Raw genomic sequence first — 43,215 nt, forward strand, 5'->3', positions numbered from 1 at the left:
AAGACACATGAGCCGAGAAAAGCAACGACTGGGCGGCTGGCTGCCCGACGGCGAGGAAGCGATCGCGAGCTTTCGCAGAAACTTCGCCGCCTATGCACGCGAGCGCGCCGGCAAGGCCGAGATGCATAGCGTGGTGAAAGAATTCGCCGCCTTCATACGCGAGGACCCGGTGGTGCGGATGGAGTTCACGAGCGCCATCGAGCAGGCCAAGAAAGAAGGCTTCGAACTCGCCTACGCGAACATCGACGAATTCGTGGTTCTGCTCGATGCCATGCTCACCTACGCGCCGCCGTTCAGCGAGAAGAGCCTGATTCATTGTCCGGTGAACGCGTTGCTCGACTGGCCGATGGTGATGCCTTCCGGCTACTCGCTCTTTCGCGATCCCGCGTTCAACAGGCACCTGAAGCGTATTCTGAACGTGTGGTCGGGCTTTCTCAGCGGGCCGTATTCGCGCACGCATCTGAACACGTCGTCGCCGAACGGATGGTTCAGTCCCGAGGCGGACAAGCAAATCGGCCTCTCGCAGTTTCAGTGCGACAGGGACAAGCCCTATTGGGGCTTCTCTTCATGGAACCACTTCTTCACGCGCGAGTTCAAGCCGGGCGCGCGGCCCGTCGCCGAGCCGGAGAACGACAAGGTCATCGTGAGCGCATGCGAGGCATCGCCTTATGCGATCAAGCACGACGTCAAGCTCCAGGACTCGTTCTGGATCAAGTCGCAGCCTTACTCGCTACAGGAAATCTTCACCGCGAAGGAGATGGAACTGGCGAAACGCTTCGTCGGCGGCACCATCTATCAGGCGTACTTGAGCGCGTTTTACTATCACCGCTGGCACGCGCCGGTGAGCGGGACCATCACGAAGTCGTATCTGGTCGATGGCACCTACTATTCCGACGCCGAATCCGAAGGGGAAGAGCCGAGCAGCCTGAACGACTCGCAAGGCTATATCAGCGCGGTGGCGGCGCGGGCGGTAATCGTGATCGAGAGCGACGACCCCGCGATCGGCGAGGTGGCCTGCGTGTTCATCGGCATGGCGGACGTGTCCTCGTGCATGATCGATGCACTGCCCGGCCAGCGCGTGAAAAAGGGCGAGGAACTGGGCTACTTCCAGTACGGCGGCTCCACGTATTGCCTGATTTTCAGGCCCGGCGTGATTCAGAGCTTCGTGCCGCAGCCGCCATTCGAGAAGAATGCGGCGCCCGTCAAGGTCAACGCGCATCTCTGTACCGCGCGATGACGAAGTGACGCGAAAGGTGCGCCGCGCGCTGACGCACGCGCGGCGCGCCGTTCAGTGATGAGCAAGGCCATGCTCGCGCGCCGGCATGAAAGCCCGGATCAGCGAATACAGTCCTGCGAGTCCCACGAGTACATAGACGATGCGCGCGCCCGGCGATCCCGCGCCGAAGATGGCCGCGACGAGATCGAAATTCATCAGGCCGACGAGCCCCCAGTTCAGCGCGCCGATGATGACGAGCGCGCCTGCAAGCCAGTCCACCGGGCTGCGATGAACGGCGACCGTTCCCTTCGAAGTGACAGTTGGCATAACTAAACTCCACGTTGACAAAAGTGCTACATTGAATGCACCGTCCGTGAACGGCGTTGGAATCTCGCCGGCGCCGCTCTTCCAGCGGCGCCGGCGTCCTGCAAGAACCGTTACTTGCTCACTGCCTGTCCGGCGCCGAGGTCCGCGCCGGTCGTCGGATCGGCCGTCGGGTCGGATGCCGTGCGGGCAGCCATTGCCTGCAGCGTCTCGACGTCCTGCTCCGACACCTGCACCGTTGCCGTACCGTCGCCGCCATCGACTGCGGGCTGCGGGTCCGCGACGAACTTCCAGTCGCCGCCTTCGTTCCACGGGCCGCGCGCGTCTTCACCCTTCGACATGTTGTAGTACACGCTGGTGAACTCCGGCACGCCCGGCAGCTTGCCTTGCGGGAAGTTCGGCTGGATCGAATGCAGCGCCTTCTCGAACGACCTCTGATGCGCGATTTCGCGCGTCATCAGAAAGCCGAGCGCGTCCTTGATGCCCGGATCGTCCGTCACGTTGATCAGGCGCTCATAGACGATCTTCGCGCGCGCTTCGGCCGCGATGTTCGAGCGCAAGTCAGCCGTCGGCTCGCCGATGGTGTCGATATACGCCGCCGTCCACGGCACGCCGGCCGAGTTCGTGAGCGGCGTGCCCGCGCCGTACAGGATCGCGGTCGTGTGCGAATCGTTGCCGTTGCCCGTCATCGAGCGATACAGCTCGGCTTCCTGCTCCACCGCTTCGGCAAGCGCGCCCTTCGCACCCTTGTTCAGCATCGCGACGATGCTGCCGATCACTTCCAGGTGGCTCATCTCTTCGGTCGCGATATCGAACAGCATGTCCTTGCGGCCCGGATCGTCTTCGGTCACTGCTTGCGTGAAGTAGCGCATGGCGGCGGCAAGCTCGCCTTGCGGGCCGCCGAACTGCTCGAGGAGCAGATTGGCGAGGCCGGGATTCGGGGCTGCCACGCGGACGGTATATTGCAGGCGTTTGTTATGTACGAACATATCAACGGCTCCTGGTTATGGACGAGCGGCGCTTGCGGCGCAAGCGGCACCCGAACGAGGTTTCAAGAGGCTTCTACTCGCAGCGACAGTGAGGGCGTCGTGACGTCACTTGCAGTCGTGCTGCTGCGAGCCTCAGCGCAGGAGATTCGCGCTGGCGTGATGCGGCGAAGAGTGCCGCGGTATCGATGGAAACCTGCCCGTCGCATGCTCGGACATACGAACGGGCGGGCGTTTTCCATTCAGCAACGGACGTGCCACCGAGCGGCGGCCCCGGCATGCACGACTTATTTCTTCGCTTCCTGGCCGGTGGCGGAACGCTCCAGATACTGCGTCGAGATGGACGGAATATGTTCGAGCAGCCACTGCGCCATGGCCTGCTCCTGCGGAAGAATGCGCTCGCAGGCGGCCTTCGTCTGCGCGTCGCCGCAACGCTCGGCTGCCGCGATCAGCGACGTGTACGACGCAATCTCCAGGTTCTCGAATACATAGCTCATGATCGCGCCCTTCACCACTTCGTCGGTTTGCGTCATGCCGCCAGCGGCTTGCCCGAACGCCATCATCTTCGCGGTCAGGTCTTTCATGATCGAGGTCGTGCCGCCGAGGCGCTCGATACATTCCTGCACGATCTTCTGCTGCCCGAGCGTTTCTTCCAGATGCTGGTCGATACGAGCCTTCAATTGCGGATAGTTTTCGAGGCGGCCGGATTGCGCGCGCAGCATCTGTTCGGCTTGCTGCTCCATGGCGTGCGCATCGCGTAGCCAGTCCAACAAATGTTCAGCGGGTTCGGTCATCACGTGCTCCTTGTCGAGAGAAACGCGCTTCACCGCGCGTATCCGTTGACGCGCAATCCCTGTGCCGCGAGGCTCCATCAGTTCGGAATAACGCTTGCTGGGCACATAGAAAGAACGGAGTCCGAAGCGGAGGCAACCATGTCAGCTCATTCAGGCGAGAAGGCTGAGAAAACCGGCGATTTCCGTTGCGCCAAGTGCCATCACTCGACGCATGTCACGAAGGGCCACACCATTCCGAAGTGCCCGAAATGCGGCAACGATACTTACTCGACGCGCGTTCGCGAGCCGGGCAACAAGAGCAGCTAGGCATGCCTAAAGCGGAGGCGAAGCGCATGAATTCCACATCCGATAGCGCACTGATGCGCGCGCTCGCGTCGGGCGGCGTGGCAGGACTGGCGTCGGCTGCGATCGCGGCGGCGCTGGCGGCGAAGTCGGGGCATCGCCCCTACGCCGTGATGAACGCGGTCACGCATTGTCTGTGGCCCGATTCCGCGCCGCGCGAGGAGCGTCTCAGCGCGAAATACACGGGCACCGGCGCGGGCATTCACCTGGGCAGCGCAGTCTTCTGGGGCGTGCTGTTCGAAACGCTATGCGGCCGCCGTCCGTCGCCGGCGAAGATCGCGGCATCGGCGGCCACGACGAGCGCCGTCGCGTATGTCGTCGACTACCATGTCGTGCCCAAGCGCCTGACGCCGGGATACGAAGCGCATCTGTCGAATCAGGGGCTCGCGCTCACCTACGTCGCGCTCGGCGCGGGCTTCGCGCTCGCCGGACTGTTGCGCCGCGCATCGCGCTGATTTCGATTGCGCGCGGCGAGCCACGCGTTCAGCCGCTCGACGTCGGCCGGGCTCGCGCGCATGCCGAGCTTCGTGCGGCGCCAGAGAATGTCGTCTGCCGTTTGCGCCCATTCGTGAGCGACGAGATACGCGGCTTCGGATTCATAGAGCCCGGGCGCGAGCATCGTTCCCATGACGGACATCGTGTCGATGCCATCGAGCATGGCGTCGGCGCGCGTGCCGTATGCGCGCGCATAGCGTTCGGCCAGTTCCGCCGACAAAAAGCGATGCCGCTCGCGAAAAGCTCGCAGGAAGCGCGCGAAATCCGCATCCGGCATGTCGCCCCCGGGAAGCGGCGCGGCGTGCGTCCATGCAGGCGCTGTCAGCGAAAGTGGCGCGGCGAGCTGCTCCGCCGCTTCTTCCGCGAGCCGCCGATAGGTCGTGATCTTGCCGCCCAATACGGTGACGAGCGGCGCGCCGCGCGTATCCAGTTCGAGCCGATAGTCGCGCGTGGCGGAAGCCGCGTCATCCGCGCCGTCCGCGAGCAACGGCCGCACGCCTGCATACGACCAGACGACGTCCGCAGGCGTCACCGGCTGGCGGAAATAGCGGTTCACGGCGGCGCACAGATACTCGACCTCGTCATCCGCGATGCGCACGTCCGCGAGCGGGCCTTGATAGTCGACGTCCGTCGTGCCGATCAGCGTGTAGTCGCGTTGCCACGGAATCGCGAACACGATGCGCCGGTCGTCGTTCTGGAGGATGTACGCGTGATCGTGATCGAACAGCTTGCGCGTGACGATGTGACTGCCCTTCACGAGCCGCATCGGGCGCGCGGTGGAATCGCCGGCGGCGAGCGCGCCGACCCACGGACCCGCCGCGTTGACGATGGCGCGCGCCGCCACGTCGCGCCGATGACCGGACGCATCGCTCAGTTCGACGCGCCATTGGCGCTCGCCGCGCGTTGCTCCGACGAAGCGCGTCCGCGTCGCGATCTGCGCGCCCCGTTCTTGCGCATCCAGCGCGTTGAGGACGACGAGCCGCGCGTCGTCGACGGCGGCATCGGAATAGATGAAGCCGCGCGTGATCGAATCGACGAGCGGCGCGCCCGCGAAATGCGTGCGCAAGTCGACGCCGCGCGAGCCTTCGAGCACGGCGCGGCGGCTCAGGTGGTCATACAGAAAGAGGCCCGCGCGGATCATCCATGCGGGGCGCAGCGCGGGAACGTGCGGCATCACGAAGCGCAGCGGCGCGATGAGATGCGGCGCGATGGAGAGCAGTACCTCGCGTTCCTTGAGCGCCTTCCTGACGAGCCCGAACTCGTGGTATTCCAGATAGCGCAGGCCGCCGTGAATGAGCTTGGTGCTTGCGGACGACGTGTGTTGCGCGAGGTCGTCCTGTTCGACGAGCATCACGCGCGCGCCGCGCCCGGCCAGATCCCGCGAGATGCCCGCGCCGTTGATGCCGCCGCCCACTACGAGAACGTCCCACTGCGAAGGCTCGACCATGCTGTCTCCGTATGATGCAGCTAGTTTAGTCCGAGCCGGCGCGCGGCCGATGGTTTGCGGCCCGTTCAGTCAGACACCGCGCGTCGCGGCATGGTTATGGCTAACGGATTCTGCAACGAAATCCGCGCGGCGCCAATGCGCTGCCGCGCGCTGCTGCCAAGCCGCAACGCCCGACGACGATGAAAGAGAGAGCGACCATCATCTGCACGCGCGACACGAAGATTCTGCTGGTCGCGCGCAAGCGTTCCCGCTGGGCGTTGCCGGGCGGCACGATCTGGCGCAAGGAGTCGCCGGAAGAGGCGGCGCGGCGCGAGCTGGAGGAAGAAACCGGACTGGTGGTCGGCGAACTCAAGTACCTGTTTTTGTTCGGCGGCATGAACAAGCACCATCACGTATTCGGCGCGGTTATCGGCGATCTGGCGATTCCGGTGCCGCGCAACGAGATCACGCGCTGCGACTGGTTCAGCGCGAGGCAGGTCGCGACGCTTGCGACCAGCATTCCGACGCGCGAGATCGTCGCGCTGACGATGCAGCGCGCGGGCGGGCCGCGGCGGGCGCATGCCGCGTTCGGGGCGAGCGGCGCGCGGGCGTGAACGCGCCACGCGCACCGCGCCGGTTCATTTGCCGTACATGTCGAAGTCGAAGTACTTCGCCTCGATCTTGCGATACGAGCCGTCGCGCAGCATGCCCGCGATCGCGCCGTTGAGCGCGTCGCGCAGATCGACGTCGGACTTGCGCACGCCGGCGGCGTCGCCGTCGCCCATGATCTTCGGGTCATACACCACGTCGCCCGCGAACGCGAAGCCCTTGCCGCTCGGCGTCGCGAGAAATCCCAACTGACCCTGCACGGCGTCCATCAACACGGCATCGACCCGGCCCGCGACCAGGTCGGCGTACGCCTGGTCGTAGCTCGGATACGGCACCACTTCGACGCCGGCGGCCGCCCATTTCTCGCGCGCATAGGTTTCCTGCACGGTGCCTTGCTCGACCGCGACGCGCTTGCCCGCTAGCTTCGCGGCTTCCGGGAGCAAGTGCGCATCGGCGCGGGCGATGAGGCGCGTCTGATTGCGATACAGCCGGTCCGTGAAGTCGATCTGCTCGCGGCGCTTGGCGGTCGCCGCCATCGACGAGAGAATCACGTCGAACTTGCGCGCCTGCAGGCCGGGAATCAGGCCGTCGAAGCTGCTTTGCACCCACACGCATTTTGCCTTCAGACGCTCGCACAGCGCGTTGCCGAGGTCGATGTCGAAGCCCTGCACCGCGCCGTCCTTCGCGACCGATTCGAACGGCGGATACGTCGGATCGACGCCCATGCGGATGGTGCTCCATTCCTTCGCGGACGCGGAAAGCGAGGCGGCCGCCGTCATCATGGCGAGCGCTGCGGCGGCGAGAATCTTCCTCGAGTGTGGGGTCATCGTGTTGGCTCCGTGTGGTGTGGTTGATTAGCTGGGAAAGTCGCCGCGCGCGAAGTCGTCGTCGAGCGTGATGGAATCGGCCAGTTGTTCGACCGTGACCGGCTTGATCGGCGCGCGGATGCGGTAGTAGCCGACATCGGCGACGCCGCGCTGCTGCACCTCCGCGATCAGTTCGCCCACAGTCGTGCCGCACCAGCGGCCCTGGCACGGCCCCATGCCGCAGCGAGAGAACGCTTTCATCTGATTCGGCCCCTGGCAGCCGAGCGCGGCGATGCGGCGGATCTCGCCCGCGCTGACTTCTTCGCAGCGGCAGACGATCACGTCGTCGTCAGCGGGACGGCGCAGCGCGGCGGGCGGCGTGTAGAGCGCGTCGAGCAGCGGGCGCACCGCGAGATGGCGGCGCAGCGCGCGTTGCGCCGGGCGGCTGCGCGCGGCCTGCGTGGCGTCGTCGATGGCATCGAGCCGGCGCGCGATGTCGAGCGCCGCGAGCGTGCCCGCGTGCGCGGCCGCCTTCGCGCCGCCGATGCCCGCGCCGTCGCCGGCGATCCACACGCGGTCGATGCTGCTGCGGCCACTTGCATCGGTGCGCGGACGCCAGCAGGCGCTCGCCGCGTCCCACTCGTGCTCGCAGCCGAGCGAGCGCGCGAGTTGCGTCGACGGGATCACGCCCTGATGCAGCAGCACGAGCGATGTATCGATGGCATGTCGCGCGCCGCGTGCGTCGCGAAATTGCACGCGTTGCGCTTCGGTCTCGCCTTCGATGGACACTTCGCTCACGCCGCGATGCACGTCGATTCCCGCTTTCGCGACCGTGCGCATCATGCGCACGCCTTTGGCGAGATAGTCGGCGGCTCGGAGCGCGGGCAGGGCGTGCGGCAGCGCGCGCCTGAACGCGCCCGCGGGCGTCGTATCGAGAATGGCGCGAACGCTGCGTCCCGCCGCGATCAGTTGCGAAGCAAAGAGCCACAGCAGCGGTCCGCTGCCCGCGAGCACCGCGTCCTGCGAAGGCGCGAGTCCCGCCGATTTCAGAAGCGTCTGCGCCGCGCCGACGCCCATCACGCCCGGCAGCGTCCAGCCGCGCACCGGCCACGGGCGCTCCTGCGCGCCGGTCGCGATCAACACGGCTCGGGCCTTCAGCTCCAGCGTGCCGCCCGCTTCCGCGCCGCTCGCGCTGCGCGTAAGCATTGCGACGATGCCCTCTTCGAACGCGATCTGCCACACGACGCACCGCGCGAGATGCCGCGCGCCGCTTGCCACGAAACGCTCGACGAGCGCGCGTCCAGCGGCGTAGTCGTCGCCGAGCAGGCGTGCGTCGGCGAGCGGCGATTCGGCGACATTGCGATAAATCTGTCCGCCGGGCGCTTCGCCTTCATCGGCGACGACGACGCACAGGCCCGCCGCGCGGGCTTCGATGGCGGCGGCCATGCCGGCCGGTCCCGCGCCGACGATCAGCAGGTCGCAGGACGTCTGCGTCATGCGAGCCTCGCGCGGCCGGCCATCGAGCGCACGCGCATGCCTTCGCGCACGCGCGTCATGCACGCCTGCTGGTTCGGCACGTCGTCGATTTCGACAAGGCAGTCGAAGCACACGCCCATCATGCAGAACGGGCCGCGTGCCGCGCCGGTCACGGGTGTCGCGCGGCAAGCGGCCTGCCCGCTTTCCAGCAGCGCGGCGGCGACGGAGTAATGGCTCGGAACGTGCCGCGCTGCGCCGTCGATATGAATGCGGACAGTCGCGGCAGCGCGAGCGGTGAGAGGTTCAAACATGGTGTGCATCGGTCGAATTCGAAAAGCGCGTGGCGACGAACGGCAGAAGGACCGGCGGCTTTGCGCCGCCCGCGATCCACGGCGCGATGACGTCGGCGTGCGCGGCGGCGAGCGTGACGCCGCTGTGGCAGATGGCGAGAAACGCGCCGGGATGCGCGCGCGACTCCTCGTAGACCGGCAGGCCGTCGGGCGTCATGATCCGCAGCGCGCCCCACGCCCGCACGATGCGCGCGTGCGCGAGCACCGGAAACGCCGTGCGGGCGCGGCGCGCGATGTCGGCCATGACGGCGCGCGTCTGGCCGTCGTCGAAGCCGGCGTGCTCGGCCGAGTCGCCGAGCAGCACGGAGCCTTCGGGCGTCTGCCGCACGACGAGCGTCGGATAGTCGAGAAACGGCGCGAGGCGCTCCGTCACCATGATCTGTCCGCGCAACGGCGTGATCGGCGCGTGCATGCCGACCATCGGCGCGAGGCGCAGATTGTCGAGGCCCGCGGCGAGCACGACGCGCCCCGCGTCCAGCACGCCCGACGCCGCGACGACCTCGAACCCGCTCGCGCGCGGACGAATCTCGCGCACTTCGTTGCTCGGCAAGTAGACGCCGCCGTGGCGCTGGAACGCCTGCTGCATCGCCCGCAGCGTGTAGAGCGGACTCGCGTGGCCGTCGTTCGGCGAATAGAGGCCGCCCGCCAGCGCGCTCGATGCCGCCGGAATGCGCTGCTTGAGCGCGTGCCGGTCGAGCACGTGATAGTCGAGCGAGGCGTCCTGCGCGCGCAGCGATTCGAGCAGGCGCTGGCCGGCTTCGAGTTCTTCTGCCGTCTCGCACAACTCGATGCCGCCCGGCCGCTCGAAACCCGTCTCGACGCCCGTTTCGCGGCGCAACTGCGCGGCGAACGCGCCCCAGCGTTCGGACGATTCGCGCGACCACTGCGCGTACGGCAGGCATCGTCCGCCCTTGCCTTGCACCCAGACGAGGCCGAAGTTGCCGCGCGCCGCGCGAAACGCGGAATCCGCGCCATCGCAGACGGCCACGCGCTGGCCGCCACGCGCGAGCCCGTAGGCGATCGCCATGCCGACGAGTCCGCCGCCGATCACGACGAAATCGAAGGCGAGTCGTCCGGTGTTATGGCGTGTCGATTCCTGCATTCGCTGCTCGTTCCCGCATCAGTTATGTGCCCGATGCAAGGGTGCTGCGTGCAAAAAGGGGCGTCAAATGACGAATCTTTCGTCATCTATAATCCAATGTTATGACCGCCTCCGACCTCCGCCTGCGTCAGATCGAAGCCTTTCGCGCCGTGATGCTGCGCCACACGGTGACGCGCGCCGCGGCATCGCTGCATGTCTCGCAGCCCGCCGTGAGCCGCCTGATCGCCGATCTGGAAAGCCGCGTCGGGTTCGTGTTGTTCGAGCGTCAGCAGGGCAGGCTCGTCCCGACTGCCGAGGCGCGCGTGCTCTTCGAGGAAGTCGAGCGCGCGTTCGTCGGACTGGACCGCATCACGCAGGCGGCGCAGCAGATTCGCGCGATGCGGCGCGGGTCGCTGCGCGTGGCCGGGTCGCCCGCGGTCGCGCTCGATCTGCTGCCGGCCGTGATCGCGCGCTTCGTCGAGACGCATCCGGGCATCGACGTGACGCTGCTCGCGCACAGCGCGACCACGGTGGTCGACAAAGTGGCGTCCGGACAGTGCGATGTCGGGCTTATCGCGGAGCCGATTCCGCATCACGCGGTGCGCAGCGAGCGTCTTGCCGCTGCGGTCATGCGCTGTATCGTGCCGCGCGGACATCGGCTGGCGCGCAAGGCTGCGTTACGCCCCGCCGATCTGCGCGGCGAGCGCTTCATTTCGTTTCCGCTGAGCTTCGATGCGCGAAGCGCGATCGACCGCGTCTTCGTCGATCACGACGTGAGCCGCGATCTCGTCATCGAGGCGCAGCTTTCGCAAGCCATCGTCGCACTGGTGGCGAACGGCGCAGGCGTCGCGCTGATCGATCCGGTCACCGCCGCGTATGCGCGTCAACGCGTGGCCGTAAAGCCGTTCGAGCCCGCCGTGCCGGATCATTTCTACATTGTCACGCCCGCGTCGCAGCCGCTCTCCGTCGCATGCGATGCATTCGTCAGCGACATGCGCCAAGCATTTTCAGCACTTATTGCGGGCTGAGGCGCCAACCGTCAGACCCCCCAAGGAACGCGGGATGCTGCATGCAACCGGATTTCCAACCTTCCGGACATGCCCATGCGAATCAAACTCAAGCCTCTCGATCAACAGACGATTGTCCTCACCGGCGCGACCAGCGGGATCGGTCTTGCCACCGCCCGGCGCGCGGCGAAGGCAGGCGCGCGGCTCATGCTCGTGGCGCGCGACGAAACCGCGCTTGCCGTCCTCGCCGACGAACTCACGAGCGACGGCGCGCCCGCCGTCGCGTACACGGCCGCGGATGTCGCCGACGAAAGCCAGCTTCAGGCCGCCGCCGATGCCGCCATCGACCGCTTCGGCGGCTTCGATACGTGGATCAACAACGCGGGCGTCTCGGTCTACGGCCGCATCGCCGATGTCTCGCTCGAAGACCAGCGCAAGCTCTTCGAGACGAACTACTGGGGCGTCGTGAACGGCTCGCGCGTGGCGGTCAAACACTTGCGCGAACGCGGCGGCGCGCTCATCAATCTGGGCAGCGAACTATCCGATGTCGCGGTCCCGCTGCAAGGGCCGTACGTCGCTTCGAAGCACGCGGTGAAGGGCTTCACGAACTCGCTGCGTCTCGAACTCAAGAACGAGAAGGTGCCGGTGTCGGTGACGCTCATCAAGCCCGCGGGCATCGACACGCTGTTCGTCGAACACGCGAAGAACTATCTCGACGAAGAGCCGAAGCTGCCGCCGCCGGTCTATGCGCCGGACGTCGTCGCGAAGGCGATTCTTCACGCGGCCGTGCGTCCGGAGCGCGATATCTATGTCGGCGGCGCGTCGCGGGCGATGGCGAGCTTCGGTCAGAGCGCGCCGCGTCTCTATGATGCGATCGCGAGCCTGTTGGGCGTGAAGGCGCAATCGAAGGGCGAACCGAAGCAAAGCGGCGATGCGCTCTACGAAGGCGGCGGCGATCTGCGCGAACGCTCGGGCAAGAACGGCCGCGTGCGCGAATTCAGCCTGTACACCGGCGCGCGCCTGCAACCGGCGGGGGCGCGCGCGGCATTGACCGGCGCGGCTGCCGTGCTGCTCGTAATGATGGCGCGGCGCTATGTGCGCCAGACGCGCGACGCTTATTGACTAACCAGGAGTCGACCATGTACCGACTGAGCCGCTGTGTCGCCGCCGCAAGCCTCGCATTTGCATTCGTCGCGCAATCCGCGCTTGCGCAAGACCCCACGGGCGATGTCGCCGCGAGCGAGCGTCACGGCGGCGCGCGGCTGCAACTCGTCGCGCGATTCGAACATCAGGTCACGGGCGTGACCGTCTCGCCGACGGGCCGCACCTTCGTCAATTTCCCGCGCTGGACGGAGGACGCGCCGATCTCGGTGGCGGAACTCGGCGCGAGCGGCGACCTGCGGCCGTTCCCGGACGCCGAGTGGAACGCGTGGCGCAACGCGCGCCGCGACGAGATTTCGCCTCAGGATCACTGGGTGTGCGTGCAGTCGGTCGTGGCGGACAAGCAGGGCAATCTCTGGGTGCTGGACCCCGGCGCGCCGGCGCAGTCGCTCGTCGTGCCGGGGGCGCCGAAGCTTGCGCAGATCGATCTCGCGACGAACCAGATCGCGCATGTGTTTCACTTCGATGAGAGCATCGCGCCGCAAGGCAGCTATCTGAACGACGTGCGCCTGAGCCCGGATGGCCGCTTCGTCTACATCACCGATTCCGGGGCGCATGGCGCGATCGTCGTGATCGACCGGACGACGGGCGTCGCGCGGCGGCTTCTGGACGGCGATCCGAGCACGCAGTCGGACAAGACTGTGACCGTGACCGTCGACGGCAAGCCGCTGCGTCAGACCGATGGCCGCGGCGTGAACTTCTCGGCCGACGGCATCGCGCTCACGCCCGACGGCCGCTATCTGTACTGGCAGGCGGTGAAGGGCAAGACGCTGTATCGCATCGCCACCGACGCGCTGCAGAATCCGCAACTGAGCGCGCAGCAGATGTCGTCGCGCGTCGAGACGGTGGGCATTGACGGGCCGGCGGATGGGTTGCTTTTCGACCGGCGCGGCCGGCTGTATGTGTCGGGCGTCGAGGATCACGCGGTGCGCGTGCGCGAGGGCGACCGGCTCTGGACGCTGCTGCGCGATCCGCAGTTGCGCTGGCCCGACACGTTCACGCAAGGACCGGACGGCACGGTGTATGTGACTGACTCGCGCATTCCGGACATGAGCTGGTTCAAGCCCGATAACCCGATCGCGCTGCCGACTTCGTTATATGCGATTCGGCGGAGGTGAGTCGGTGCCGTTTATAGATCGGCGGATGGCGGCGCGCTGCATGGATCGCCGCATTCGTCGCACTCGATCTGCTTTCGCGCGTCCTGTCCGCTCGCACGCGAGTGTCCTCGGCCACGGCCGCCCCGCATTGCCGCCGTCTGCTCGTCGCGTCGCTTCAAAAGCTCGCGCACTAAATCACGAAAGCAAGGCCAGCAGCCCACAGGTCAAAGCACGACCGCCGAACGCGTGAAACACACCCCTGGTTCGACATTTGCTTGACATCCTCCGCATAGGGCCGCAAAGACCGTGTTAATCAACAAGACCGGCCGCGAACACGACAAAAACGGAGAACGACCATGGGGCTGATGCCGCTCACCCTCGAATGGCGCGACGTCTTCATACGCCTGCTGCTGGCCGCGGTGGCAGGCATCCTGATCGGCTTCGACCGGGGCGAATCCGGCAAGGTCGCGGGCCTGCGCACGACGCTGCTCGTCTGCCTCGCCGCGTGCCTCTCGATGCTCGAAGTCAACGCGCTGCTGTCCCAGTCCGGCAAGACGCCGGAGTCCTTCGTTCAGATGGACGTGATGCGCCTGCCGCTCGGCATCCTGTCGGGCGTCGGATTCATCGGCGCGGGCGCCATCATGCGCAAGGACGGACTCGTCAAAGGCGTGACGACGGCCGCGACCCTGTGGTTCGTGACGGTGGTCGGCCTGTGCTTCGGCGGCGGACAACTCGGGCTCGGCGTCGCGGGCGTCGTGCTGGGCATCGTCGTGCTGTGGTTCATGAAGGCAATCGAAGTGCGGATTCCGCGCGAAAATCAGGCACAACTGAAGATCACCTACGAGCCCGGACGCTTCTCGAAGGAAGCGCTCATCGAATCGATGCGCGCGCGCGGTTGCCGCCTCGCCGCCGTGGCTGGAGCGTCGGGACAGCCGGGGAATCGCGTCGAGGAGCGTTACGAGGTGCGCTGGTACGGCGCGCCGAATGCGCGTGAATTGCCGCCGTTCGCCGAATGGGCGATGAAGGCAGGCGCGGCGCAGACCGAATGGTCCCTCACGCGCTAAAGCAATAGCGGCGCGCGGCGTCGTTCAAAGTTCGGGCGTCTTGAGATCCGCGTCGACGATCTGCTTGCCGCGCGTCTGCGCGGCGTTCTTCGCGGCATCCTTGGAATCGAACGGGCCGAGTTCCTCGGCGCCATCGAAGGGATAGAGCAGGCGCGCATCCGTCAGCCGCACCACCTTCAGCGTGCCGACGAAGCCGCCGCTCACGTGCGGTCGATACGACGCGTACACCGCGTAGTCGTCTTCGTTGAGGCCGGGCTTGGCCGCATGGTCCTTCTTCCACGGGAACAAGACGAGCTTCGCGCGTCGCGAGACCGGTTCTTTCATGGCCGGGATCATTGAGAAAGGAGTCGACGCAGCTATTAAGCATTCGCTGTGCCGAACTCCGATGACCACGCGGCGCAGTGCGGAACCGGCCGCGCGGGGCGTCAGCTCTTCAGGTCGTCCGGCACCTTGCCGCCGTTCTCGGCGAGCTTCTTCATCACTTCCTTGTGCAGCCAGATGTTCATGGATGCGGAGTCGTCCGTGTTGCCCGTGTAGTGCAGCTCGGTTGCGAGTTCCTTGCGCGCCTGAAGGCTGCTGTCGAGGTCGAGCAGCTTCATCAGGTCGACGATCGACGTGCGCCAGTTCAGATTGGCGCCGTGCTGCTGCTGCTTCTGCGAGAGGATGGCGTCGACATCCACTTCAGGCATCGGCGTGACGGGCGGACGCGCGGGCTCGGCGCCCGACGTGGCCGGCGCCGCCGACGTCGCGGTCGGGCTGGCTTGCGCCGCTGCTGTCGCGCCGCCCGCTGCATTGTTCGCGGCAGGCGGTGTCGCGCCGCCCGATGCGGTGGCGGCCGGGTGATCGTGCGGGAAAATCTTGTTCAGAATGGTCGAAAAAATGCTCATCAGGTTCTCCTATCGAAAGAATGAAAATGCGCGCCGGCCGCGCTGCCGCGGCCGCCGCGACGGAAAGAATTTCAACTCTCCTGACCCACCGCCTTCGATACGGCTGCGGGAATTTCGTATTCCTGATCGGGCAACGCGTCGAGCGCGTTCGTGACCTCCTCGCTCGCGCCGTTGCTGCGAGCGGTGTCGAGGAGCGTCTGCTTGTCGGCGGGATAGTCGATGCCTTTCAGCGCCTTCTGCATGTCGATGAACATGCTGTTCGATCCGCCGGACTGGTTGTTCGCCATTCTCATCTCTCCTGTGAAGTGTGTTTGCAGCCGCGACTGACGCCGCGGCGCCTGACTACTGGCTCGCGCCTGCGGGCGCGTCGCTCGCGGCGGTCGCGGGGAAGCTCGCCGCGGCCGGCGCCGACGCCATGGGCGCGGAACCCATCGACGCGGATGCGGCCGCCGCCGACGTATCGCTTGCCGCGCCGCCGCCGGCTCCGCTGCTCGCGTCGCCGCCGCGCTTGCAGCCCGCCGTGAGCGACAGTGCGACGAGCAGCGCGGCGAGCGTTGCAACCCGGGTTGTGCTGTTCCTGACCATGCTTTCGTCCTCCGTGCTTCGTGCTGCGTTATGGAATCACGACGACCCGCTCACGTCCCTGAACGGGACTTCGACGAGCGTCGTCTGCACCGACGTGCCGCTTTCCCACGCATTCGCGCCTTCCGCGATGTCCGGCACCGGAATGCCGTAGCGTCTGCGCTTGCGGTCTTCAGACGAGACGCCGAGACGCGCGTCGCGTTCGGCGACCATCGCCTCGTTCACCTGACCGTCCTGCGTGAAACCCATCATCAGTTGCGGCGGGCCGTACGGAAAATCGTCGCGGTCGATCTGCCATGTATGAAACGTCTTGCCGTACGTCGACACGAGGTCCTGGAAATAGGCGCGCTCGGCGAGTTCCGGAATGCCCGGTGCAATCAGAGTGCCGGACTTCACTTCGTAGTGGTGGCTGTGCCACAGGCGTTTTTCTTCCGCCGGCAACTGCCTGAACCGCTCTTCCGAAATGATGTATTCGATGCCGATGAGACGCGCGTCCGGCCGGTTCGAATCGAAGATCACGCATTGATGCAGGTCGTGCCGAAGATGAATGCAGAAGTGATGCGCCTCGACCTGGCGGCCCATGTCGTCCGCATACATGTGAAAGCCGTTGAGCCACGTACTCATGGCCGAAAGCGGATACTTCGGCTGCATGACGCCCGATGTGAGGTCGAGCAGTCGATGCTTGGCGGAATGACCCTCGCCCACGCGCGAGATGGCATTCGCGCGGCGTCCGATCAGAACGCCTGCCGCCGCCGCGAGACCGGCGACGACGCCCGCCGCGAGCGGCATGAAGGCGTCCGATCCGCTGGATTCGCTTGCTCCGCTCAATTCGTTCGACAGTTCACGCCGGTTGCGCATCGATGCCTCCGTTCCTTCGCATGGCTCCTTCGGGTGAACGAAGCAATCACCGTTCCGGCGCAATGCGTCGCGCACGCTGCGAGCTAAGGCACCGCGATTGCTTGACGGTGGCCGTGCGGCACGGGCCGCTTCTCGCGACGCCATGACGCGCCGCGACGGCTCGCTGCAACGAGCACTTCCCGACACCGAATCATCAGGAGATCGACATGAGCACGTCATCGCAAAACGGCAAGCCGGAACAGTCCCAGAACGGCAACGACGAAGCGCAAAGCGGCAGCGACGAAACCTTCACGACCGACATCTCCGAAACCGACGACGAAGGCACGACCGTGCGCGAAGCCGAAGTCAAGGCGGACGACTTGTCCGAAGTGAAACCCTCGGGCGGCGGACAGTCGTAAGCGCCGCGCGACCGGTCAACGCAGGGATCGAGCCGCCATGCGCGTTCATCATCTGAATTGCATTTCGAGTTGTCCGCTCGGCGGCAAGCTCTTCGACGGGCGCACGCCGAGCCTCCTGCGTCGCGGCGAACTCACCTGCCATTGCCTGCTGATCGAAACGAACGACGGACTCGTGCTCGTCGATACAGGCTTCGGCCTGCGCGATGTCGCCAATCCGCAGAGCCGCCTGAGCACGTTTTTCCTGTTCATGCTTAAGCCCGATTTCCGCGAGGAAATGACGGCGGTGCGGCAGATCGAGCGGCTCGGCTTCAGGGCGAGCGATGTGCGCCACATTCTGATGAGTCATCTTGACTTCGATCACGCGGGCGGACTCGACGACTTCCCGCAGGCGACGGTTCATATGCTGCAAATCGAGCGCGACTATGCGCTCGCGCAGAAGACGTGGCTCGACCGGCAGCGGTTTCGTCCGCAGCAGTGGTCGACGCGCGGCAACTGGAAAGTGCATCGCGCGGACGGCGAGAAGTGGCGCGGCTTCGACAGCGTGCGGCCGCTGCCCGGCTTTCGCGACGACATCGCTTTCGTGCCGCTGCCCGGCCACACGTTCGGGCACGCGGGCATTGCCGTGCGCAAGGATGACCGGTGGCTGTTGCTCGCGGCCGATGCGTATTTCTTCCACACCGAGATGGACGCCGAGCGGCCGCGCTGCACGCCGGGCCTCGCGTTCTATCAGTGGATGCTGGAGAAGGACCGCGCGGCCCGCCTGCGTAATCAGGCGCGGCTGCGGGAACTGTGCCGCACGGCGGGTTCGGAGCTGACGGTGTTTTGCAGCCACGATCCGTTCGAATTCGAGCGCTTGGCCGGACGCTCGCCGGGCATTCCGGCGGAGCATCTCGTGATGGCGTGAGGCGATAACGTGAAGCGATGACGTGAAGCGGGCACGGGATTCGCTCATCGAGGGCATGACACGACGCGTTCGATCACACGCATCCGCACACGTTGCGCGATCCGCACGCTCCGCCTGGCCTGCGCTCGCGGTAGCGGGCACCTGCGCGCTTGCGGCCTGGGCGGCCGTCGAATGGAAGCGGCTCAGGCGCACGCCCGCGCTTTCCGAAGCCAGCGCGAACGCAGGCATCACCGCGCGCACGACGCAGGCCGGTCCTTACCGCATGTTTTCGCGGCACGCGTTGCGCGGAGGGCGTGGCTCGCGCGTGCCGGTCGTGCTCGTGCACGGCCTCGTCATTTCGAGCCGCTACATGGAGCCGCTCGCGCTCGCCCTGCGCGATGCCATCGACGGCCTCGACGTTCACGCGCCGGATCTTCCCGGCTTCGGCGAAAGCCCGACGCGCGAGCGCGCGCTCACGGTGCCCGAACTCGCCGATGCGCTGCGCCTGTGGCTCGCGGCGCGCGGCATCGACAAGGCCGTGTTCATCGGCAATTCGTTCGGCTGTCAGATACTCGCGGAGTTCGCGGCGCGCTTTCCCGGCTGCGTCGACAAGCTCGTGCTGCAAGGGCCGACCGTGGACCGCGCGGCGCGTTTTCTGCCCGTGCAGATGTTGCGCGACTGGCGCAACGGGCGGCTGGAACGGGCGCGGTCGGCGGCGGCGCTCGGGCGCATCGACTATGCGAAAGCCGGACTCTTGCGCGCCTTCGCGACGATGCGCGAGCTCGTGCGCGACCGCATCGAGGACAAGCTCTCGCGCGTGCAGGCGCCGACGCTCGTCGTCGTGGGTTCGCGCGATCCGGTGGTGCCGCTCGCATGGGCGCGCGAAGTCGCAGAGCGCTTGCCGCATGGCGAGCTGCTCGTCATCGAAGGCGGCACGCATACGCTCAACTATGTGTATCCGCATAGCATGGCGCTCGCCATTCGCCCGTTTCTGCTCGATGGCGTCGATGGCGTCAACAGCGACAAGGGAGCCGCGCGCGCATGACGAGACCTCCACCCGGCATCGCGCGTTTCGATTCCGCCGCCGGCATGGTGCAGGCGCTCGCGGCGTCGCTGCATGGCGAGCGGTTCACGAGTCCGAGCCAGTCGCCGCTCTTCGACAGCCTGATGCCCGCGCTGAACCAGTTGCCGCGTCGGCCGCGCGAATGGGCCTACTCGATCGGCGGCATGACCGAGGGCATCGCGCCGCGCGCGGCTCGCAAGCTGGATGTGGAAGGCATCGGCGAATGGATTGCGGGACTGTATCCGCAACGGACCTTCGATGCCGCGTTCATCGGCTCGTCGAATGGCGCGCTCATGCATCTGGCCGCCGCGATGGGCGTGCCGTGGCTGCCGCAGACGTTCATGTGTCCGGTGCGCGCGCCGTTTTCCGATCCCGACGACGCAGAGCGCGGCTTTCGCGAAGGCTTGCGGATCGTCGAGGACTTGCTCGCCGCCGATCCGCGCATCGCCGTGCATCACATGCAGGACCCGAATCAGGACCGGCTGATGTTGTCCGCGATGAGCTACTTCCGGCTGAAGATGCGCGCGTTGCCGCTGGCGTATCGCGAGTTCCTGCTGCGCAGCCTCGCGCCGAACGCGACCATTTATATCAACACCTGCACGCGCGACTGGCCGGTCACGCGCACGAGCGACCGGTCCGTGTATCAGTTCGGCGCGCTCGGCGGCGCGACCGAGGCCGAGTACTTCGAAGGCAGTCCGCGCGTGACCGAGTATCTGCGTCGCTACCGCTCGCGCTGGCCGCGATGGCAACCGCCCGCGCCGACCGAGCGCGCGCCCGAGGCCGAATGGGGCTTCGATGCCGCGCTGACCGAGAGCATCGTGGCGCTCGCCCGCGAGAAGAACTGGCGCGTGGTGGAAATGCGCTTCGACGAGCCCGAGTCGTTGAGCTTCGTCGCGGCGCGGATGATTCGCGACTGGTATCGCAGCATGAACGTGGAAGCGGCGCGGCTCGTCGTCGATTCGTTCATTCTGATGGACCCGTACACGACCTTGCGCCTTCGCGCGGTTCCGCTGTGGCTCGTGTTCTGCACGGACCCGTCCGCTGAAACGCTGCGGCGCTTTCTGGATTCCGAATCGTTCGATGAGATCGACCTGATGCTGTTCTCGCACGGCACGGAAGGCGTCGGCGTGACGCCGATTGCAAAGTGGCGCGCGTTGCTCGAACGAAGCAGGCGAGAAGGGCGCTTTCTCGGCGTCGATACGCGCCGCTATCCGCGCGACTTCGCGACGTTCGCGCGCTTCGGCCGGGCGCTCGCGGAACTCGGTCCGCAAGCCGACCCGCCGCCGCCGATGACGCTATCGCAATTCGAAGCCGGCCTGCGCGCGCACGGCCCGCGTCACGGCGTGCAGATGCGCCAGTTGTGACGAGGCACGCAGCTTGCATGGACAAGACGCGCTAATAGACATCGCAGGAGAAAGCGGCCATGAAAGGACAACCGACCGAAAACGCAGAGCGTCAGGACGATCAGAGCGATCAGAGCGATCCGCGTATCGACAACCCGAAGGCGTCGCCGACATCGAATGCCGAGAAGGACCCCGACGAGTGGGTGACCGGCGACGAGCCGATGACGGGCGCGCAGGCGTCATATCTGAAGACGCTTTCCGAAGAGGCGAAGGAGCCGTTCGACGCGTCGCTGTCGAAAGCGGATGCGTCGCGCAGGATCGACGAGCTTCAGGCGAAGACGGGCAGGGGACAGAAGTCCTGACCGCCCGCCGCGCCGCCCGGCGCGAGAGCGCGGCGGCGCGTCGTCAGAACTTGTAGCCGACCGAGAGGAAGCTCACGATCGGGTTGAGCTTGATCTTCGATTCGCTGCGCACCGTGCCGACGGCCGATTGCGTTTCCAGACGCGCGCGCGCCGACAGCCACATGTACGACAGCGAGAACGACGCCGACCAGTGGTCGGTGAAGTTGTACGTGAAGCCGGCGTTGGCCACGGGCGCGAACGAACTGCTGAGGCTCACGGTCGTGGGGCCGGTCAGCGCATTGCCGAACTGGCTCGAATAGAGAAATGCGCCGTTCGCCATCGGCGAGGTGAGCTTCGTATCCGAGAACCACACGTACGCGCCGCCCGCCGCGATATACGGACGGAAGCGGCTTTGCGCGCTGCCGAAGTAGTACTTCAGCAACAGCGTCGGGCTCCATTCTCGCGCCGAACCCAGCTTGCCGATGGCGCCGAGCGTGCCCGTGCCGTCGAGATTGAACTTCGGCGGCACGCCCATCACGGCTTCAGCGGCGATATGGTCGGTGAAGAAGTAGGTCGTCGTGACCGCGAAGGTGTCGGCATTGCTCACCGACGCGCCCGCGTCCGGCTGCGTCATCGTCTGACCCAGCGCGTTGATCTTGAACGGCTCGCTGGAATCCTGCGGCGAGAAGTGCATCCACCCCGCGTTGACGACGATATTTCCCGCCGCCTGTGCGTGAGCGCCGCCGACACATAAGGCAGCGGCCGCCGCACACGCGATTTGCTTCGTTTTCATTCTTCTTGTCCAGATAGGGTACCGGTCCTGCGCAGCGCGCCTTCGCGCTGCGCGGGCCATCATTTGCCGCAACGGCGATGCTCGCGGTTAGAGGCAGCAGTCGAGGCTCATCTTGAAGTACTCGTAGCTCATCGCGATGCTGCGCTTGACCGCATGCACTTCGTCGACGCCCGGCGCATTGCCGAGCAGCGTCGCGACGATTTCGAGCGCTTCCCACGGATGCGCGTCGTCGTAGTGCGCGTGCAGGCTGAGCCAGCGCATCGCCTTGCGGCGGATCGATACCGGAAAGCTGTTCGCGTACGTGTCCGTGCTGCACACGAGCGTGGACCATTCGCCGGTCACGCCTTCGATCGCGAAGTTGGTCGCCGCGATGCTCGCCGCGAGCGCGTCCGTGCTGCTGCTCTTCCAGCACCAGTGGCTGAGCGCGTAGGCGAGCGACGGACCGTTCGCCTTCATCAGGTCGCGCTTGCTCACGTCGTGCGCGGCAGCCCAGTCGACCCAGTAGTCCGCGTGGTTCTGTTCGACGCGGATATTGCGCGTGAGATAGCGCCGCGCGAGGTCTTCGCCGCGCGAGTGCCCGTAGCGGACCTTTTGCAGGTTCATCGCCATGTATTGCGGAAACTGCTCGACGACGGGCCAGCCGTTGACGAGGAACGCTTCCGCCTGACGCGGCTCGAGCTTGGCTTCGCGCATCGCCGCGAAAATGGGATGCGAGACGACGGCCAGCTTTGCTTCTTTGGTTTCGGCCAGCACATCGCCGAGCCAGGCCGGGTAACTTGCGATGTCTTTCAAATCGCCCACCCGCTGAAAAGTCGGATCCAACGTGTTCTCCTGATTAGATGTTGATAGGTTCGACATGCTGTGCCCAAGGCGCGGGGCGCCCAACATGGAACCCCTGAACGAAATCGACGCCCATCTCGCGCAATGCGCGCAGAATCGCTTCGCTTTCGACATACTCCGCGATCGTCAGACGGCCCATCGAATGGCCGATGTCGTTGATCGCGGCGACCATGTCGCGATTAACGGCATCTTTGAGCATGTCCTTGATGAAACCGCCGTCGATCTTGATGTAGTCGACCGGCAAGTGCTTCAGATAGCCGAACGACGACATGCCCGCGCCGAAGTCGTCGAGCGCGAACTTGCAGCCGCGCTTCTTCAACTCGCGGATGAAGCGCGCGGCCGCGGCGAGATTGGCGACGGCGGTGGTTTCGGTCACTTCGAAGCAGATCGCCGAGGGCGCGACGCCGCTGATGGCGAACTGCTCGTTAAGGAACTGGAGGAAGCGTTCGTCGCCGATCGACGCGCCCGACAGATTGATCGCGTACTGCATGCGATAGGACGGCGGCGTGTTCGCGAGCGTCGAGAAGACCGCGCGCACGACCCAGCGGTCGATGGCCGACATGAGGCCGTAGCGTTCGGCGGCCGGCATGAAAAGGCCGGGCGGCACGATATCGCCGCGTTCGCCGACCATGCGCAACAGGATTTCGACGTGCTGCTCCGGTTCTTCGTGTCGGCCGGCACGCGGGTCGGTGGCCTGAATGTCCTGCGCATACAGGCAGAAGCGGTCGTTCGCGAGCGCGTCCTTGATGCGGCCGCACCACGACATTTCGCTCGCATGGCGCGTGAGTTCCTTGTCGCCGGGCACAGCCAGATGCACGCGGTCGCGGCCGCGCTCCTTCGCGAGATAGCAGGCGATATCGCCGTAGCGCATCGCGGTTTCCACGTCGAGCCCGGTCTGCCGCAGATCCACCACGCCGATGCTCACGCTCGTCGACAGGCGATGCGTCTCCCATGACCATTCGAACGCCGCCACGTCCTTGCGCAAGCGCTCCGCGATCTGCATCGCGCGATGCTTGTCGCAATTGCAGAGCAGCGCGCCGAACTCGTCGCCGCCCAGGCGGCCGAGCACGTCTTCTTCGCGCAGGCATTGTTCGATGAAGAGCGCGACTTCGCGCAGCATCGCGTCGCCGGCGGCGTGACCGTAGGTGTCGTTCACGACCTTGAACTGGTCGAGGTCGAGCATCATCAGCATCTGCGCGCGATGCGAGTCGTCCACATCCGACTCGGGATCGAGCGCCGTGCTGAGGCGCCGTTCGAATTCGGTGCGGTTCAAGAGTCCGGTGAGGCCGTCGTGCGTCGCCTGCCACGCGAGGTTCGAGACGTACTCGCGCTCGCGCGTCATGTTCCTGAGCAGCAGCACGACGCCCGTCAACGTATCGGACGTGTCGCGCACGAGCGACGTGATCGCCTGCACGACGATATCCTTGCCCAGCGCGTTCGTGAGAATGAGGTCGCCGCCGGCTTCCTCCGGCTCCGCGCCCTTGAGCGCTTCGTCGATCACATCGACCGGGCGGCGATCCCATTCCCGCGCCACCGTGACGAGCGCGCCCAGCGGCCGGTTCACGCACGCAGCGGCTTCGCGGCAGAAGAGCTTCTCGGCGGCGGGGTTGATGAACTCGACGAGACCCGACGGCCCCACGGAAATCACCGCCTCGCCGATGGAGCCGAGCGTCGCCTTCGCGCGCGCCTCGCTTCGTCGCAGCGCGTTCTCGGTTTCGAGCCGCGCGGTGATGAAGCGTCGCGCATACCACGCCGACAGACACACGAGTAGCACGGCGACCACGACGTTCACGGTGAACAGCAGCATCGCCGTCTGGCGGAACGCCGAGCCGAGCACGTCGGCGAATGCGCGCGAGATCGGCGCAATCGAACCGTTGATGTTCCACACTTCGTTGGTGAGGCTTTCCACTTCGCCGCGAGCCGCGGGGCCGCTTCTGACGGCGTCGCGCAGCTTCCTGCCGGCATCGGTGAGCTGGTCGACGAGCAGATCGCCCGCCGTCCAGTACGCGACGGCTTCCTGGAAGTAGCTCGCGCGCCGGAAGGTGCGGAACACCCAGATCACCGCGCCGACGTCGGCGGGATAGACGCCGCTCGCGAGCAGCGCCGCGCGCGCCTCGGGCACGTTCGGGTTGGGCCGGTCGAGCGCGAGCCGCGCGCGCTTCAGGCTGAGCGGATACGCGATCGCGTCTTCGTATTGACGGAACGCCTGTTCGTCGCCGGTCTGCGCATAGCGCGCGAGATAGAAAACGGCGTCCTTCTGTCCTTTGGACCAGGTGCTTTCACCGCCGATATACGCGCGCACCGACGACATGATGGCGAGACTCGTCGCCGCCATCGCCAGAAGGGAGATGACGACCGCGAGAAACGGCCAGATCGTGTTGAATAGTTGCCGGTTTGTCGTCTTGGGGGCAACGCGCATGTTTACCTTCTTGTTGTTCGCTTGATACGTCTTGAGCGATGCGACTGCTGGCCCGAGTAACGACCACGCCGACCGGACTATCCGGTTAATTCACCCTCATCCGGAATATCGGCAGCAGGCGTCCGGCCTTGAGGGCCGAGCGGCGTTGGCAAACGTTTGGTGCGTTGAATGTTAATTATCGAATAACGTCGGGCGATTAAAGTCTGTGAGGTAAAAAGCGGTCCCTGCTGCGAGGGGAATCGGAAAGAAAGGATGATTAGCCGCGAGGATTAGCCGCGCGTGTCGATCCACTCGCGAGCCCATTGGCGCGAGTACTCGACGGCGTCGGCTTCGTTGGCGAAGTAATCCAGCGAGTAGAAGCGGTATTGCGCGTCGTGCTCGCTGGCGGAGTCGCGTTCGAGCAGGAGATCGGCGGAGAAAGTTTTGTCGCGAAGCGGATGCGCGAACGCGTGCACCGCATAACCGCGGTAATGTTGAGTCGTGTTCATTTTAGTTTTAAGGTCGTGGCTTTCCGTCGATGCGGAAAAAGCCGGAGGACAATGCGCCCTCGATAGACGCCAGAAAAAATCGTCTGGGCCGAAAGATCTGGCCGGAGATGGCCGAGAGATAAGCGGGGGACGGAGAAAGGCGAAGCGAGGAAAGCGGAAAAAACGCGGATATAACGCGGGGGCCTTGTGGCCCCCGCGCATGCTGCGTGTTACTGCGAACTACTGAATCAAGACTTACAGCGGCTTGATGTTCGAAGCTTGCATGCCCTTCGGGCCGCGCTTCGTTTCGAAGCTCACCTTTTGGCCTTCGGCCAGGGTCTTGAAGCCGTCGGCGCGAATCTCCGAGAAGTGCGCGAAGAGGTCGTCGCCGCCATTGTCGGGGGTGATGAAGCCGAAGCCCTTGGTGTCGTTAAACCACTTGACGGTACCGGTGTCCATGAAAATCCTGAAATAAAAATTGAAGATGCTCGAATAGAGCGGGGTGAAGCGGCAAGGAGGGAGTGGACAACGAATACCGGAGGAAAATCGGACTATTGATGAGCAGCAATCGACTTCTTGTACTTCAAGCGCTATTATGCCAATCCCAATCGAATCAGTCAACTATTTCTTCGACCCGATTCGATAAGAAGGCCCGGCCGCGCGCATGACGCGACCGGGCCGACCTCATGCTGCCGTTACAGCGGGTTCTTCTTGGTACCGGTCACGCCCGTGGTCCCTTCGAGGCCCGTGGTCGTGCCTTCCACGCCTGCGGTGCGTTCCACTTCCACTTCGGTGCCGCGAACCGTATCGGTGATCGTCTCCGTGCGGTTCGAGCTCTCCTTGCCGACGACCACTTCCTCGACGACGCGCGCCGTCTTCGCGACGACCGGCTGTTCAGCCGTTTCCTTGATCTCGACGAAGCCTTCCTTCAGATCCGCCGCCGTCGCGGGACGGTCCACTGCGCGGCGCTCGATGCTCGCGTGTTCTTCGTGCAGGTTCACGGACTCGCTGACCGGCGTTTCCGTCAGGCGCGAGTACACGCGCACGCCGCCCGTTTGCACTTCACGCTTGCCGACTTCGAGCGACTCCTGCACGACCGGGAAAGCCTGGCGTTCGGCTGCGATTTCATCCGCGGTGTAGGCGGGCGCGTTGCGGTCATAGCCCGTGTAGCCCGTATTGCGCCATTGAGCCACGCGCGAGTCGATGTCGATTGCGCCGGCCGCATACAGCGCGTCGCGCACGCGTTCGGTCTCCATTCCGTCCGGCACGTCCACCGACAGCAACGCGCTGCCGCGGCGCACCGCTTCCTGATAGTGACCGATCTCTTCCGGCCGGTCGTTGTCGCCGAAGAGGTTCTTGAAGAAGTGTTCGATGCGGCCCATCGCGCCTTCGTGCGCGTCGCCGACGGGACGGTCCGTCGCGACATCGCTCGTGGCGGCGCCGGTCGTCATCGACGAGCCGGCATCATTCGAATGCACGCTCATGTCCGCGCGCGCGATGCCTTCTGCTTCGAGGCGGGTCTGAGCGAGCTCGGCGTCCTGAAGCGTATTGAATACACCAATGATAGTCTGAGTCATAGCAGCATCTCCGAGAAAAAGGCGTACGCAAGCCGGGGTTGAAGCGCGTGCGATGAAGATCGCAACGGCCGTTCCCGCGCAACTCCCGAGCGTTCCTCAGCCTGCCTGCGGATCGCGCTTCCATTCGCCGTCCGGCCCCTCGCGCCGCTCTACGACGAGTTCCTCAGAATTCACAAGAACCTGGTGCACGACGTCCTGTTGCGTCTCGGTCGTCTTCACGTACACCTCTTCTTTCAAGGTGAGTTGCATCCTGACCACCGGCACATATTCGTATACCGGTATGACGAGCGTATCGCCTTCGCGACGCGGTTCACTGCGCTCCTCGACAGGCCGATTCACTGCCACGCGCCTCACTTCCACTTGCTGCGTGGAAAGGCGCATCGAGACGGGTTGCATCTCCTCATGCACGACCTTGCGCACGCGCACGGAGCCGGTCTCGGTCGTGCGCACGCCGACCGCGAGTTCTTCCTGTACCGCGGACAGGCGCACTTCTTCCGACGGCGGCGTGACGTTGGCCGGGGTATCGTCTGAGTTCATCGGCTTCTCCATCGCAGATTCGCGGAACGCTGATTCGTCCGCTCGAAGACGGCCGCCTCGCGCGGGTTGCGCAATGGCCATCCGAGCAACGGACCGCGCAAGCACTGTGCCGCTCGCGAGCGAGCGCAAGCCGATGCGCAGTCAGTCAATGTATCGGCGCGACCGTCCCGAGCTTCTCTGCAAGCATCCTTTCGTAGACGCCGAAGTGCAGGTCCACTTCCTCCTGCGTGACCGTCTGCACGAAGAGATTGATCTGCTCCGGCATGAGTCCGAACACGGCGGCGATAGCAGCTTCCAGTTGGGGCGCGCAGACGCGGTCTTCGGCGATCGTCGTTCCGACGGTGATGTCGTACACCTTCTCGTGCCGAAAGACGATCTCGACGATCCGCGCCCGGGCGCTCATGTTGTGATCCACCGCGAGGCGCGCCACCTCGGCGAGCTGATTCATGATCTCGGTGGGAAAGCCCCGGGTTGAACGCAGTTTGATGCGATGCCGTCCGAGCGTTCTCCAGTCGGTATCGAATTCCACGACATTCTCCTTGTGACCTGGTGCGCGGATGGTATGGGCGACGCCTCCATTTTCAAGCGCGCGAAGCGCACGCCCCGCCCCTTGAAAATCTCGCGGCGTTTCATATATTGACCTCGTAAAGGCAGCCGCTCGCCATGAGCGCTGCGTGTTTCAACCTTAATTGTCCGCGGCATGGGGCAGCTAAAGCTGAAGCGCATGGAGCTTCCCTCTTGCCGCCGGAGGAGAGCGAAAATGAACGAAGCATTCACTGCGGCCGATCTCTTCAGCGAACTGGAGAGAGTGCAGCGGCAACTGTCCAGCGTGTTCGACGGCTTTCCGAGAAGCCTGCGATCGAGCCGTCCCGGCGTGTTCCCGCCCGTCAACATCGGTTCGACCGATGACACCATCGAGATCGTCGCGTTCGCGCCGGGCCTCGACACCACGAAGCTCGACGTGTCCATCGACAAGGGCTTGCTCAACATCGCCGGCGAACGCACGACGCGCGAGCGCGACCTGCCCGAAGGCGCGCGCGAGTACGCGCAGGAGCGCTTCAACGGCACCTTCCGTCGCGTGATCGAACTGCCGCAGCAGGCCGATCCGGACAAGGTGCAGGCGCGTTATGTCGATGGTTGTTTGCTGATCTCGGTCGGCAAGCGCGAGGCATCGAAGCCGCGCGCTATCAGTGTCCAATGAGCTGTGAAATAACCCATGCAATGAGCGAAAGAAGAGGTGACATCATGAGCGACAACACTCAGATCGCGGAACGCGAAAAAGGCGCTGTGGCTCGTCAGGAGTCCAGCCAGGAACGGCGCCGCACGACGCTTGCGCCGAATGTCGATATCGTCGAGGACGTGCACGCCGTCACGTTGTGGGCGGACCTGCCGGGCGTATCGAAGGACCGGCTCGATGTGAAGGTGCACGACGGCAGTCTCATCATCGAAGGCGAGTCGGTCGTGCCGGTGCCGTCGAATCTGCGCCTCGCGCATGCGGAAGTGCGCGCGCCGTACTTCTCGCGCACGTTCACCGTGAGCGACGACTTCGATACGTCGAAGATCGAAGCGACGCTCAAGGACGGCGTGCTGAAGCTGACGCTGCCGCGCCGCGAGGAAGCCAAGCCGCGACGCATCGAAGTAACGGCCGCGTGAGGTCGTGACGTAGTGACGGGGCCGGCGCGACGCTGGCCCCGCTCGGCTTATTGCTGGCCGCTCGGGCGGCCTTCGTCGCGCAATGCTTCTTCGAGTTGTTCGAGCGTGTACGGCTTGCGCAGCGCCTGCCACTCGAAGCCCTGCGCTTCGTCATCGAGCACGCTGTCACCGGACGCGAAGATCACGCGCATGCCGGGACAACGCTCGACGGCGCGCCGCGCGAGTTCGGTGCCCGCCATGTCGGGCAGATTGACGTCGGTCAGCAGCACGTCGAAAGTGTCGTGCGCCAGCGCTTCGAGCGCTCCGCTTGCATTGGCCGTGCTCACCGCGCGATGGCCGAGCATCACGAGCAGCTCGCTCACCGCTTCGCGCGCGAAGCGGTCGTCTTCCACCACCAGCACGCGTTTCGCAACAGCGGGCGCGGGCGAAGGCTCCGGTTTGGCTTCGCTTGTTTGAGGTGTTTGATTCGGAGTGCCGAGCATCTGCCGGATCTTGGCGGCCAGATCTTCGCGGCTGTAGGGCTTGCTCAACAGTTCCACGCCCGGATCGAGGCGTCCGCCGTGAACGATCGCATTGTGCGTGTAGCCCGACGTGAAGAGCACGCGCAGATCCGGCTGCATCTTCACCGCGCGGCGCGCCATCTCGGGGCTCTTGAGCGAGCCGGGCATCACGACATCGGTAAAGACCAGATGGATGTGCACGCCGCTGCTCAACACGACGAGCGCCTGGTCGGCATTGTCGGCCTTGAGCACGTGATAGCCGAGGTCCGTCAGCATTTCGATGACGGTGGACTGCACCTTTTGGTCGTCCTCCACGACGAGTATCGTTTCCGTGCCGCCCGTCACCGGCGCGTTCCGCCACGTGGTGGGTTCGAGCGCCTCCACCAGCGATCGCGGCAAGTAGACGCGCACCGTGGTGCCGTGCCCGACTTCGCTGTAGATGCGGATATGCCCGCCGCTCTGCTTGATGAAGCCATACGCCATGCTGAGGCCGAGCCCGGTGCCTTCGCCTTCCGGCTTCGTGCTGAAGAAAGGATCGAATGCGCGCTCCAGCACTTCGGGCGGCATGCCGACGCCCGTATCGGTCACGCCGAGCATCACGTACTGTCCCGCCGGCACGTCGGAAAGCGTGCGCACGTAGCGGTCGTCGAGCATCGCGTTCGCGAGTTCGAGCGTGAGCTTGCCGCCGTCGGGCATCGCGTCGCGCGCGTTGATGGCGAGGTTCAGCAGCACGTTCTCCAGTTGATGCAAGTCGACGTACGCATTCCATAGCCCGCCGGAGACCACCGTCTCGACCTGAATGGTTTCGCCGAGCGCGCGGCGCAGCAAGTCGTCCATGCCGCGCACCATCGAGGCGAGATTCACGGACACGGGCCGCAGCGCCTGTCTGCGGCCGAACGCGAGCAATTGCGACGCGAGCTTCGCGCCGCGTTCGACGGCATCGATCGCATTGCTCAGGCGGTCCATGCTCCAGTTGTCGCCCAGGCAACGGCTGCGCAGCAGTTCGAGATTGCCGCGCAGCACTTGCAGCACGTTGTTGAAGTCGTGCGCGACGCCGCCCGTCAGCTTGCCGATGGCTTCCATCTTTTGCGCCTGCAACAGCGCGGCGCGCGTCTCTTCGAGAAGCTGATCCGCTTCGCGCTTCTCGGTGACGTCGCGCGTGATCTTCGCGAAGCCGATCAGCGTGCCGGTTTCGTCGCGAATGGCGTCCACGATCACATGCGCCCAGAAGCGCGTGCCGTCGCGGCGCAGGCGCCAGCCTTCGGATTCAAACCGTCCCTCGCGGGCGGCAATGCGCAGCGCGCGCTGCGGCAAGCCGGCCGCCGCATCTTCCGGCGAATAGAAGCGCGAAAAGTGCGAGCCGATGATTTCCTCGGCGGTATAGCCCTTGATGCGCCGCGCGCCGCTGTTCCAGTTGGTCACGAGCCCTTCGGGCGAGAGCATGAAGATGGAGTAGTCCGTCACGCCCTCGACGAGCAGACGAAAGCGCCGCTCGCTTTCAATCACCGCGTCGTGCGCCTTTCGCTTGTCGCTTTCGTCGCGGACAATCTTCACGAAGCCGATGAGCGACCCGTCCGCCTCGACGAGCGCCGTGGTGAGCACGCTCGCCCAGAACACGGAGCCGTCCTTGCGCCTGCGCCATCCTTCCGTTTCGAAGCTGCGGTGCGCGCGTGCTTCGCGCAATTCACTTTCGAGCGTCGCGCTCTCGCGGCCGTCGTCCGGGAAGAACACCGAGTAGTGCTGGCCGATGATTTCTTCGGGCGCATAGCCGTAAATGGCCGTGCCGCCCGGATTCCAGGTCGACACGAAGCCTTCCGGCGTCAGGCAGAACGCCGCCAGATTGGTGGTGGAATCGATCCAGACGCGTGCCCAGTCGGGGCGCATGCCGGCTGGCGTGTTCTCGCTATTGCGCATGACATTCGTCATCGGTTCTTTTGGCTCGCTGACCCCGCTGACCTGAAAGCGGCAATGAGCATGGTTTTGATGGGCGTCTCCGAACGGACCATTCTAGCGACTTGCTCGCCCGGCGTCGAACGACGCCCGGCCGGCTGCGGAAAAGCGCGAGAAACGGGCGGAAGATGCGGGAGAAGACGGACAACGGCGGTTGCGCACGTGCTTGCGCCGGACAAGAGCGCGTCGCCGCGTCAGGCGCGTGAGCGACTGCGCGCTGCCCTGGACGAATCCGGGCGCGCGCATGGGCGAGCGCCCATTGGCGGGTTCAGGCTTGCCGCAAGCTAGTCGAGGTCGCTGTAATAGACGTACGAGGGCTGGCGCAGTTTGCCTTCCTTGCCGACCGAATCGGGCGAGTCCGGCAGACGCGGCAGCTTGTCCCAGAGAAGCGCGCGCCCCAACATCTGGTTCCGGTCCATGTCCGGATGGTCCTCTTTCAGCCGGTTGAGGAACTGCTCGAACTCGGATACATACAGGCCGGTCGATACGCCGCCTTGCTCACGATGACGTTTGAACAAGCCCACTTTCTTTCTCCTTCACCAAAGTCGATGGTTTCAACAGCCGCGCTCGTTGGCGTTCATGCATCCGCAATGCGCTCGAAGCTGAACACATGCGATGTTTTCGATCCGTTCATCTCCTGCTCGTAAAGCGTCTCGCTGAACACCACGCGATAGCCGCGCTTGGGCAGAATCGGCGGCACGTTGCCGGTCGGACGGCTGTCGATGCCGCCGAGGCCGCGCGCCGGCGCGCGCACGTTATTGGACAGCGTCGCGTTCGACGAGATCACGTTGTCGTGCCAACCGGACATATCGCGGCTTGCTTCGATCGACTTCGCGTCGGCGTCCACGGTGTCGTCGGTGGACTCCATGCCTTCGTCGTCGACCGCGCGGATGCGGCTCGCCGCTTCGCGCACGGGATCGGACGAGCCGTTGCTGGCCGCGCGATTGTCTATCGACGGCAGCGCGCCGTTCGCGTCGGCCGGGCCCGGTTCGGCCGAGCCCGCGTGTTTCGTGCTGCCGAACTCCTTCGCCTGCGTCGCGGCGTCGGGCGAAGCCGTGCCGGTCGCGGGCGTCTTGGCGGGGCTCTTGGCCGCCATTTCCTTTTGCTGTTGCTGTGACGGATTCCCTTCTGCGTTCTGCATTGCGTCCTCGTCTGATTCAATTGCTGTATGGCGTTGCGATGCATTCCGCGTGCCCGGGCGCGCGTCAGGCCGCCGCGAGCGCGTAACGCCGGCAGTGTTCGAGATAGCCGACCTCGTGACTGCCGACCAGTTCCACGATGCTGCTCCACAGCCACAACGGCGCGTCGATGGACTTCGGCTTCGTGCGCTTCAGTTCGCCGAGCCAGCTTTTGCGTGTGGCGCGGTCCATCTGCCTGCCGTGCGCCTGACCGACGACGAACGCGAGATAGCGCGCCACTTCCATCGCTTCCGTTGGCCCGATGTGTTCGATCTCCAGCTTCAGGTCCTGCGGCAGCAGCTCGCGCAGAATCACGGGACGTCCCTGCAAGGTCGCGGATCGCATGCGCTCGCCGAGATGCGGCGACAGGTTGCGCGCGCCCTCGACCACGCGTTCGGCGTTGTCGCGCGGCATGTTCGTGCCGGGATAACGCGGCGCGGCGGCCTTCACGCCTTCCTTGATGTCGATGAGGCACAGGTCGTCGCCTTCGACCACGCCGCCGTCCACGTCGAGCAGCACCGCGTAACGCAGGCGTCCGAGCGAACTGCAGCCTTTGACCCAGTAGGCGGCGTCGAGCACGGTGACCTTGCCGGTATCCGGACGACCGCGCAGGCTCGTCGCGAGCTTGGCGAGCGTCTCCTTCTGGAAGAGCGCCTCGATCTCCGCGCGCTCGTCCTTGTTGACGGGCCAGAAGCGGCTTCCGTACGGAATGGTCGGCTGCGTGTCGTCGAGACGTTCGAGCGCCAGATGCTTCCACGAACGGCGCACCGCTTCGCGCATCACCACGCGCACGACTTCGGGCTTGCGGCAGAGGTCGTCGGCGTCGCTGTCGGCGTCGGCGTCGAAGGCGAGCGCGTAGCCCTCGAACAGGGCTTCGATCATGTTGATGGTCGTGACGCCCGGCAGCGCGGAGCCGCGCGCCGTGGTCGCGAGCGAGAGGCCGAGCCGGATCAGGTCATGCACCGGATTGCCGATGACCGTCTGGTCCAGATCGCGAATCTGAATCTCGATGCGCTTGTTGGCGTCCGCCACGGGGCCCAGGTTGCCGGTGTGACAGTCGCCGCAAATCCAGATGGCCGGGCCTTGCGGCAATCCGCGTATCTCCGCCTGTTCGAGCCAGTCGTAGAACTTCGAGGTGTTACCGCGCACATAGGCGTGCGTCGAACGGGCCATCTTGGCATTGCGTCGGGCCGTGAGTATTTCCTGCCGGCTCTCGAATTCGGGTACTTTTTGCTTGGATGGCTTGGGCATGAATCGTCTTGCGGGATAGTGTCGCGCGGGCTTTTCTCGTGCACCGCACAAGATGTGCCTGCCGCTTTAAAGACGTTATGTCGCGCGCGCATCAGGCACGCTGAATGCGCCGTGGTCCGCACTCGACATGCTGTCAGGTGCCGCTTTGCAATCCCCTCCGTTCAGACTGACCGACTGGCATCGCTTCCTGTTCGGCAACGCGTCATGGCACTTTCTGCTGGAAGTGCTGCTCAGAACCTGCGCGACTTACGTGCTGCTCGTCATCGCGATGCGCTTGCTGGGCCGGCGCGTCGCCGCGCAGTTCACGCTCTTCGAAATCTCGATCGTCGTGACACTGGCGGCGGCCATCGGCGTGCCGTTGCAGGCCGCGAATCGCGGCATGCTGCCGCCGTTTCTGATCGCGCTCGTCGCGGTCGCGCTTCAGCGCATCATCGCGGCGGCGGGCATCACGCACCGGCGCGTGGAGACGATGATATCGACCGATGTCACGCTGCTCGCCCGCGAAGGGCGGCTCGAACACGCCGAGCTGGCGCGCGCCGCGATGCCCCGCGAAAAGGTCTACGAAGCGATGCGGCTCGCGGGCTGGCAGCATCTCGGCCAGATCAGCCGCCTGTACATGGAGCCTTCGGGCGCGTTCTCGTTCATCCCCGCGCGGCCCGCGAAGCCGGGCTTGTCGGTGCTGCCCGCCATCGACGAGGAATTGCGCGACGAAGCCCGCGTGCCGGGCTGCTCCGCGTGCCTGCAGTGCGGCAACACGGTGCAGACCGAGGAGAGCGGCCACGCCGGCGATCTGCGCTGCGACAACTGCGGATCGCGCGAGTGGACGTACGCCGTGACCGAAGTGGAGCGCTGATGCCTTTTATCGAGCGACTGCTGATCGGCGACGGGCCGTGGGCTTTTCTCATCGAGGTCATCCCGCGCGCGGTCGTGATGTATTTGATGCTGCTCGTCGCCATGCGCATGATGGGCAAGCGCGTCGCGGCGCAGTTGAGCATCACCGAACTCGCCGTCATTCTGATGCTGGGCGCGGCCATCGGCGTGCCCATTCAGGTGTCGTCGCAGGGCGTGCTGCCGGCCGCCGTCGTGCTGCTCGCCGTGGTCGCGCTGCAACGCCTGAGCGCGAAGGCCGGTCTGCGCTGGCGCAGATTCGAAGTGCTGGAGCAGGGCGACGTCACGATTCTCGTGAAAGACGGCCGCATACTGCTCGATGAACTGAAAGCCAGCCAGGTCTCGCGCGAAATGCTCGCTTCCGAGCTGAGGGCGGCGAACGTCGCGCATCTCGGGCAACTGCGCCGCGTGTACATGGAGGCGTCCGGGTCCATCAGCATCGTGTGGCGAAAGGAGCCTTTGCCCGGGCTCACGGTGCGGCCGGACATGGAGCGGTCGCTGCTCGACGCCATCGGCGCGAAGGGCTATTTCTCGTGCTGGAGCTGCGGCGTCACGGTGCAGTCGGACGAGCGTCCTGACCGGCCGTGCGAGGCGTGCGGCTACGAGCGGTGGGAATCCGCCGTGCGCGTGCCCGTCGAGCGGTCGACGGCCACGGATACCGGCGCCGCCGCAGACACCGAACAGACCGCGGCTAGCTAAGCCGCCAACGTCTTGCCGATGCCACCCACCGGCCCGGCGCGCGCCGGTCACATTGCTTACACATCCCCCCGCTACGCTTCCGTGCGCTGAGTGCAACTGCCCACTTGCCGAGAGGACGCATGAAGAGAGCCGAAAGACGCCGCCACGTAGCGGCGGGCATCGCCGTATTCGCGTGCGCAACCGTTGGCGGCTGCAACAGCAACAGCAATAGCGATACGGCAGCCGACCCTGCCGCGGCCGCGCCGGCGCGCGCAAGCGCGCAAGCGGATGCCGCGACCGCGGGAACGAGCGAACTGGAGAACTGGGCGATCTCGGCCACGTCCACCGGCACGCCCCGTCCGTCGCAAGCGCAGTCCGCGCAGGCCGTCTCCGCGCAGGCATCGTCCGATGCGCTCGCGCCGCCGGTCATTCACACGGTCGACTGACGCCTTCCCTCTCTTCCCCAGGCACACGGATGACAACCCATAACAGACGTGACTTCCTGCGCGCGGCCATGCAGACCGCCGGCGCGGCCACCGCACTCAATATCGTTCCGCTCGGCATTCGCCAGGCGCTCGCCATTCCCGCGAACAACCGTCACGGTTCGATCGAGGATATCGAGCACATTGTCGTGCTGATGCAGGAAAACCGCTCCTTCGATCACTACTTCGGCATGCTGCGCGGCGTGCGCGGTTTCGGCGATACCCGCGCCGTGCGGCTCGCGAACGGCAAGACCGTGTATCACCAGCCGATTGCCGCCGGCGCGGGCGACGTGCTGCCGTTTCATCCGGGCGCATCCAACCTCGGGATGCAGTTCCTGCAAGACCTGCCGCACGACTGGGTGAGCGGCCAGGGCGCGTTCAACGGCGGCCGGTACGATCAATGGGTGCCGTCCAAGGGCACGACGACGATGGCGTACCTGAAGCGCGACGACATCCCGTTCCACTATCAGCTCGCCGACGCCTTCACGATCTGCGACGCGTACCACTGCTCGACCAACACGTCGACCGATCCGAACCGCTACTACATGTGGACCGGCTACGTGGGCAACGACGGCAAGGGTGGCGGTCCTGTCGTCGACAACGCGGAAGCGGGCTATGGCTGGTCCACGTTCCCCGAAGTGCTGGAGCGCGCGGGCATCTCGTGGAAGATCTATCAGGACATCGGTACGGGTCTCGACGCGAAGGGCTCGTGGGGCTGGACGCAGGACCCGTACATCGGCAATTACGGCGACAACTCGTTGCTTTACTTCACTCAGTACCAGAACGCGCAGCCGGGCAGCCCGCTGTATGAGAAGGCGCGTCGCGGCACCAACGCCGCGGCGGGCGAAGACTACTTCACGAAGCTCAGGCAGGACGTGCAGGCGGGCACGCTGCCGCAGGTCTCGTGGATCGTCGCGCCGGAAGCGTATTCCGAGCATCCGAACTGGCCGGCGAATTATGGCGCGTGGTACGTCGATCAGGTGTTGCAGGTGCTGACCTCCAACCCGGACATCTGGAGCAAGACGGCGCTCCTCATCAACTACGACGAGAACGACGGCTTCTTCGATCACATCGTGCCGCCGTTTCCGCCGGCATCGAGCGCGAACGGGCTCTCGACCGTCGATACCAGCCTCGAAATTTTCCCCGGCAGCCAGAAGTACGCGGCGGGTCCGTACGGCCTCGGCGCGCGCGTGCCGATGATCGTCGTGTCGCCGTGGTCGCGCGGCGGCTGGGTGTGCTCCGAAACGTTCGACCACACGTCGGTCATCCGCTTCATTCAGAAGCGCTTCGGCGCGTCGCACGGGCTTCCTGAGCCGAACATCACGCCGTGGCGCCGCGCGATTTGCGGCGATCTGACCTCCGCGTTCGACTTCCGCAATCCGAATCGCGGCCTGCCGACGCTGCCGGGCACGTCGTCGTACGCGCCGCCCGACAAGGCGCGTCATCCCGACTACGTGCCGGTGCCGCCCGTCGTCGGCGCGATGCCGAAGCAGGAGCCGGGCGTTCGTCCCGCCCGCGCGCTGCCGTACGAACTCTTCGTGCGCACGCACGCGAACGCGAGCCAGCGCACGGTGGCCTTCGACTTCGTGAACACGGGCGCGGCGGGCGCGGTGTTCCTGCTGTATCGGCAGGGCAGCACCGATGCGCCGCGCACCTACACGGTGGAGGCCAACAAGCGCCTCGCCGATCACCTCGCGACGAACGCCGACGGCAGCTACGACTTCGTCGTGCACGGGCCGAACGGGTTCCTGCGCCGGGTGGCGGGCAAGGCGACGGCATCGCATAGCGGGTGGTCGCGCGAAGAGGCGCTGCCCGAAGTCGCCGAAGGCTACGACGTCGCGAACGGCAATCTGCAACTGCGTCTGAAGAACAACGGCAGCGGGCCGTGCACGTTCAGCGCGACGAACGACTACGAGCCTTCGAAGACCGTGACGCGGCGCGTGGCGGGCGGCGAGACCGCGCAGTTGTATCTGGACCTGCGCGCGTCGCACGGCTGGTACGACGTGCGCGTGACGGTGGATACGGACAGCACGTTCGCGCGCCGTTTCGCCGGGCACGTCGAGACCGGCTGCGACAGCATGAGCGATCCCGCGCTGTCGGCGTAGGCGGTACCGGCGAGGCTAGCGCGCGGGCTGAATGTCGCGCGCGGCCTCGCGTTCGATCCATGCAAGGAACCGCTCGACGCGCGGCAAGTCGGCGTTCTGGCTCGGATAGACGAGATGATGCGCGCCGACTTCGACCGCGTGGCTCGCGTCGAACACCGGCACGAGCACGCCTTCGCTGATCTTGACGGACGCGAGCATCAGGCTTTCCAGCGCGATGCCGAGCCCGAGCGCCGCCGTTTCGATCGACATGTACGAGCGGTCGAACGAGAAGTCGAAAGTCTTCTGCGGCGCGGACACGCCGGTTCTGCCGAACCATTGCTTCCACTGCACGAGCGGCGTCTCCGAATAGATCAGACGATGCGAGAGCAGGTCGTCCGGCGTCTTCACGGGATGGCGTTCGAGGTACTTCGGCGAGGCGAGCGGCGCGATAAATTCGCCGCGCAAGGTCCGCACTTCGAGATTGGTCCAGTTGCCGTAGCCATGGCGGATGTCGATGTCGTAATAGCCGTTCGAAAACGACACGTTCTCGTACGAGCACGCGAGATTGAGCTGGATATCGCCGTTGTCTTCCTGAAACGACGAGAGGCGCGGCAAGAGCCACATGAGCCCGAAGCTCGGGCTGGAATGCACGCGCAGGATGTCCACTTCCTTCTGGCTCGATGCGCGCTCGGTCGCGCGGCTCAGGTCCGCGAGCAGGCCCGTGACGTCGGACAGATAGCGTTCGCCGGCGGGCGTGAGCACGAGGCCGCGTCCGGAGCGCTGAAAGAGCGGCTGCCCGATGATGCCTTCCAGATTCGCGATCTGATGGCTCACCGCCGACGCCGACAAGCCCATCTCCTCGGCCGCGCGATTCACGCTTTTCGTGCGCGCGACGCTCTCGAACGCGACGATGGCCTTGAGCGGCGGAATACGCATAGGTGCTGAGTGTGGTTGTGGTCGGTTGTGGTCGATTGTGGCTGATGGTGAAGCGCCGGCCCGCATTATCCGATTTTCGCCTGTAACGCGCGAGCGCCGCGCGCGGCACGCTACATGCTGTGCCCTCCTTCAAACATCACACCCATACGCGGAGGCACACCATGGAATTCGAGTATCGTTCATGCAAGATTCACACGTCGGCGAGCATCGAAGACGGAAGCATCGTCGGCAATGCGCGCATCTATATGCCGCCCGCGAACGAAGGCGACGACATCGAATCGCACGACATGGAGTTTCATCTCGCCTTCGTCGATGAAAACGAGGCGATTGCCTTCGCACGCGAACGCGCGATGGCGTGGGTCGACGAACACGAGGCGCTCGCGCTCTGAACGAACGCACGAGAGCCTGCGATGCCCGCCGTCGTGCTCACGACGGCGGCTTGCTTTTGCTCTTCGAATTGACCGAGCGTTCGCGAGCCGCATCCGGGTTGTCCGCGTTCAACTGCTCGCGCGCGCGGTGATAGTACTCGTCGGCCCGGCCGGCTTGCCGGCCTTCGGCCTCCCACATGTAATAGGCCAGCGTGCGAATGCGCTGTTCGAGGGCTTCACGCGTCATCGCGTCGCGTGCATCGTCGTCCTCGTGGTCCGGTGTGCTCGACATTCTCTCGTCCTGTGAAGTGGGCGCGCTGCGCGCAGTTCGATTCTAGGGCCGCCACGCGCGCCTTGGAAGTTGTCCACTGCATTCGCCGTGCCGGCGCGAGCCGCGAACCGCGAACCTAATGCTGCGCTTCGAGCGCGCCCGGAATCAGCACCTTGCCGGCGTAGTTGAGCGCGTCGTCGAGCGGCTCGATTCCGCTGAACGACATGTCCGCATAGTCGAGCCGGCGATAGAACGCGGTTTCCATCAGTTCGCCTTTCGTGCGTCGATAAAAGATGCGCCCCGCGAGATACAACTGCGGCTCGCCGGGCGCCGGGGCGTGCGCGGCAATGGCGCCGCCGAAGGTCGTGCGCGTATCGCCGTCGAACCAGGCCCACCACTCGGCGTTGGCGTCGAGCAGCGTGCCCTTCGTGATGACGGAGGTAACGGTGTAGCCCCAGCCCGCTCTCGGCAAAGCATGCCGCGCGTCGCATCATGGACACCTCCCTCGTTTTATTGAAGGCGACCGCGGCGCCAGGAAAGCCCGGCCGCGTGACGCGATACGTTCGCTTTAGTTCGAACAGGCTGCGTACGATTTCGATGCGCGCGTCGCTCCGGTTCGCCACGGCCAGACGATGCTGCCGTTCATCGCGTGCATCGCGGTCGCGAAGGCAAGCGGGATGATCGACAGACTCGCGCAGACGCTCGCGAGGCACGCCGGAGAACACGACGCGCGCCGCGCGAGCGACCATTGCTTCGGGGACGGATGGGCGAGCATGAGGACTCCTGCTTCACGTTGCGATGTCGGCGTGGCGAAGGAGCAATCCACAGTCCCGCGGCGAGGCCGCTCTGGCCGGCTCGGCATGGCGGAGGGGCATGTGGATTGCATCGTCTGTATGAACCTCGATGAAGAAAGGAGTCGCCATGCATGCAACGACACGCAACATCATCCTGGGCTCGATGCTCGTACTAGCCGGCAACGTTCATGCGGCCGGCGGAGGACTCGGCTGCGGCGGAGGCGGCTGCGTGAACAACGGACAGGGCGGCAGCACGTCCGGCGGCGCGGGAACTTCGGCAGGACAATCGGCCGAAGCTTCCGGTACGCAGCGATCGTCCAACGTCTCGCCGGGCACGGTGTCGAAAGGCGGGCAGGGAAGCGGCATGAGCCGCGACATGGGCGGCGCGATGCCGTTCGGCGCGCAAAGCGGCAAGCCTTCGCCCGTGACGAAGCACGATGCCGGTGGCTCGCAGGGTTGGTAAGCGCGGATCAACCGGAAGCGCGCAGCGTACCGAAGAGACCTCGCAGCGCGGTGCGCAACAAATCGCCCGATGTGGGCTTGCTGACGAAGCTCATCGCGGGCGCATAGGTCAGCTCGAACACGAGCGCGCCGAGCACTTCCGGCTTGACGTCGAGCTCGGGATCGAACCGGAGCAGCACCTCGCCGAGCGCCTTCCATTGAGCGCGCAGCACCTTCTCCTGCGACTTGCGAAAGGCGTCCGCGGGCTTCGTGACGCGCGAGTATTCGAGGATCAGCATCGGCCAGTTGCCAAGCCGCGAACTGCGCGTCGCCCATGCCGCAATACGGTCGATGGCTTTCTCGATGCTCTGCGCGCCCCGTAAATCGGCCAGTATCTGATCGAGACTGACGCGCCCGTGTTCTTCCAGCACGCCGAGAAAGAGCTCGTCCTTTCCCGCGAAATTCGAATAGACCGCGCCCTTGCTGAAACCGGCTTCGTCGGCGATGCGGTCGAGCGAGGCGGCGGCGTAGCCATCGCGGGCGAAATGCTCTTTCGCGACCGACAGTAACCGCTGCCGCGTAAGCGCCTGAGTTTCCTCGCGCGAAAGCCTTGCCATGTTCGAATCCTCTCGATGTTGAATTTTGCCGACGCCCGATACTAGCAAGTAAAGGCAGCGTCGGAAAGATTCGTGTTAGCATCCGGATACTCCGCAGTATCTAAAAACCGGCGAGTATGTTGAACTATTAAGAGGCCGAAGGCATGTACAAGAAGGGCGCCGCGCTCGAATTGCAGTTCTCATCGGCGCGGTTGAACAACGGCGCGGGCGATCCGTACTGGATCGATCTGACTGCGCAGGAAGCCATGCGGCTGCACGCTGAACTCGGCGCGTTTCTGGCAAAAGGCGTCGATGCGCAGGCGGGGCCGCTCATCGTCTCGCTGGACGAAGACGTGCACGGCGAATTCCACGAATCGGATGGTCGGGGCGTCGCGCCCGAACCCGCGGCGTCCGCGTTCACGCAATGGGTCTGCCTGATCTGCGGATGGATTTACGACGAAGCCGCGGGCGACCCCGAGCACGGCATCGCACCGGGTACGCGCTGGCGCGACGTGCCGGATGACTGGCGCTGTCCGCTCTGCGACGTCGGCAAGGACGACTTTGCGCTCGTCGAGTTTTGATACTCGGCGCTGCCGCTTTATGCCAGCGTGCGCGCCCAATGCCACGCCATCGGCCCGCAAATGATGCCCCACGTGAGCACGCAAATGACGAGCGCGACAGTGACGGCCGCGCTTCCGCGATCCTTCGCCCGGCGCGAGAGTTCGTGACGTTCGAGCGAAATGCGATCGATGGCCGCCTCGATGCTCGAATTAATCAGTTCGACTAGCAACACGAGCAGCACCGACGCGGCCAGCAGCACGCGCTCGGCTGCACTCACAGGCACGATGAACGCCACCGGCAGCAGGACGACTGCAAGGCCGACCTCCTGGCGAAACGCGCTTTCCTCTCGCCAGGTCACGACGAGGCCGTTCCACGAGTGCCGCAGCGCGAACAGGCCGCGCAATGGGCCGCTGCGCTTGTGCGGCGTGGAGTTTGTCCACGGAGAGGGTGAGTTGCGTCGTGCCATCGGGGTTTAGGGGAAGAGAAGCGTGCGCGGTTGGATTCTGGCGAGCGGCTGCGCTCGACCGCCCGCGTGACAAGAATATAGCTTCGGATAGCAGGCAACATCTGCCTGCGCAATTTCAAGGCAACTAACGGTCTCCCAAACCGGCATCTCCAAAGCGGTCACGGGCCGAGCGCCCATGACCGCCACTTCGCTGAGGCTTATACAACCGGCAGCGCGCTGAGCTTGCCGATGGTATCCGCGCACGCATGCGCGGCTTCTCGGCCTTTCACGAGGAAATGCTCGCGAAAGAAGCCGACGTGCTCCTCGCCGTGATGGAAATGATGCGGCGTGAGCACGGCGGAAAACACCGGCGTGCACGTTTCGAGCTGCACCTGCATCAACCCGTTGATCACGGCCTGCGCGACGAATTCGTGCCGGTAGATGCCGCCATCGACCACCAGTCCCGCCGCCACGATGCCGGCATAACGCCCGCTCTGCGCGAGCCGCTTCGCGTGCAGCGGAATTTCGAACGCGCCGGCGACTTCGAAGAGATCGATGTCGTCGCGCGCATAGCCGTGTTGTTCGATTGCCTGGAGAAAGGACGTCTTGCACTGATCGACGATATCGCGATGCCAGCAAGCCTGAACGAACGCAATGCGAGGACGGCGAGCGCCCGCAGCCTGTACTGCCTGTGATTCGTTGAGAATGGATGTGTTCATGGACTTCAGCCTGTTTGTGTGAACAGGGCGAAGGACGGTGGGGGGGGGGGGGGGGGGGGGGGGGGGGGGTGGGGGGGGGTGGGTGGGGGGGGGGGGGGGGGGGTGGGGGGGGTTCTGGTGATGTGGGGTGTGGTGTGGGTGGTGTTTTGTTTTTTTGGGGTTGATGTCGGGTTTGATGTTGTTTTGGGTGAGCTGGGT

54 protein-coding genes are annotated in these 43,215 nt (G+C 65.3%); 22 read left to right on the forward strand and 32 right to left on the reverse strand.

What is annotated here, in order from left to right; translation table 11 throughout:
* Nucleotides 1-7 precede the first annotated feature (7 nt).
* Entirely contained in the window at nucleotides 8-1,237 is a 1,230-nt protein-coding gene (locus NCR34_RS27240) for a phosphatidylserine decarboxylase family protein (protein ID WP_248323624.1), read from the forward strand.
* A gap of 51 nt (nucleotides 1,238-1,288) precedes the next feature.
* Here the strand turns inward: NCR34_RS27240 and NCR34_RS27245 are convergent, their stop codons facing one another.
* The 3 genes from NCR34_RS27245 to NCR34_RS27255 form a co-directional block, all read right to left on the reverse strand.
* Nucleotides 1,289-1,543: a DUF378 domain-containing protein gene (locus NCR34_RS27245; protein ID WP_175943701.1), complete on the reverse strand. Its 255-nt coding sequence runs from the start codon at nucleotides 1,541-1,543 to the stop codon at nucleotides 1,289-1,291.
* 110 nt (nucleotides 1,544-1,653) lie between these two features.
* Nucleotides 1,654-2,529 carry a manganese catalase family protein gene (locus NCR34_RS27250; protein ID WP_250501359.1) on the reverse strand — a complete coding sequence of 292 codons (876 nt, stop codon included), beginning with the start codon at nucleotides 2,527-2,529 and terminating at the stop codon, nucleotides 1,654-1,656.
* Nucleotides 2,530-2,813: 284 nt separating this feature from the next.
* Nucleotides 2,814-3,320: a ferritin-like domain-containing protein gene (locus NCR34_RS27255; protein WP_248323622.1), complete on the reverse strand. Its 507-nt coding sequence runs from the start codon at nucleotides 3,318-3,320 to the stop codon at nucleotides 2,814-2,816.
* On the opposite strand from NCR34_RS27255, the gene NCR34_RS28135 reads away from it, so the two are divergent.
* A complete protein-coding gene (locus NCR34_RS28135; protein ID WP_284506719.1) occupies nucleotides 3,300-3,626 on the forward strand; it encodes a zinc ribbon-containing protein in 327 nt (108 codons plus the stop codon). The genes NCR34_RS27255 and NCR34_RS28135 overlap by 21 nt on opposite strands.
* Before the next feature lie 26 nt (nucleotides 3,627-3,652).
* The gene (locus NCR34_RS27265) at nucleotides 3,653-4,117 is read left to right on the forward strand and encodes a hypothetical protein (RefSeq protein WP_248323621.1); all 465 of its coding nucleotides are present in this window, start codon (nucleotides 3,653-3,655) and stop codon (nucleotides 4,115-4,117) included.
* Here NCR34_RS27265 and glpD read toward each other — a convergent pair.
* A complete protein-coding gene (gene glpD / locus NCR34_RS27270) occupies nucleotides 4,057-5,604 on the reverse strand; it encodes a glycerol-3-phosphate dehydrogenase (protein WP_250501360.1) in 1,548 nt (515 codons plus the stop codon). The two genes, NCR34_RS27265 and glpD, sit on opposite strands and share 61 nt — an antisense overlap.
* Nucleotides 5,605-5,783: 179 nt before the next feature.
* Here glpD and NCR34_RS27275 point away from each other — a divergent pair, with 179 nt between their 5' ends.
* Nucleotides 5,784-6,197: an NUDIX domain-containing protein gene (locus NCR34_RS27275; protein ID WP_250501361.1), complete on the forward strand. Its 414-nt coding sequence runs from the start codon at nucleotides 5,784-5,786 to the stop codon at nucleotides 6,195-6,197.
* A 24-nt stretch (nucleotides 6,198-6,221) separates the two neighbouring features.
* Here NCR34_RS27275 and NCR34_RS27280 read toward each other — a convergent pair whose 3' ends face one another.
* The 4 genes from NCR34_RS27280 to NCR34_RS27295 are packed head-to-tail and all read right to left on the reverse strand — an operon-like array spanning nucleotide 6,222 to nucleotide 9,926.
* Nucleotides 6,222-7,019 (reverse strand): ABC transporter substrate-binding protein, encoded by a 798-nt coding sequence (locus NCR34_RS27280; RefSeq protein WP_250501362.1) that lies wholly within the window; start codon nucleotides 7,017-7,019, stop codon nucleotides 6,222-6,224.
* Nucleotides 7,020-7,046: 27 nt separating this feature from the next.
* A complete protein-coding gene (locus tag NCR34_RS27285; RefSeq protein WP_250501363.1) occupies nucleotides 7,047-8,495 on the reverse strand; it encodes an FAD/NAD(P)-dependent oxidoreductase in 1,449 nt (482 codons plus the stop codon).
* Entirely contained in the window at nucleotides 8,492-8,785 is a 294-nt protein-coding gene (locus NCR34_RS27290) for a (2Fe-2S)-binding protein (RefSeq protein WP_250501364.1), read from the reverse strand. Before NCR34_RS27290 ends, NCR34_RS27285 begins: the two co-directional genes overlap by 4 nt.
* Nucleotides 8,778-9,926 (reverse strand): NAD(P)/FAD-dependent oxidoreductase, encoded by a 1,149-nt coding sequence (locus tag NCR34_RS27295; RefSeq protein WP_250501365.1) that lies wholly within the window; start codon nucleotides 9,924-9,926, stop codon nucleotides 8,778-8,780. Before NCR34_RS27295 ends, NCR34_RS27290 begins: the two co-directional genes overlap by 8 nt.
* Before the next feature lie 101 nt (nucleotides 9,927-10,027).
* On the opposite strand from NCR34_RS27295, the gene NCR34_RS27300 reads away from it, so the two are divergent.
* The 4 genes from NCR34_RS27300 to NCR34_RS27315 all read left to right on the forward strand — a co-directional run bounded on the left by NCR34_RS27300 (nucleotide 10,028) and on the right by NCR34_RS27315 (nucleotide 14,234).
* The gene (locus NCR34_RS27300; protein ID WP_250501366.1) at nucleotides 10,028-10,933 is read left to right on the forward strand and encodes a LysR substrate-binding domain-containing protein; all 906 of its coding nucleotides are present in this window, start codon (nucleotides 10,028-10,030) and stop codon (nucleotides 10,931-10,933) included.
* Nucleotides 10,934-11,008: 75 nt separating this feature from the next.
* Nucleotides 11,009-12,034, forward strand: coding sequence for an SDR family oxidoreductase (locus NCR34_RS27305; protein ID WP_250501367.1), 1,026 nt, complete (start codon nucleotides 11,009-11,011; stop codon nucleotides 12,032-12,034).
* Between the two features lie 17 nt (nucleotides 12,035-12,051).
* Nucleotides 12,052-13,191 carry an L-dopachrome tautomerase-related protein gene (locus NCR34_RS27310; RefSeq protein ID WP_250501368.1) on the forward strand — a complete coding sequence of 380 codons (1,140 nt, stop codon included), beginning with the start codon at nucleotides 12,052-12,054 and terminating at the stop codon, nucleotides 13,189-13,191.
* Nucleotides 13,192-13,526: 335 nt separating this feature from the next.
* Complete coding sequence (locus NCR34_RS27315) at nucleotides 13,527-14,234, forward strand: MgtC/SapB family protein (RefSeq protein ID WP_248323611.1); 708 nt, start codon at nucleotides 13,527-13,529, stop codon at nucleotides 14,232-14,234.
* A 24-nt stretch (nucleotides 14,235-14,258) separates the two neighbouring features.
* Here NCR34_RS27315 and NCR34_RS27320 read toward each other — a convergent pair whose 3' ends face one another.
* The 5 genes from NCR34_RS27320 to NCR34_RS27340 all read right to left on the reverse strand — a co-directional run bounded on the left by NCR34_RS27320 (nucleotide 14,259) and on the right by NCR34_RS27340 (nucleotide 16,561).
* Nucleotides 14,259-14,558 (reverse strand): DUF6723 family protein, encoded by a 300-nt coding sequence (locus NCR34_RS27320; RefSeq protein ID WP_241270027.1) that lies wholly within the window; start codon nucleotides 14,556-14,558, stop codon nucleotides 14,259-14,261.
* Between the two features lie 101 nt (nucleotides 14,559-14,659).
* Nucleotides 14,660-15,121, reverse strand: a complete 462-nt coding sequence (locus tag NCR34_RS27325) for a DUF3597 domain-containing protein (RefSeq protein WP_250501369.1) — start codon at nucleotides 15,119-15,121, stop codon at nucleotides 14,660-14,662.
* Between the two features lie 71 nt (nucleotides 15,122-15,192).
* Nucleotides 15,193-15,414 carry a DUF2795 domain-containing protein gene (locus NCR34_RS27330; protein ID WP_250501370.1) on the reverse strand — a complete coding sequence of 74 codons (222 nt, stop codon included), beginning with the start codon at nucleotides 15,412-15,414 and terminating at the stop codon, nucleotides 15,193-15,195.
* A gap of 49 nt (nucleotides 15,415-15,463) precedes the next feature.
* A complete protein-coding gene (locus NCR34_RS27335) occupies nucleotides 15,464-15,706 on the reverse strand; it encodes a hypothetical protein (protein ID WP_175943667.1) in 243 nt (80 codons plus the stop codon).
* Between the two features lie 36 nt (nucleotides 15,707-15,742).
* Entirely contained in the window at nucleotides 15,743-16,561 is an 819-nt protein-coding gene (locus tag NCR34_RS27340; protein WP_250501371.1) for an OBAP family protein, read from the reverse strand.
* 206 nt (nucleotides 16,562-16,767) lie between these two features.
* Here NCR34_RS27340 and NCR34_RS27345 point away from each other — a divergent pair, with 206 nt between their 5' ends.
* Genes NCR34_RS27345 through NCR34_RS27365 form a run of 5 tightly spaced genes read left to right on the forward strand, consistent with a single transcriptional unit; the run spans nucleotide 16,768 to nucleotide 20,610 of the window.
* Nucleotides 16,768-16,959 carry a hypothetical protein gene (locus NCR34_RS27345; RefSeq protein ID WP_250501372.1) on the forward strand — a complete coding sequence of 64 codons (192 nt, stop codon included), beginning with the start codon at nucleotides 16,768-16,770 and terminating at the stop codon, nucleotides 16,957-16,959.
* 37 nt (nucleotides 16,960-16,996) lie between these two features.
* The gene (locus tag NCR34_RS27350; protein WP_206469731.1) at nucleotides 16,997-17,863 is read left to right on the forward strand and encodes an MBL fold metallo-hydrolase; all 867 of its coding nucleotides are present in this window, start codon (nucleotides 16,997-16,999) and stop codon (nucleotides 17,861-17,863) included.
* 55 nt (nucleotides 17,864-17,918) lie between these two features.
* Nucleotides 17,919-18,887, forward strand: coding sequence for an alpha/beta fold hydrolase (locus tag NCR34_RS27355; RefSeq protein ID WP_250501373.1), 969 nt, complete (start codon nucleotides 17,919-17,921; stop codon nucleotides 18,885-18,887).
* Nucleotides 18,884-20,269 (forward strand): hypothetical protein, encoded by a 1,386-nt coding sequence (locus NCR34_RS27360; RefSeq protein WP_250501374.1) that lies wholly within the window; start codon nucleotides 18,884-18,886, stop codon nucleotides 20,267-20,269. The genes NCR34_RS27355 and NCR34_RS27360 overlap by 4 nt, the downstream gene beginning before the upstream one ends.
* A gap of 59 nt (nucleotides 20,270-20,328) precedes the next feature.
* On the forward strand, nucleotides 20,329-20,610 hold the full coding sequence (locus NCR34_RS27365; protein WP_248323603.1) for a DUF3072 domain-containing protein: 282 nt from the start codon (nucleotides 20,329-20,331) through the stop codon (nucleotides 20,608-20,610).
* A gap of 43 nt (nucleotides 20,611-20,653) precedes the next feature.
* Here the strand turns inward: NCR34_RS27365 and NCR34_RS27370 are convergent, their stop codons facing one another.
* The 8 genes from NCR34_RS27370 to NCR34_RS27405 all read right to left on the reverse strand — a co-directional run bounded on the left by NCR34_RS27370 (nucleotide 20,654) and on the right by NCR34_RS27405 (nucleotide 27,751).
* Entirely contained in the window at nucleotides 20,654-21,382 is a 729-nt protein-coding gene (locus tag NCR34_RS27370; protein ID WP_248323602.1) for an OmpW/AlkL family protein, read from the reverse strand.
* Between the two features lie 87 nt (nucleotides 21,383-21,469).
* Nucleotides 21,470-22,240 (reverse strand): iron-containing redox enzyme family protein, encoded by a 771-nt coding sequence (locus NCR34_RS27375; RefSeq protein ID WP_502800131.1) that lies wholly within the window; start codon nucleotides 22,238-22,240, stop codon nucleotides 21,470-21,472.
* A complete protein-coding gene (locus NCR34_RS27380) occupies nucleotides 22,218-24,641 on the reverse strand; it encodes an EAL domain-containing protein (protein WP_248323601.1) in 2,424 nt (807 codons plus the stop codon). Before NCR34_RS27380 ends, NCR34_RS27375 begins: the two co-directional genes overlap by 23 nt.
* A gap of 269 nt (nucleotides 24,642-24,910) precedes the next feature.
* Nucleotides 24,911-25,129 (reverse strand): hypothetical protein, encoded by a 219-nt coding sequence (locus tag NCR34_RS27385; protein WP_250501375.1) that lies wholly within the window; start codon nucleotides 25,127-25,129, stop codon nucleotides 24,911-24,913.
* Nucleotides 25,130-25,363: 234 nt separating this feature from the next.
* Nucleotides 25,364-25,567 (reverse strand): cold-shock protein, encoded by a 204-nt coding sequence (locus tag NCR34_RS27390; RefSeq protein ID WP_159834819.1) that lies wholly within the window; start codon nucleotides 25,565-25,567, stop codon nucleotides 25,364-25,366.
* 236 nt (nucleotides 25,568-25,803) lie between these two features.
* Nucleotides 25,804-26,685, reverse strand: a complete 882-nt coding sequence (locus NCR34_RS27395) for a YsnF/AvaK domain-containing protein (protein ID WP_248323599.1) — start codon at nucleotides 26,683-26,685, stop codon at nucleotides 25,804-25,806.
* A 96-nt stretch (nucleotides 26,686-26,781) separates the two neighbouring features.
* Nucleotides 26,782-27,222: a YsnF/AvaK domain-containing protein gene (locus tag NCR34_RS27400; RefSeq protein ID WP_248323598.1), complete on the reverse strand. Its 441-nt coding sequence runs from the start codon at nucleotides 27,220-27,222 to the stop codon at nucleotides 26,782-26,784.
* A 145-nt stretch (nucleotides 27,223-27,367) separates the two neighbouring features.
* Nucleotides 27,368-27,751 carry a hypothetical protein gene (locus NCR34_RS27405; protein WP_175943644.1) on the reverse strand — a complete coding sequence of 128 codons (384 nt, stop codon included), beginning with the start codon at nucleotides 27,749-27,751 and terminating at the stop codon, nucleotides 27,368-27,370.
* A 231-nt stretch (nucleotides 27,752-27,982) separates the two neighbouring features.
* Here NCR34_RS27405 and NCR34_RS27410 point away from each other — a divergent pair, with 231 nt between their 5' ends.
* Together NCR34_RS27410 and NCR34_RS27415 are read left to right on the forward strand one after the other, a co-directional pair.
* A complete protein-coding gene (locus NCR34_RS27410) occupies nucleotides 27,983-28,423 on the forward strand; it encodes an Hsp20/alpha crystallin family protein (protein ID WP_248323597.1) in 441 nt (146 codons plus the stop codon).
* A 44-nt stretch (nucleotides 28,424-28,467) separates the two neighbouring features.
* Entirely contained in the window at nucleotides 28,468-28,875 is a 408-nt protein-coding gene (locus NCR34_RS27415) for an Hsp20/alpha crystallin family protein (protein WP_248323596.1), read from the forward strand.
* A 47-nt stretch (nucleotides 28,876-28,922) separates the two neighbouring features.
* Here the strand turns inward: NCR34_RS27415 and NCR34_RS27420 are convergent, their stop codons facing one another.
* From NCR34_RS27420 to NCR34_RS27435, 4 genes are all read right to left on the reverse strand, one after another.
* On the reverse strand, nucleotides 28,923-31,301 hold the full coding sequence (locus NCR34_RS27420) for a hybrid sensor histidine kinase/response regulator (RefSeq protein WP_250501376.1): 2,379 nt from the start codon (nucleotides 31,299-31,301) through the stop codon (nucleotides 28,923-28,925).
* Nucleotides 31,302-31,609: 308 nt separating this feature from the next.
* Nucleotides 31,610-31,849, reverse strand: a complete 240-nt coding sequence (locus tag NCR34_RS27425) for a DUF3460 family protein (protein ID WP_244851245.1) — start codon at nucleotides 31,847-31,849, stop codon at nucleotides 31,610-31,612.
* A gap of 53 nt (nucleotides 31,850-31,902) precedes the next feature.
* Nucleotides 31,903-32,466 carry a DUF3005 domain-containing protein gene (locus NCR34_RS27430; RefSeq protein WP_248323594.1) on the reverse strand — a complete coding sequence of 188 codons (564 nt, stop codon included), beginning with the start codon at nucleotides 32,464-32,466 and terminating at the stop codon, nucleotides 31,903-31,905.
* Nucleotides 32,467-32,530: 64 nt separating this feature from the next.
* Nucleotides 32,531-33,754 (reverse strand): DUF2252 domain-containing protein, encoded by a 1,224-nt coding sequence (locus NCR34_RS27435; RefSeq protein ID WP_248323593.1) that lies wholly within the window; start codon nucleotides 33,752-33,754, stop codon nucleotides 32,531-32,533.
* Nucleotides 33,755-33,899: 145 nt separating this feature from the next.
* Here NCR34_RS27435 and NCR34_RS27440 point away from each other — a divergent pair, with 145 nt between their 5' ends.
* From NCR34_RS27440 to NCR34_RS27455, 4 genes are all read left to right on the forward strand, one after another.
* Nucleotides 33,900-34,607, forward strand: coding sequence for a DUF421 domain-containing protein (locus tag NCR34_RS27440; protein ID WP_248323592.1), 708 nt, complete (start codon nucleotides 33,900-33,902; stop codon nucleotides 34,605-34,607).
* Nucleotides 34,607-35,341, forward strand: a complete 735-nt coding sequence (locus tag NCR34_RS27445) for a DUF421 domain-containing protein (protein ID WP_175943630.1) — start codon at nucleotides 34,607-34,609, stop codon at nucleotides 35,339-35,341. The genes NCR34_RS27440 and NCR34_RS27445 overlap by 1 nt, the downstream gene beginning before the upstream one ends.
* 119 nt (nucleotides 35,342-35,460) lie before the next feature.
* The gene (locus tag NCR34_RS27450; RefSeq protein WP_250501377.1) at nucleotides 35,461-35,766 is read left to right on the forward strand and encodes a hypothetical protein; all 306 of its coding nucleotides are present in this window, start codon (nucleotides 35,461-35,463) and stop codon (nucleotides 35,764-35,766) included.
* A 29-nt stretch (nucleotides 35,767-35,795) separates the two neighbouring features.
* A complete protein-coding gene (locus tag NCR34_RS27455) occupies nucleotides 35,796-37,907 on the forward strand; it encodes a phosphocholine-specific phospholipase C (RefSeq protein WP_250501378.1) in 2,112 nt (703 codons plus the stop codon).
* 15 nt (nucleotides 37,908-37,922) lie between these two features.
* Here the strand turns inward: NCR34_RS27455 and NCR34_RS27460 are convergent, their stop codons facing one another.
* The gene (locus NCR34_RS27460) at nucleotides 37,923-38,822 is read right to left on the reverse strand and encodes a LysR substrate-binding domain-containing protein (RefSeq protein ID WP_248323588.1); all 900 of its coding nucleotides are present in this window, start codon (nucleotides 38,820-38,822) and stop codon (nucleotides 37,923-37,925) included.
* Between the two features lie 161 nt (nucleotides 38,823-38,983).
* On the opposite strand from NCR34_RS27460, the gene NCR34_RS27465 reads away from it, so the two are divergent.
* On the forward strand, nucleotides 38,984-39,211 hold the full coding sequence (locus NCR34_RS27465) for a hypothetical protein (protein WP_175943622.1): 228 nt from the start codon (nucleotides 38,984-38,986) through the stop codon (nucleotides 39,209-39,211).
* A gap of 37 nt (nucleotides 39,212-39,248) precedes the next feature.
* Here the strand turns inward: NCR34_RS27465 and NCR34_RS27470 are convergent, their stop codons facing one another.
* From NCR34_RS27470 to NCR34_RS27480, 3 genes are all read right to left on the reverse strand, one after another.
* Entirely contained in the window at nucleotides 39,249-39,482 is a 234-nt protein-coding gene (locus NCR34_RS27470; protein WP_244140179.1) for a DUF2934 domain-containing protein, read from the reverse strand.
* Between the two features lie 115 nt (nucleotides 39,483-39,597).
* Nucleotides 39,598-39,933 (reverse strand): hypothetical protein, encoded by a 336-nt coding sequence (locus tag NCR34_RS27475; RefSeq protein WP_250501379.1) that lies wholly within the window; start codon nucleotides 39,931-39,933, stop codon nucleotides 39,598-39,600.
* Between the two features lie 96 nt (nucleotides 39,934-40,029).
* Complete coding sequence (locus NCR34_RS27480) at nucleotides 40,030-40,236, reverse strand: hypothetical protein (RefSeq protein WP_250501380.1); 207 nt, start codon at nucleotides 40,234-40,236, stop codon at nucleotides 40,030-40,032.
* A gap of 146 nt (nucleotides 40,237-40,382) precedes the next feature.
* On the opposite strand from NCR34_RS27480, the gene NCR34_RS27485 reads away from it, so the two are divergent.
* Nucleotides 40,383-40,718, forward strand: coding sequence for a hypothetical protein (locus NCR34_RS27485; protein WP_248323585.1), 336 nt, complete (start codon nucleotides 40,383-40,385; stop codon nucleotides 40,716-40,718).
* Between the two features lie 7 nt (nucleotides 40,719-40,725).
* On the opposite strand, the gene NCR34_RS27490 is transcribed toward NCR34_RS27485, so the two are convergent.
* Nucleotides 40,726-41,313, reverse strand: a complete 588-nt coding sequence (locus NCR34_RS27490) for a TetR/AcrR family transcriptional regulator (protein WP_248323584.1) — start codon at nucleotides 41,311-41,313, stop codon at nucleotides 40,726-40,728.
* Nucleotides 41,314-41,456: 143 nt separating this feature from the next.
* Here NCR34_RS27490 and NCR34_RS28140 point away from each other — a divergent pair, with 143 nt between their 5' ends.
* Entirely contained in the window at nucleotides 41,457-41,873 is a 417-nt protein-coding gene (locus tag NCR34_RS28140; protein WP_248323583.1) for a rubredoxin, read from the forward strand.
* Between the two features lie 17 nt (nucleotides 41,874-41,890).
* On the opposite strand, the gene NCR34_RS27500 is transcribed toward NCR34_RS28140, so the two are convergent.
* Together NCR34_RS27500 and NCR34_RS27505 are read right to left on the reverse strand one after the other, a co-directional pair.
* The gene (locus NCR34_RS27500; protein ID WP_248323582.1) at nucleotides 41,891-42,319 is read right to left on the reverse strand and encodes a diacylglycerol kinase; all 429 of its coding nucleotides are present in this window, start codon (nucleotides 42,317-42,319) and stop codon (nucleotides 41,891-41,893) included.
* Nucleotides 42,320-42,516: 197 nt separating this feature from the next.
* Nucleotides 42,517-43,017, reverse strand: a complete 501-nt coding sequence (locus NCR34_RS27505; protein WP_248323581.1) for a 6,7-dimethyl-8-ribityllumazine synthase — start codon at nucleotides 43,015-43,017, stop codon at nucleotides 42,517-42,519.
* Between the last annotated feature and the right edge of the window lie 198 nt (nucleotides 43,018-43,215).

The sequence above is a fragment of the Caballeronia sp. GAWG1-5s-s genome (assembly GCF_023631445.1).
In the GTDB taxonomy this organism is placed as follows: domain Bacteria; phylum Pseudomonadota; class Gammaproteobacteria; order Burkholderiales; family Burkholderiaceae; genus Caballeronia.

Bases quoted from the DNA above. Each gene is read 5' to 3' on its own strand.
- NCR34_RS27380 (WP_248323601.1), bottom strand. From the start codon at position 24,641: ATGCGCGTTGCCCCCAAGACGACAAACCGGCAACTATTCAACACGATC.
- NCR34_RS27435 (WP_248323593.1), bottom strand. From the start codon at position 33,754: ATGCCCAAGCCATCCAAGCAAAAAGTACCCGAATTCGAGAGCCGGCAG.
- NCR34_RS27420 (WP_250501376.1), bottom strand. From the start codon at position 31,301: ATGACGAATGTCATGCGCAATAGCGAGAACACGCCAGCCGGCATGCGC.
- NCR34_RS27355 (WP_250501373.1), top strand. From the start codon at position 17,919: ATGACACGACGCGTTCGATCACACGCATCCGCACACGTTGCGCGATCC.
- NCR34_RS27490 (WP_248323584.1), bottom strand. From the start codon at position 41,313: ATGGCAAGGCTTTCGCGCGAGGAAACTCAGGCGCTTACGCGGCAGCGG.
- NCR34_RS27305 (WP_250501367.1), top strand. From the start codon at position 11,009: ATGCGAATCAAACTCAAGCCTCTCGATCAACAGACGATTGTCCTCACC.
- NCR34_RS27240 (WP_248323624.1), top strand. From the start codon at position 8: ATGAGCCGAGAAAAGCAACGACTGGGCGGCTGGCTGCCCGACGGCGAG.
- NCR34_RS27415 (WP_248323596.1), top strand. From the start codon at position 28,468: ATGAGCGACAACACTCAGATCGCGGAACGCGAAAAAGGCGCTGTGGCT.
- NCR34_RS27280 (WP_250501362.1), bottom strand. From the start codon at position 7,019: ATGACCCCACACTCGAGGAAGATTCTCGCCGCCGCAGCGCTCGCCATG.
- NCR34_RS27375 (WP_502800131.1), bottom strand. From the start codon at position 22,240: ATGTCGAACCTATCAACATCTAATCAGGAGAACACGTTGGATCCGACT.
- NCR34_RS27445 (WP_175943630.1), top strand. From the start codon at position 34,607: ATGCCTTTTATCGAGCGACTGCTGATCGGCGACGGGCCGTGGGCTTTT.
- NCR34_RS27315 (WP_248323611.1), top strand. From the start codon at position 13,527: ATGGGGCTGATGCCGCTCACCCTCGAATGGCGCGACGTCTTCATACGC.
- NCR34_RS27370 (WP_248323602.1), bottom strand. From the start codon at position 21,382: ATGAAAACGAAGCAAATCGCGTGTGCGGCGGCCGCTGCCTTATGTGTC.
- NCR34_RS27325 (WP_250501369.1), bottom strand. From the start codon at position 15,121: ATGAGCATTTTTTCGACCATTCTGAACAAGATTTTCCCGCACGATCAC.
- NCR34_RS27250 (WP_250501359.1), bottom strand. From the start codon at position 2,529: ATGTTCGTACATAACAAACGCCTGCAATATACCGTCCGCGTGGCAGCC.
- NCR34_RS27290 (WP_250501364.1), bottom strand. From the start codon at position 8,785: ATGTTTGAACCTCTCACCGCTCGCGCTGCCGCGACTGTCCGCATTCAT.
- NCR34_RS27465 (WP_175943622.1), top strand. From the start codon at position 38,984: ATGGAATTCGAGTATCGTTCATGCAAGATTCACACGTCGGCGAGCATC.
- NCR34_RS27410 (WP_248323597.1), top strand. From the start codon at position 27,983: ATGAACGAAGCATTCACTGCGGCCGATCTCTTCAGCGAACTGGAGAGA.
- NCR34_RS27345 (WP_250501372.1), top strand. From the start codon at position 16,768: ATGAGCACGTCATCGCAAAACGGCAAGCCGGAACAGTCCCAGAACGGC.
- NCR34_RS27395 (WP_248323599.1), bottom strand. From the start codon at position 26,685: ATGACTCAGACTATCATTGGTGTATTCAATACGCTTCAGGACGCCGAG.
- NCR34_RS27310 (WP_250501368.1), top strand. From the start codon at position 12,052: ATGTACCGACTGAGCCGCTGTGTCGCCGCCGCAAGCCTCGCATTTGCA.
- NCR34_RS27390 (WP_159834819.1), bottom strand. From the start codon at position 25,567: ATGGACACCGGTACCGTCAAGTGGTTTAACGACACCAAGGGCTTCGGC.
- NCR34_RS27330 (WP_250501370.1), bottom strand. From the start codon at position 15,414: ATGAGAATGGCGAACAACCAGTCCGGCGGATCGAACAGCATGTTCATC.
- NCR34_RS27385 (WP_250501375.1), bottom strand. From the start codon at position 25,129: ATGAACACGACTCAACATTACCGCGGTTATGCGGTGCACGCGTTCGCG.
- NCR34_RS27470 (WP_244140179.1), bottom strand. From the start codon at position 39,482: ATGTCGAGCACACCGGACCACGAGGACGACGATGCACGCGACGCGATG.
- NCR34_RS27460 (WP_248323588.1), bottom strand. From the start codon at position 38,822: ATGCGTATTCCGCCGCTCAAGGCCATCGTCGCGTTCGAGAGCGTCGCG.
- NCR34_RS27430 (WP_248323594.1), bottom strand. From the start codon at position 32,466: ATGCAGAACGCAGAAGGGAATCCGTCACAGCAACAGCAAAAGGAAATG.
- NCR34_RS27485 (WP_248323585.1), top strand. From the start codon at position 40,383: ATGCATGCAACGACACGCAACATCATCCTGGGCTCGATGCTCGTACTA.
- NCR34_RS27455 (WP_250501378.1), top strand. From the start codon at position 35,796: ATGACAACCCATAACAGACGTGACTTCCTGCGCGCGGCCATGCAGACC.
- NCR34_RS27275 (WP_250501361.1), top strand. From the start codon at position 5,784: ATGAAAGAGAGAGCGACCATCATCTGCACGCGCGACACGAAGATTCTG.
- NCR34_RS27505 (WP_248323581.1), bottom strand. From the start codon at position 43,017: ATGAACACATCCATTCTCAACGAATCACAGGCAGTACAGGCTGCGGGC.
- NCR34_RS27265 (WP_248323621.1), top strand. From the start codon at position 3,653: ATGAATTCCACATCCGATAGCGCACTGATGCGCGCGCTCGCGTCGGGC.
- NCR34_RS27340 (WP_250501371.1), bottom strand. From the start codon at position 16,561: ATGCGCAACCGGCGTGAACTGTCGAACGAATTGAGCGGAGCAAGCGAA.
- NCR34_RS27285 (WP_250501363.1), bottom strand. From the start codon at position 8,495: ATGACGCAGACGTCCTGCGACCTGCTGATCGTCGGCGCGGGACCGGCC.
- NCR34_RS27245 (WP_175943701.1), bottom strand. From the start codon at position 1,543: ATGCCAACTGTCACTTCGAAGGGAACGGTCGCCGTTCATCGCAGCCCG.
- NCR34_RS27365 (WP_248323603.1), top strand. From the start codon at position 20,329: ATGAAAGGACAACCGACCGAAAACGCAGAGCGTCAGGACGATCAGAGC.
- NCR34_RS27400 (WP_248323598.1), bottom strand. From the start codon at position 27,222: ATGAACTCAGACGATACCCCGGCCAACGTCACGCCGCCGTCGGAAGAA.
- NCR34_RS27500 (WP_248323582.1), bottom strand. From the start codon at position 42,319: ATGGCACGACGCAACTCACCCTCTCCGTGGACAAACTCCACGCCGCAC.
- NCR34_RS28135 (WP_284506719.1), top strand. From the start codon at position 3,300: ATGTTCAGCGGGTTCGGTCATCACGTGCTCCTTGTCGAGAGAAACGCG.
- NCR34_RS27480 (WP_250501380.1), bottom strand. From the start codon at position 40,236: ATGCTCGCCCATCCGTCCCCGAAGCAATGGTCGCTCGCGCGGCGCGCG.
- NCR34_RS27320 (WP_241270027.1), bottom strand. From the start codon at position 14,558: ATGAAAGAACCGGTCTCGCGACGCGCGAAGCTCGTCTTGTTCCCGTGG.
- NCR34_RS27335 (WP_175943667.1), bottom strand. From the start codon at position 15,706: ATGGTCAGGAACAGCACAACCCGGGTTGCAACGCTCGCCGCGCTGCTC.
- NCR34_RS27450 (WP_250501377.1), top strand. From the start codon at position 35,461: ATGAAGAGAGCCGAAAGACGCCGCCACGTAGCGGCGGGCATCGCCGTA.
- NCR34_RS28140 (WP_248323583.1), top strand. From the start codon at position 41,457: ATGTACAAGAAGGGCGCCGCGCTCGAATTGCAGTTCTCATCGGCGCGG.
- NCR34_RS27300 (WP_250501366.1), top strand. From the start codon at position 10,028: ATGACCGCCTCCGACCTCCGCCTGCGTCAGATCGAAGCCTTTCGCGCC.
- glpD (WP_250501360.1), bottom strand. From the start codon at position 5,604: ATGGTCGAGCCTTCGCAGTGGGACGTTCTCGTAGTGGGCGGCGGCATC.
- NCR34_RS27255 (WP_248323622.1), bottom strand. From the start codon at position 3,320: ATGACCGAACCCGCTGAACATTTGTTGGACTGGCTACGCGATGCGCAC.
- NCR34_RS27350 (WP_206469731.1), top strand. From the start codon at position 16,997: ATGCGCGTTCATCATCTGAATTGCATTTCGAGTTGTCCGCTCGGCGGC.
- NCR34_RS27360 (WP_250501374.1), top strand. From the start codon at position 18,884: ATGACGAGACCTCCACCCGGCATCGCGCGTTTCGATTCCGCCGCCGGC.
- NCR34_RS27295 (WP_250501365.1), bottom strand. From the start codon at position 9,926: ATGCAGGAATCGACACGCCATAACACCGGACGACTCGCCTTCGATTTC.